The organism is Niveispirillum fermenti (genome assembly GCF_048066175.1).
Taxonomy (GTDB): domain Bacteria; phylum Pseudomonadota; class Alphaproteobacteria; order Azospirillales; family Azospirillaceae; genus Niveispirillum; species Niveispirillum fermenti.
Window position 1 is genome coordinate 1 of sequence record NZ_JBLTXA010000022.1, and the last position, 55,651, is coordinate 55,651.

Genomic DNA, 55,651 nt, shown 5'->3' on the forward strand with positions numbered 1-55,651 from the left:
AAAGCGGCCGGGTGCCCGGAAGACGGGAACCGGCCGCGCCCCCCCTGTCGATAATCATTATGTGACAAATGTCTTGCGGGACGGTCGGGTCCGGCCCGTGCGACATTGGACTATCCCCCCGCGCATGGGGGGTTCTTCTGGCTTCCAACCCTTCATGGGGACTTGCGATGATCGAGAAAGTGGGCGTGATCGGGGCCGGTCAGATGGGCAGCGGCATCGTGCAGGTATGCGCCGTGGCCGGCCTGTCGGTCGTCCTGTCGGACATCAATGCCGAACAGCTCACCAAATCGGTGGCCGGCATCGCCCGGAACCTCGACCGGCAGGTCGCCAAGGGCAAGCTGTCCGAAGCGGACAAGGATGCCGCACTCGCCCGCATCGTCACGGGCACGGACCTGTCCGTCTTCCATGACAGCGATCTGGTGATCGAGGCGGCGACGGAGGCCGAAGAGGTCAAGCGCATGATCCTGAAGGCGCTGGTGCCGAACCTGTCGCCCACGGCCATCATCGCCACCAACACCAGTTCCATTTCCATCACCCGTCTGGCCGCCGCCACCGACCGGCCGGCCAGGTTCATCGGCATGCATTTCATGAACCCGGTGCCGGTGATGCAGCTGGTGGAGATCATCCGCGGCATCGCCACCGATGACGAGACCTTCCAGTCCATCAAGGCGCTGACGGTCAAGCTGGGCAAGACGGCCGCCATCGCGGAGGATTTTCCGGCCTTCATCGTCAACCGCATCCTGCTGCCGATGATCAACGAAGCCGTCTATACCCTTTACGAGGGCGTGGGCGGGGTGGAGGCCATCGACACGGCCATGAAGCTGGGCGCCAATCATCCCATGGGCCCGCTGGAACTGGCCGACTTCATCGGCCTGGACACCTGCCTGTCCATCATGCAGGTCCTTTATGAAGGGCTGGCCGACAGCAAGTACCGCCCCTGCCCGCTGATGGTGAAATATGTCGAGGCGGGCTGGCTGGGCCGCAAGGTCGGCCGTGGCTTCTACGATTATTCCGGCCCGACCCCGCGCCCGACACGGTGATCAACCGCTGCCCCCGATGGCCGCCCCCGATGATCACCCGCCGACGGGTTGATCATCGGGGGCGGCCATCGGGCGTAGTACCGGCTTGGCCGGACGGTCACCTGTACCAACCAGCCCCACCGATGCTAGGCTGTTGCGATTGCGGAACAGCCGGCGGAGATGAGGGTGCGTTCTGTTGCATGGCGTTGTGTCGGGGCCGGGCTGCTGGCCGTCCTGCTGTCCTTTTCCAGCCCGGCCCCCGTTGGCGCCAGGGATTTCACCCAGGCCCTGCAGCAAAGGCTGACCGGCGGTATCGGCACGCCGGAAACCGACCGCGACAGCCAGGACCTGCTGACGCTGGACCGCTTCTATGAACAGCGCCAGTACAGGCCCGCCTGGATCGAGGAGGGCCGGCCCACGGCCCGTGCCGGCCTGCTGCTGGTCGCGCTGCAGAAGGCGCCCTCGGAAGGGTTGAACCCCGCCGATTACGGTGTGGCCCGTATCCGCAACCTGATGGAGCGCGGCGACAGCCCCGATGCGCTGGCCGAACTGGAAGTGCTCCTGTCGCACGGCGCGCTGGATTACGGCCGCGACCTGGCCACGGGCCGGCTGGCGCCCATGTCGATTGACAGCGAGCTTTACGTCGAAAAGCGCGAGATCGACCCGCTGGCCCTGCTGAACCGGCTGACCGGGGTGGAGGACCCCGCTGCGGAACTGGCGGGCCTGCCCCCGCGCCGGGCCGAGTATCAGCGGCTGAAAACCGCCCTGCAGCATTATCGCGAACTGGCCGCCGCGGGCGGCTGGAAGCCCGTGCCCCCGGCCGATGCCTCGCTGAAGCCCGGCAACAGCGATCCGCGCCTGCCGGCCCTCAGGGCCCGGCTGCGCGTCACGGGCGAGTTGCCGGCCGGCGCCCCGGTTCCGGCCGATGCCGATTTCTTCGATGATGCCACGGTGGCGGCCCTGAAGCGCTTTCAGCAGCGTCACGGGCTCGAGCCCGACGGGGTGCTGGGCCGGCAGACCCTGCTGGCGCTGAACATCACGGCCGACCAGCGGGTGGCCCAGATCGCGCTGAACATGGAACGCTGGCGCTGGATGCCCGTGGATATGGGCCGGGCCTATATCCTGGTCAATCTGGCCGCCTTCCACCTGTCCATCTTCGACCAGGGCAATGTGGTCCACGAGGCCAGGGTCGTGGTGGGGGCCAGTTCGACCCGCACGCCGGTCTTTTCCCGCAACATGAGCTATCTGGAGGTCAATCCCTACTGGCACGTGCCGAGCAGCATCGTGCGCAAGGAGATATTCCCCAAGGCCAGGCGCGACCCCTCCTATCTTGCCGCGCACGGGTACGAGCTGCTGTCCGACTGGTCGGAAACGGCCGTACCCATCAATCCCGCCTCGCTGGACTGGGCCCATATGACCAGCCTGCCTTACCGCGTGCGACAGAAACCCGGCGACCATAACAGCCTGGGGCGCATCAAGATGATGTTCCCCAACCAGTTCGACGTCTATCTGCACGACACGCCGGCCAAGAGCCTGTTCAACCGCGCCAGCCGCAGTTTCAGCCATGGCTGCATCCGGGTGGAGCATCCGTTCGACGTGGCGGAAACCATACTGCGGCTGACCGGCACGGTCGACTGGCCCCGCGCCCGGCTGGATACCGCCCTGGCCAGCGGCCAGCGCACGGTGGTGCGCCTGAAGCAGCCGATCCCCATCCATATCTCATATGTCACAGCCTTCGTTGCCGACGATGGAAGCACCCATTTCCGCTCCGACATCTATGGCCGCGATCGCAAGCTGGCCACCGCGATGCGCGCTTCCCAGGTGAAATGGGACGCTGTGGAGGCCGAGGCCCGCATGGCGCCCGGCGGATCGGCACCGGGCCAGACCCCGGCCGATCCCCTTTGAACCACCGGCCGGACCGGGCATTTCCCCCTTGCACCGGTCCGGCTGTTCTGCCATGAGTGCAATTGTGTCCTGCTTGTGGCGCGGGAACATTCGATGACATTGCGAAAGAGAGTGTCCCCGGCGCAACGGACGCAGGGGGTGCCGTCCAGCGTTTGAGGAGATTGGGGGCATGGTGGCACGGCCGCTGAAGACCGACCGACCCATTGGCGACCGACCCACTGGCGACCTGACCATCGAAAGCGGTGCGGACCTTTCATCCGCCGCCGGAACAGCTCCCTCTCACAGTGACCCCCTCGCCCTGAACGAGATGTCCGGCCGGCGCGGTTTCCTGCGCGGCCTGGGGGGTCTTTTCCTGGGCGCCGGAGCGGCCATCGCGGCCCCCACCATCCTGACCAGCCCCGCCGACGCCGCGTCGGTCAATGCCGCGCGCCGGTCCCTGTCCTTCATGTCGCTGCACACGAAGGAGAAGCTGCGGGTCACCTATTACGCCAACGGCACCTATGACAAGGGCGCCCTGTCCGACATCAACCAGATGCTGCGGGACTGGCGCACGGGCGAGGTTGGGACGATGGACCCCAAGCTGATGGACCTGCTGTTCCAGTTGCGCCAGCGGCTGCGCAGCGACGACCCGTTCCATGTCATTTCCGGCTATCGCTGCCCCAAGACCAACGCCATGCTGGCGTCGAAGTCCGACGGGGTGGCGACCAAGAGCCTGCACATGGTCGGCAAGGCCATCGACATCACCATGCCGGGCCGGCAGCTGGCCCGCATCCGGCAGGAAGCCGCGGGCCTGCGCCTGGGTGGCGTCGGCATCTATTCGAAATCCGGCTTCGTGCATGTCGATACGGGCAAGGTGCGCTATTGGGGGGCATGAGCCCCCGCCCTTCCCTGAAACCGCCATTGTGAAACCATCACTGTGAAACCTTCACTGTGAAACCATCACTGTGAAACCGCTGCTGAAACCGGTCTGCTGAGACAGGCGGCCGGTGACAGGGCGCCGCCCGTCAGGGTGCCAGCCCTTCCGGATCATCGGCGTCGATGACACGCCGCGCCGTTTCCAGATCGAATCCCGCCCGGGCCATGGCCGCGACATCCTTGTTGCGGCGGTCTTCCCGTGCGGTGCCCGTGCCGTCGCGGTCGGGCCGGAAGGCGCCCAGCCGGCGACGGCGGGCATAGGCGATGGCGGCCATCAGATCGGCCTGCCCGTCCTGCGATCCTTCCAGGCCGGACAGGGCGGCAGTGACCTGTTCCTCCGCCAGCCCCCGGGCCAGCAGCTTCTGCCGGATCGTGCGGGTGGACCCGCCGCGGCGCTGCAGACCGGATGCCTTCATCTCCGCATAGAGCGTATCGTTGAGCAGGCCGCTGGACTGGTAACGGGTGATCAGCGCCTCCACCCATTCCCGGCCCTCTGCCGGGTCGGTGCCATGCGCACGGGCCGACGCATCGACCCGGCGCAACAGCACACGGCGCAGATTGGCGGCGGAACTGGCGAACCGTTCCAGGTAATGCAGGGCAGCCCGGTCCAGATAGGCCGGGGTCACCCGTTTCACCTTCTGACCGCCGGCCGTCTTGCGCGTGTCGTCCGTCACTGCCATGCCCCTGCTGAACGGGGTAGCGTTGCCGACGGCGTGCTGCCCGTATACTGTCCCCCGAAACGCTGCCGGTTCCCGGCCCGCGATCCGACACGAAAGTTCCGACCGTCCCATGTCGCAACCGACAATCCCCATGCCCCGCCATGTCGGCGCCGTCAACTGGATCGGCCTAGCCACGCTGATCCGCAAGGAAATCCACCGGTTCCTGAAGGTCTGGGTCCAGACCGTGGCGGCACCGGTGGTCACCACGCTGCTGTTCTATGCCGTGTTCGCACTGGCCCTGGGGGGCGTGGTGCGGACGGTGGGGGATGTGCCCTTCCTGCTGTTCCTGGCGCCGGGCCTGATCATGATGGCCATTGCGCAGAACGCCTTCGCCAATTCCTCCTCCTCCGTCCTGGTGTCGAAGGTGCAGGGCAACATCGTCGATGTGCTGATGCCGCCCATTTCGGCCCTGGAACTGACGGCGGCCTATGTCATCGGCGGGGTGGTGCGCGGGGCCATGGTGGGGCTGGTGACGGCGCTGGCCATCACGCTGTTCGTGCCGCTGACGGTGCATTCGATCGGGTTCATCCTGTTCCATGGCGTGGCCGCCGCCTCGTTGCTGGCGCTGCTGGGCCTGATCGGCGGCATCTGGGCCGACAAGTTCGACCATATGGCCGTGGTGACGAATTTCATCGTCACGCCCCTGTCGTTTCTGTCGGGCACCTTCTATTCCATCGAAAGCGTGCCACCGACCTTCCGTTTCATCGCCCATCTGAACCCGTTCTTCTATTTCATCGACGGGTTCCGCTATGGCTTCATCGGCCAGACGGACGGCACGCTGGGCACGGGCATCCTGGTGATGCTGGGCATCAACCTGCTGCTGGGCCTTGTCGCCTGGCGCATGATCGCCCGCGGATACAAGCTGAAGGCCTGACGGCCGCAACCGGACCAGGAGCGCGCCTTTCATGTCGATGGATCAGGGCCACCGCCCGGCCGGGGCCTTCAATGCCGGCATCGACCGGCGGGTGCCGCCATTCCACTGGGTCGCCTTCGCCACATTATGCCAGCGGGAACTGCGGCGCATGGTCAAGATGGCCGCCGCCTTCCTGATCGCGCCGGCGTTGATGGCCATGATCTATTTCGTCTGCTTCCTGTTCGGGCTGGGACCGCAGCGGGGCACGCCGCATGGCGATGCCGTGCTGACCTATCTGGTGCCGGGCCTGATCATGCTGTCCATCCTGCTGCGCGCGGCGGAAAATGGCGGCTTCATGCTGCTATACAGCAAGATCGAAGGCCATATCATCGACGAGCTGATGGCCCCCATCGGCGCGCGGGAAACGGTGCCGGCCTATCTGCTGGCCGGTGTGGTGGCGGGCATGGGCAGCGGGCTGGTGGTCTGGCTCGCTTCCCTGCTGTTCTGGCCGCTGCCGGTGGAGCATCCGCTGATGGCCCTGGGTTTCGCCCTGGCGGGGGCGCTGTTCATGGCGCTGTGCGGTCTTCTGTGCGGGCTGGCCAGCACGAAATGGGACCATATCTCGGCCTATTTCACCTTCCTGTTCACGCCGCTCTCCTTCCTGTCGGGCCTGTTCGCGCCGGTGGACGCCATGCCGCCCCTGCTGGCCACGATCGTGAAGCTGAACCCCATCTATCACGCCATGGAGGGGTTCCGGCACGGCATGCTGGGGGCCGCGTCACAATCCCCCGCCCTGTCGGCCCTGTTCCTTCTGGCCAGCATCGTGCTGCTCTATGCGCTGGCGACACGGCTTTATGCATCGGGCTGGCGTATGAAGAGTTAAGCGACGGTAACAGGCGCGCTATCATCGGTTACAGCGCGCGGAAATTTGTAACCCCCCTGCAAATGCGGCGGACAGGGGGCACCGGGCAGCCGCATAGTCCCAAGGCGAGATACCGGAAGCGATGAGACACAGGAAGCGACCCATGGATGGCACCCTGTCCAGCAACCCGCCGCCCAGCCCTTCAGGCCGGCCGCGCCTTACCCCGGGCATACCGGCGGGCGGCATCGCCGCCATCCTGGTCGCCTTGGGCGTCATGGGGTGGAGCGTGCTGGCCGGCGACGCGGGTGACAAGGGCAACTCGCCTTTCCGGATCGTCGCCCCGATACCGCCCGCTCCGCCGATGCCCCCTTTGCCCCCGATGCCGGCCGCCCCGCGCAGCCCCGATGTGCGGGCGAATGTGGATCCGGCGGAGATCGAGCGGGCCGTGCAGGAGGCCATGCGCGGCGTCGATATGGATGCCACGCGCATGGAGGCGCTGCGCGCCGCACAGCAAGGGCTGGCGGAAGCCCAGCGCGGCCTGGCCGAGGCGCGCGAGCGCCTTCAGGCCGAGGGGCGGGAGATGCCGGCCATCGCCCAGGGCGCCCTGCGCATCGCTGAAATGGGGGTCGCCGCCGCGTCCGGCGCCGCATCCGGTGCGGGTGGCGGCACCGGCGTGAACATCAACAGCGACCCGGAAGGCGGCAGCTTCCTGCAAAGCTTCGACGCGCCAAAGGGCGTGCAGTTCGCCAACATCACCGGCAACATCACCGTCGAACGGTCCAGCCGTGCCAGCAAGGTCAGGCTGGAGGTGGAAGGCGGCGGCATGAATGCCGAGGTCCGCGACGGGGTGCTGACGGTACGGGCGATCGAGGGTGGCCGGCCGGCGGAAATCAACCTGACCATGCCGGACAAGGGGGACCTGACCGTGGTCGGCCTGACCGGTGACTTGAATGTCGGCGGCCGGTCGGGCGGCAAGCTGACCGTGCAGTTGAAGCGCGGCGACATTTCGGCCGAGCGGGTCGATGCCCTGTCGGTCGATATCCAGGAACGGGGATCGGTTTCCGTGCAGCGCGTTGACGGGCCGTTGCGGTTCGGCGTTTCCGGCATGGGCGAATTGTCGGTGGAACGGGTGGAAACCGCACAGATCGAGGTGCGGGGCCGTGGCACCGTGTCGCTGGGCCGGGTCAATGACGGGCTGACCCTGTCGCTGCCGGGCCAGGCAGAAATCGATATCGGCCGCGTCAACGGGGCCGTGAAGGCGGATTTCCCCGGCGCCGGCCGCGTCAGCATCGGGGAGGGTGATGCCGAACCCCTGCAGCTTACCCTGACCGGGTCCGGCAAGTTCGAGTTCAACGGCACGGCGCACGATCCCCGCATTTCGGCCAGCGGATCCGGCAATGTCTATATCGCCCGACATCAGGGCCAGGCCAATGTGCGCAATACCGGTTCCGGCACGACCTATGTCGGGGAATGAGGGTGGATAGGGGGACACCCGCATGGCCGTCCGCCGCCCCCCTTCACGACAGCCGCCGGCAGCATCGCCCGTACCGCCGGCCGCCGGTGAACTGGACGGGCGCATCCGGCAGGCGGAAGTGGAGCGGATGCGGCGCCAGGCGGCCGACCGCGGCTTTCAGGACCAGGTGAAGCGCGCGGCCCGTGACCGGGGCGAAGACCCGTATGAGATGCTGGCCCGGGCCATCCGGCGCCTGTTGCGCGGGGAATGATACCAGATTGCGGTAAGTGGAACGCATCGCAAATTGGTCCGGCGGCGACCGCCACAGCACCGCTCGTGCGGCGTGCCCAAGCCAACGGATGTTGGCGCCGGCATTTGAGGGCGGTGATCAGAGCCAACAGGTTCTGGTCACCGCAACGCAGTATGACGCCCCGTTTGGCCGGGCGCCCCCCGTCCACAGCCGGCGGAAATATGGCGGCGATACGGCGCGGGGCCGCCATATTGTCTTCGTTTGTCCCCGCACGGGTCCAATCGCGAACATTTTTGAGGGGTTTCATGGAGATGTCGGGAACGGCACGGCACGTCAGCCGTTACCGGTATACGAGCTCCCTGCTTCTCCTCCCTGACCTTCGTGGCCCCGGCTTTCGCCGGGGCTTTTTTTATGTGCGGACCGGCGGTCGCCCACCTATCAGGCGCCACCCTGCCCGACCGGACCGCGATGAACGGGACGGATCGCAGGGCGGTATCAGGCCTTGGGCGCGTGCTTGTTCAAGATGCGCTGCAGGGTGCGGCGATGCATCTTCAGACGGCGGGCCGTTTCGGACACGTTGCGGTCGCATTGTTCGAAAACGCGCTGGATATGCTCCCAGCGGACGCGGTCGGCCGACATCGGGCTTTCCGGCGGCGGGGGCAGGGGACCATCGGTCAGCAGGGCCGCTTCCACGGCATCGGCATCGGCGGGCTTGGGCAGGTAATCCACGGCGCCGAACTTCACGGCGGCCACGGCCGTGGCGATATTGCCATAGCCGGTCAGCATGACGACGCGGGCATCGGGCCGGGCATCGCGCAGGGCCTTGACCACGTCCAGGCCCGAGCCGTCGCCCAGGCGCAGATCCACGACGGCGAAGCGCGGTGCGCTTTCATGCGCCACCTCGATCCCCAGATGCACGCCATCCACGGCCACCACATCGAAGCCACGCCGTTCCATGGCCCGGGCCAGGCGGGTGCGGAAGGGCGCGTCGTCATCGACGATCAGCAGGCTGCGCGAGGCATCGCCGGTGAAGGTCAGCTTCGGCTGCTCCGCCGTTTCCAGCGATTGGTCCGTCATCACGGGGTCCCCCCTTTTTCGGTTGGGCTCTTCTAGATCAGCAAAGGTTTCTACACGGTGAATGTAGGATGTTTCCAGCGGATGGCTACCACGGCGCCGCCCGACTTGCCATTGGCGTATCGGACCGTGGCCCCGGAACGTTCAAGCAGGGTCTGCGCGATGAACAGGCCCAGCCCCATGTTCCCGGCCGCTTCGCGCGCCTGGGGATTGCGCCCGCTGACATAGGGTTCGCCCAGCCGGCCGACCAGCGTGGGCGGATATCCCGGCCCATCGTCGCGCACCGTGAGCGTCAGGCCCGGCGGCGCCCAATCGGCCGTGACCGTCACGCGGGACGCGGCGAACTGCATGGCGTTCTGAAGGATATTGGCCAGCCCATGCACCATTTCCGGCACCGACTGCACCTGGGGGGCCCCGTCTTCCGGTTCCCCCACTGTATCGATGACCAGATCGATGCCGTGGCGGGCATAGGGGCTGGCCGTCGTTTCGATCAGCGCGGCCAGCGGCACGATGGGTTCCGCCCCGCCCCGATCGCCCGGCCGCCGCGACAATTCGGCCAGGATGTCGCGGCAACGGGCGACCTGGCTTTGCAGCAGGGCCACATCCTCCGCGATGGGGCTGTCGGACGGAATGTCGCGGGCCAGTTCCTTGGCCACCACGGCGATGGTGCCCAGCGGGCTGCCCAGTTCGTGCGCGGCGGCGGCGGCCAGCGCGCCCACCGCCGAAACACGCTGCGCCCGGGCCAGCGCATCCTGGCTGGCGTTGAGTGCGGCCGACAGGCGGCGGGCACCGTCGGCCACCTGATAGAGATAGGCGGCGATGAAGCCCGCCGACAGGGTCAGCGCCGCCCATACCCCGAACCGGTAGAGCGCCGGCAGCCCCGCCGGCTCCGCCCCCGGCCAGGGCAGCGGCAAGGCGGCCAGCGCCAGCCCCGTGAAGCAGGCCACGGCCAGCGCCGTCAGCAGGATGACGGCATTGCGGCCCAGCGTGCTGGCCGCCACGGTCAGCGGTGCCAGCATCAGCACCGCGAACGGATTGTCCAGCCCGCCCGTCAGATAGAGCAGGACGGCCAGTTGCACCATGTCATAGGCAAGGTAGAGCACCGCCTCGCGGTCGCCCAGGAAGGGATGGGCCGCCAGCCGCCGGGCAGCATGCAGATTGATCAGGACCGACACCGCGACCCCCGCCAGGGCATGCACCAGCCGCAGGTCGAACTCGAACAGGGTCATGACCGTGGTCAGGGTCGCGAACTGGCCCGCCACCGCGATCCAGCGGATGGTGATCAGGGTCCGGGCGCTGACGCGGCCTTCCGACGCGGCCAGATGCGGGGCCGGCCGGGGCGTTGTGCTGTTGGTGATTGCCTCGCTCATCCCTATATCCCATGCTCAACCGGTAACCACCAAGACGGGGCCCCGCACTCTACGTTCCCGCCCGCCAGAAGGCCATACGACGTTCCATGCCGCCCGATGACCGTTCCGCCGTTCCCGCCATCCATGTCGAAGGCCTGACCAAAAGGTTCGACGCCCATAAAGCCCTGGACGCCATCAGTTTCGATGTGCCGGCAGGCAGCACGGTCGCGCTGCTGGGCGGCAACGGCGCCGGCAAGACGACCACCATCTCCATCCTGCTGGGCCTGCTGCTGCCGTCGGACGGGATCGTCCGGGTGCTGGGCCATGACATGCTGACGGAACGGTATCGCGTGCTGCCGCGGATGAACTTTTCCAGCCCCTATGTCGATCTGCCCCACCGGCTGACCGTGCGGGAGAACCTGACCGTCTATGGTCATCTGTACGGGCTGACGGGCCTGAAGCAGCGGATCGGCCGCATGGCGGAGGAACTGGACCTGGTGTCCATCCTGTCGCGCCCGTCCGGCAACCTGTCGGCGGGGCAGAAGACGCGCGTGGCCCTGGCCAAGGCGCTGCTGAACGATCCGGAATTGCTGCTGCTGGACGAGCCGACGGCCAGCCTGGACCCGGACACGGCCGACTGGGTGCGCGGCTTCCTGGAACGCTACCGGGCGCGCACGGGCGCCACCATCCTGCTGGCCAGCCACAACATGGCGGAGGTGGAGCGGCTGTGCGACCGGGTGCTGATGATGAAGGGCGGGCGCATCGTGGACCGCGGCACGCCGGCCGACCTGCTGGCCCGCTACGGGCGCGGCAATCTGGAGGATGTGTTCCTGGACATCGCGCGCGACCGGCGCCGTGCCGCCGCGGTGCCGTGAACGGCACTATCATCGGCGATGACGGCGGTGCCGGGCCGGCCAGCCGCCACGGCGTTCAGCCATCCCGACCGGTCAGCCATTGTGCAAGCCGTCCGCGTTCGGCCGCGGACAGGCCGTAGAAGGCGATGCCCATGCCGCCATCGCGGCGCCCATCCCGGCGCCAGGCAACGACCGCATCACCGGCAATATCCAGCCCGTCCAGGGTCAGCGTGAAGCTGAACCGGTCCTGCGGGTTCAGCAGGCCGCGATAGCCCAGCACGCTGAAACCGGCCCCGTTCACGGATGTGACGGCCAAAACCTGTTCATTGATGCGGGCCGCGACACCGGCCAGCGGCGGGCAGGCCCGCACCCGGCGGCGGAACAGCCGGGCCAGCCAATGGCGCAGCGGCGGGAGCGCGACGGGCCGGGCCGGGCCGATCGCGGCATTGCTGCTGGTACTGGCGGCGGAAATGACCATGGGGCGATCCGTCGGCACGGTTTGCGACTTGCCCAGCAGAACACAGGTGCTGTGCCGGGAAAACCCACACAGACGGCCATGTACAAAGGTGGATGCATGTTCCGCATCCCCCATGCGATTTGACTAGGCCGATGCGGCGCGCCACATTACGCGCCCCGCCCGCCGCCGCATGGCGCCCGTCCGATGACAGGAGGCCCCCGATGCCCGATGCCCTGCCCGTTGCCGATCTGGCCGACCGCGTCCTGGCCGGCGACCGCCGCGCCCTGGCACAGGCCATCACGCTGGTGGAAAGCACGCGGCCCGATCACCGCGCCCAGGCGGAATCCTTGCTGGCCACCGTGCTGCCCCATACCGGCAAGGGGGTGCGGGTGGGCATTTCCGGCGTGCCCGGTGTCGGCAAATCGACCTTCATCGAGGCGTTCGGCCTGCATGTCATCGGCCAGGGGCACAAGGTTGCCGTGCTGGCCATCGACCCGACCAGCCAGCGCACGGGCGGATCGATCCTGGGCGACAAGACCCGGATGGAGATGCTGTCGCGCGACACCCGCGCCTTCATCCGTCCGTCACCCGCCGGGGCCACGCTGGGCGGCGTGGCCCGGCGCACGCGCGAGGCGATGCTGCTGGTGGAGGCGGCCGGCTTCGGCGTCGTGATCATCGAAACCGTCGGCGTGGGGCAGTCGGAAACAGCGGTGGCCGACATGGTCGACCTGTTCCTGCTGCTGCTGCCGCCGGCGGGCGGGGACGAGCTTCAGGGCATCAAGAAGGGCATTGTCGAGTTGGCCGACATGATCGTCGTCAACAAGGCCGATGGCGATCTGGCCAATGCCGCACGCCACGCCGTGGCTGAGTATCGTCATGCGCTGGCCCTGCTGCGCCCGGCCAATGCCAGTTGGCGGGTGCCCGTTCTGTCCTGTTCGGCGTTGAACAATGCCGGTATCGACGGGGTCTGGGACAGCATCGGCGATTATCGCCGCATCCTGGATGACAGCGGCGATATCGACCGCCGCCGCGCCGATCAGGCCCGGGCCTGGATGTGGAACGAGATCCGCGAGAACCTGCTGTCCGCGTTCCAGGCGGACGGGGCGGTCCGCGCCGAATTGCCGGGGCTGGAAGCCGCAACGGCCGCCGGTGCGATCACGCCGGGCGCCGCCGCCCGACGGTTGCTGGACCTGTTCCGCCGGGTATGATGCCGGGCGACGGCCAGGACGTCGGGGGGCATATCATACCGTTTTGCGGTGAATTCCACTCATCGCAAGCTGGTATCACAAGCTGGTATCAGACGATCTGAAGCCTTTTCAGGACCGGCCAGGTCTCATTCGTGAACGTGGCGTCGCGACGGCGGAGTTCGGCGATATTGGCCTCCTCCTCCACGATCATCTGGCCGTCCTGGGAGAAGCGCTGGTTGCTTGCGCGCATATGGCTCCAGACCGATGCCACGGCGTCAACGCCCGCCAGATGGGCCGAGAACAGCATCTGGGTCATCTGATCCATCAGGAAGCCGCCCCCGGTCAGGGGAGAGGCCAGCACACCGATATCGGCGGAGAACCGGGCCCGCGCCAGCACGGCCCGGTTGAAACGATCGGTGTGCGGCTTGGCCGCAGCAGCCTTTTCCGGCGCGACGCAGGGATGCGCATTATCCTGAGAGGCGAGAATGGTCAGGGTCTGGCAGATCTGTCCGAAGGAGAGTTGGGGGAGCGCAGCCGCCAGTTCCCCCGCCGTGACGGGACCGGTGGCCAGATGCCGGATGATGGGCGGGAAGATCGAAGAACTGGCGCTCAACTCACCCATCGGGGTCGCGATCTTCAGATCCCGCAGGCTGGCTTCGCCAACCGTCAGGACGAAGGGTGTTTCCCGCCATATCGTCTCGCTGCGGAGACCATGAAGGGGTATGGGCCCCTTCACGAACAGGTCGCGTCTGAATTGCTGGTTCAGGATGTAATCCTTCAGCCCCTCGCGCCGCGTCCTGTTCTCCACATTGTTCAGCAGAGCCAATTGCTCCGTAGTGAATTGCAGATTATCGATCCCGTCGAGGGGACGCGCCGTCGCGATCCAGGTCAGCTTGATCGCCGCCAAATCCTCCACGACGTCCGCATGGTACATCGGGGTCCAGTGCCGATTGAAATATTCATGGGCGACATAGGCGCGCGGCTGGGTCCTGATCTGCTTCATCCGGGCGGCGACACCGGGATTGGCCTGGAAATATCGGGCATTGCCATCGGCCAGCGTTTCCGCGGCCTTCAACGCCTGTTCGATCCGGGCCAGGACCGGTATATCGCCACCCAGGGGCTGATCCATCAGCAGCCGCTGCAGGGGCAGCATCACCGCCCAGCCCGGCAGGGTGTTGTAGGAAATATAGACCAGCCCGCCGACCTTCAGCCGCCGGGCGATGAATGCCACGATGTGGCGCCGGTTCTCGGCACTGATCCAGCTATAGATGCCGTGCAGGACAATGATGTCGAAATCCGGCAGGTCCGTGCGCGCCGCCATCTCGGCAAAGCTGTCATTCAGGAAATGAATATTGGCCGTACCGGCCTCCGCCGCCAGCGCCTGGGCATCGGCGATCTGCGACGGATTGAAATCATTGGCATAAAACTGGATATCAGGGTTGGCGGCGGCCAGCAGGTTCACCGTGACCCCCTGTCCGCAGCCCAGCTCGCAATAGGTCAGCGGCTTGGCCGGATCGGGGGCCGTCTGGTTGGCAGCAAGGGCCGCGACGGCCAGCAGGCTCGGGCTCAGCTCCCGGTAAAAGCCATGGGTATAGTTGGTTTCCGCCATATACCCTTCGGACCAGCCGTTCGCCATCTGCCATCATCCTTGCCACAGCCGTCCCGGTCGCGGGACACCTGTTCTGTCATCCGAATTTGCGCCTGTGCGGGCAATCAGCCCGGGCCGCCTGCGGCCCATTCCCGCCCGCCGCTGGTCAGACGTCCAGGTTCGCCACCTTCAGCGCGTTTTCCTGGATGAAGGCACGGCGGGGTTCCACCACGTCGCCCATCAGGGTGCTGAACACATCCTCCGCATCATCGGCATGGTTGACCTTGACCTGCAGAAGCGAGCGGACGGCCGGGTCCAGCGTGGTTTCCCACAGCTGGTCGGGGTTCATCTCGCCCAGGCCCTTATAGCGCTGGATGGTCATGCCATGGCGCCCCTGGTCGATCACCCCCTCGAACAGAGAGGATGGCCCGGTGACAAGCCGCAGGTCCTTCACCCGGTGGCGCAGCGTTCCGGCGATGCCATAGGTGGTCGACAGATAATCCTGCATGGCGTCCAGCCGCCTTGCCTCCACGCTTTTCAGCAGGTCGGCATCCAGCACATGGCGATGGGTCACGCCGCGGCGCGTGCGCAGCAGCACGATGCCGTCGGCGTCCGCCGTGCCCTGCCAGCCGCCGATGGCGGCCGGCGTGGCATCGCTGGCCACACTGTCGCCCATGGCCAGGGCGCGGTCGCGGGCCAGGATGTTCAGCCGCTCGGCCACCCGGTCGGCCAGCAGCGCGGTACGCGCCGGGTCGTCCAGCAGGCGGAGCGACAGGGCGCCGACAATGGCCGCCTGTTCCACCACGTCACGGTTCCCGGCCTTGCGCGACAGGGCCTGGATCGCGGACCGGGCGGCGCGGGCCTGTTCGACCAGACCGCGCAGTTCGTCGCCGCCCCTGGCATTGCCGTCGGGGGCGACCAGGAAGACATCGTCCGTGCCCTGGTTGATCAGGTAATCCTCCAGCGCGCGGTCATCCTTCAGGTAACGTTCCTTGGCCGTGCCGCGCTTCACGCGGTAAAGCGGCGGCTGCGCGATGTACAGGTAACCCTTTTCGATGATGTCCGGCATCTGCCGGTAGAAGAAGGTCAGCAGCAGGGTGCGGATATGGGCGCCGTCCACGTCGGCGTCCGTCATGATGATGATCTTGTGGTAGCGCGCCTTTTCGATATTGAACTCGTCACGCCCGATGCCGGTGCCCAGTGCGGCAATCAGCGTGCCGATTTCGGCCGAGGACAGCATCTTGTCGAAGCGCGCCCGCTCCACGTTCAGGATCTTGCCACGCAGCGGCAGGATGGCCTGGTTCTGACGCGACCGGCCCTGCTTGGCCGACCCGCCGGCCGAATCCCCCTCCACGATGAACAGTTCGGACAGGGCCGGATCACGTTCCTGGCAATCGGCCAGCTTGCCGGGCAGGCTGGCCATGTCCAGGGCCCCCTTGCGGCGGGTCAGTTCGCGCGCCTTGCGGGCCGCCTCGCGCGCGGCGGCGGCTTCCACCACCTTGCCCACGATCTTGCGGGCATCGCCGGGATGCTCCTCGAACCAGGTGGACAGCGCATCGGCGCAGATCGCCTCCACCACCGGACGCACTTCGGACGAGACCAGCTTGTCCTTGGTCTGGCTGGAGAATTTGGGGTCCGGCACCTTGACGGAGATGATGCAGGTCAGGCCTTCGCGCATGTCGTCGCCCGACAGCGCCACCTTCTCCTTCTTCAGGATGCCGCTTTCTTCCGCATATTTGTTGACCGTGCGGGTCAATGCGGCGCGGAAGCCGGCCAGATGGGTGCCGCCGTCGCGCTGCGGGATGTTGTTGGTGAAACACAGCGTCGTCTCGTGATAGCTGTCGTTCCACTGAAGCGACACTTCCACACCGATGGGCACGCCCGCCTCCGACGCGCGTTCCCCCTTGGTATAGATGCCGGGCTTGTGCAGGGCCGTCTTGGACCGGTCCAGATAGGCGACGAACGCCTCCAGCCCGCCCTCGTAGAACAGTTCGACCGTCTTCGGCTCCACCCCGCGCGCGTCGGTGAAGACGATCAGCACGCCGGAATTGAGGAAGGCCAGCTCCCGCAGCCGGTGTTCCAGCGTCTGGAAATCAAACTCGGTCCTGGTGAAGGTGGCCTTGGACGGCAGGAAGGTAACCTCCGTCCCCGTCAGGACCTGACCGGCGCGCTTGCCGTCGGCAATCAGGGGTGCGGGGCCGACATCGGCCAGCGGGGCCGTGGCGTCGCCATGGGCGAAACGCATTTCCCAGACCCGGCCCTGGCGCCAGATGCGCAGGTCGAGGATTTCCGACAGCGCGTTCACCACCGACACGCCCACCCCATGCAGGCCGCCGGATACCTTGTAGCTGTTCTGGTCGAATTTCCCGCCGGCATGCAGCTGGGTCATGATGACCTCTGCCGCCGACACGCCCTCCCCCTCGTGGATACCCACGGGGATGCCGCGCCCATTGTCCCGCACGGTGACCGATCCGTCGGCGTTCAGGCAGACCTCAACCTTGTCCGCGTGGCCGGCCAGCGCCTCGTCGATGGCATTGTCCACGACCTCATACACCATGTGGTGCAGGCCCGACCCGTCATCGGTGTCGCCGATATACATGCCGGGGCGCTTGCGGACGGCGTCCAGCCCCTTCAGCACCTTGATGGAACTGGCCCCGTATTCCTCGGCAGCGGCGGAAACGGAGGGGGTGGCGGAGGGGGTGTGTTCGGTATTCGTCATGGTGCCGGAGTGTAGCAGAAAGTACCGTTGAACAGGGGTAAAAGCGTATTATCGCTGTCAGAATTCCGCATGGCACAGCCGCGATTGCGCGACCGTGACATGGGTGGCGGACGCCCCCAGCGGGCGGAAGATGGCGGCATCGGTGCCCGTCATCCAGGCCTGGCTGCCGGTGGCCAGAATCTCGTCGAACAGGGCCAGGCGGCGGCCTTCATCCAGATGGGCGGCCACCTCGTCCAGCAGCAGCAGCGGGGCCTTGCCCGTTTCCGCCCGCATCAGCCGGGCGTTGGCCAGCACGATGGCGATCAGCAGCGCCTTCTGCTCGCCCGTGCTGCCCAGCTCGGCGGGCATGTCCTTGGCGCGATGGGTGACGGAGAGGTCGGAACGGTGCGGGCCGATGGTGGCACCGCCGGCCACGGCATCCACCCGCCTTCCCTCGGCCAGGGCCCTGCGGAAAGCCTCTTCGGCTTCCAGCGCCGGCCGGCCGGCCAGCAGGGCGTCGATGGCCCCCGTCATGGCGATGCCGGGGGCCGGAAAGGGCCCCACCCCCTGCGCCGCCGCCACTTCCAGACGCCTTGCCATATCGGCACGCGCGGCGGCGACCGCGACGCCCATTTCCGCCATCTGGCCTTCCAGCGTGCCGAGCCAGGCGGGATCGACGGGCCCGTCGCGCAGGATGCGGGAGCGTTCCCGCATCGCATTCTCGTACTTGGTCAGCCGTCCGGCATGACCGGGATCGAAACCGAAGACCAGCCGGTCCAGGAAGCGCCGGCGCCCCGCCGAGCCTTCCAGGAACAGGCGGTCCATCTGCGGGGTCAGCCAGACGACGCAGATATGGTCGGCAAGCGCGATCTGGCCCCTGGCGGGCCGGCCATCGATCTGGACCAGCCGCCGCTCGCTCTCCCCCGCGCCGGGGTCGCGGCCCGTGCCGATCTCCACCGGGCCGGCGGCCGTCGCCACACTGGCCGCGATGGCCCAGCCGGGACCGCCGGTCCAGTCGGCGGCCGCGCTGTCGCCCACACGCTCGACCTCCGACAGTTTGGCCCGGCGCATGCCGCGGCCGGGCGCCAGGAAACTGACGGCTTCCAGGATATTGGTCTTGCCGGCGCCATTCTCCCCCGTCAGCACGACAGGCCGCGCATCGCATTCCAGACGCGCGCTGGCATAGGACCGGAAACGGGTCACCGTCAGGCGGGTGACGGCCAGGCTGGGAAGGCTCATGACCTTGTCATTCGGGAGGCCGCCGGAAGGGGGTGGGGTTCAGCCGGCAGAACATGCATCCGCCGGCCGCCAGCGGGCCACCCCGGCTCCGGCTGCAAAGCCCCCGCAAAGCCCCTTGTCACACGCGCATCGGCATCAGCACGTAGAGCGCGGAGGCGTCATCGGCATCGCTGACGATGGTGGGCGAGGCGCCGTCGGCCATCTGGAACCGGGCCTTGTCGCTTTCGATCTGGCCCGTGATGTCCAGCAGGTAACGGCTGTTGAACCCGATCTCCATCGGGGCCGCGTCATAGGCGACCTCCAGTTCCTCCGTGGCGGAACCGGCATCGGCGGAACTGGCCGACAGGGTCAGCGTCTGGGCGCCCAGCGCCAGCTTCACGGCCCGCGACTTCTCCGTGGAGATGGTGGCGACGCGGTCGACGGCGGCGGCAAATTCCTTGGCCTTGACCTCCAGCACCTTGTCGTTGCCGGCCGGGATGACCCGCTCATAATCGGGGAAAGTGCCGTCGATGAGCTTGCTGGTCAGCACGATGCTGTCGAAGGCGAAGCGCACCTTGGTTTCGGAAAGCTGCACCAGGATATTGCCCGCCACCTCGTCCAGAAGCTTGCGCACTTCCAGCACGGTCTTGCGCGGCACGATCACGCCGGGGATGGCGGCCGCCCCCTCCGGCAGGGGAACCTCCACCCGGGCCAGGCGGTGACCATCGGTGGCCACGGCGCGCAGGGCGGTACCTTCCCCGCCCTTGGGCTTGGGCGCATGCACATAGATGCCGTTCAGGTAATACCGGGTCTCCTCGGTGCTGATGGCGAACTTCGTCCGGTCGATCAGCGCCTTCAGGGCCGATACCGGCAGTTCGAATCGGTGCGCCAGATCACCCTGCGTCATCTGCGGGAAATCATCCACGGGCAGCGTGCCAAGCTGGAACTTCGACCGGCCGGACCGCAGCGTCAGCACGTCCCCCGTGGCATCCAGCTCCACCTGGCTGCCGTCCGGCAGCTTGCGGGCGATGTCATAGAGCGTGTGGGCGGGGGCCGTGGCCGATCCGGGCCGGGCAATCTCCGCCGGCACGCTCTCCACGATCTCCAGATCCATGTCGGTGGCGATCAGCGACAATTCGCTGTTTTCCGCCCGCAACAGCACGTTGGACAGGACCGGGATGGTGTTACGCCGTTCGACAACGCTCTGCACATGCCCGAGGGAGCGAAGCAGGGCGGCACGTTCGATGGTGATCTTCATCCTGGGTCCGGTTGGTTGTCGTCCCCGGAAATATCCCACGCAAGGGCGATGTCCGGAAACGTTGCTGTTGGCGACAATCTCCCCCGCCGGCTGGCCGGAGGGGGCGCCACCATAGCAGCAAGGCCCCGCCCGGAACAGGGGTTTACTGCGGGGTGGACACCATGTCTGACGGACAGGTTCCGGCCTTCCATCCTGGTTCCCCGGACGGCATTGTTGTCCGACACCCGTTGTATAACGAATGTCTGATATAACCAGCGTTACAGGAACTGCGATGCCGGCTGTGGTGGATCACGAAGCCTGCCGACGCGCCGTGGCAGAAGCGACGGCCGAGCTAATCACGTGCCGGGGGATCGACGCGGTGACGGTGCGCGACGTGGCACGGGCCGCCGGCTACAGCACGGCCATCATCAGCCATTTATTCACATCCAGGGCCGACCTGCTGTCCCACACCTACCGGTCCACGCTGATGCGGGCACGACAGCGGATGGAAGCGGCCCTGACGGCGCCGGAAGGGGGCGGGCTGCGCGGTTATCTCGCGGCCCTGCTGCCATTGACGGCAGACCAGCGGGGCAACTGGCGGGTCTGGGTCACCTTCTGGTCCATGGCCATCGCCAACCCGGCCTTTGCCGCCGAACAGAAGCGGGTCACCCGTCAGATCACCGACCGGCTCGCCGCGCTGCTGGCCGATCACGGGCTGGACGAGGCGCAGGCGCGGGCCGGGGCGCGCCGCCTGCTGATCCTGGTCCATGGGGTGGCCACCCAGGCATTCTTCGACCGCGACCATTGGCCGGCGGAAGAACAATGGCGGCTTCTGGACCGGGAACTGACCGCCATCGGCCTGCCGCCCGTGACGGGCGGACAGGGCGCTCCCTGACATCCGGCAGACGTCCGGGGGCACCCGGCCGAAGCCCTAACCCGGCCGAAGCGTTATACCAACTTGCGATGAGTAGAACTCATCGCAAGTTGGTCCGGCGGCGACTGCCGCCGCGCCGCTCGTGCGGCGCAGCCAAGCCAACGAATGTTGGCGCCGGCAATTGAGGGCGGTGACCAGAACCAATAGGTTCTGGTCACCGCAAAATAGTATTACTTGCGGCGGTTGAGCTGGCTGACATCGCGCACCGCGCCGCGGGCCGCCGAGGTGGTCAGGGCGGCATAGGCCTTCAGCGCCTGACTGACATGGCGTTCCCGGGGGGCCGCCGGCTGCCAGGCGTCCAGGCCCCTGGCCTCCATCGCGTCGCGGCGGCGGGCCAGTTCGGTATCCGGCACGGCCAGATGGATGCGGCGGTTGGGGATGTCGATCTCGATCCGGTCGCCTTCCTCCACCAGGCCGATGGTGCCGCCCTCCGCGGCTTCGGGGCTGGCATGCCCGATGGACAGGCCCGACGTGCCGCCGGAGAAGCGGCCATCGGTGATCAGCGCGCAGACCTTGCCCAGCCCCTTGGACTTCAGATAGCTGGTCGGATACAGCATCTCCTGCATGCCGGGCCCGCCCTTGGGCCCTTCATAGCGGATCAGCACGACATCGCCCGCATTGATGCGGTTGCCCAGGATGGCGCTGACGGCCGCATCCTGGCTTTCGAACACGCGGGCGGGGCCGGCGAAGACCAGGGCGGAGGCGTCGACGCCCGCCGTCTTCACGATGCAGCCATCCACCGCCAGATTACCGAACAGCACGGCCAGGCCGCCATCCTTGCTGAAGGCGTTGCCGACCGACCGGATCACGCCCCCGGCCCGGTCCAGGTCCAGGTCGTGATAGCGGCTGGACTGGCTGAAGGCGATGGTGGTGCGCACGCCGCCGGGTGCCGCCTTGAAGAATTGATGCACCTCGGGATTGTCGGTGACGGCCACGTCCCAGCGGGCCAGTGCGTCGGCCAGGCTGTCGGCATCGACGCGGCGCACATCGGTGTGCAGCAGGCCGCCGCGGGCCAGCTCGCCCAGGATGGACATGATGCCGCCGGCCCGATGCACATCCTCGATATGCACATCGGCCACGGCGGGAGCCACCTTGCAGATGTTGGGCACGCGGCGCGACAGGCGGTCGATGTCGGCCATGGTGAAATCCACCTCGCCCTCGTTCGCGGCGGCCAGCAGATGCAGCACCGTGTTGGTCGACCCGCCCATGGCGATGTCCAGCGCGATGGCGTTCTCAAATGCCTTGAAGCTGGCGATGGACCGGGGCAGCACGCCCTCGTCGTCCCCCTCATAATAACGCTTGGCCAGGCCGACGATGCGGCGGCCCGCTTCCTCGAACAGGGCGCGGCGGGCCGAATGGGTGGCCACCACGGTGCCGTTGCCCGGCAGCGCCAGGCCCAGAGCCTCCGTCAGGCAGTTCATGGAATTGGCCGTGAACATGCCCGAGCAGGAACCGCAGGTGGGGCAGGCCGACCGCTCGATGACCTGCACCTCCTCATCGGTATATTTGTCATCGGCTGCGGCGACCATGGCGTCGATCAGGTCGATGGCGATGTCCTTGCCCTTGACATTGGCCTTCCCGGCCTCCATCGGGCCGCCCGACACGAAGATGGTGGGGATGTTCAGGCGCAGCGCGGCCATCAGCATGCCGGGCGTGATCTTGTCGCAGTTGGAGATGCAGACCAGCGCATCGGCGCAATGGGCGTTGACCATGTATTCCACGGCATCCGCAATCACCTCGCGCGAGGGCAGGGAATAGAGCATGCCGTCATGGCCCATGGCGATGCCGTCATCCACCGCGATGGTGTTGAATTCCTTGGCCACGCCGCCGGCCGCCTCCACCTGGCCGGCCACAAGCTGTCCCAGATCCTTCAGATGCACATGGCCGGGTACGAACTGGGTGAAGGAATTGGCAATGGCCACGATGGGCTTGCCGAAATCCTCGTCCTTCATGCCGGTAGCGCGCCAAAGGCCACGGGCGCCGGCCATGTTGCGGCCATGAGTGCTCTTGCGGGAACGAAGCTGCGGCACGGGGGTCTTCCTTCAACCGGTTCACGATAAAAGACGGTGCGCGATAAAAGATTACAAAAACGGGCACCAACGGGACAGAATGATAAAGGTGCGGCCGCCCCGGCGCATCCACCATTCCTGCAACCCGTATATGCCGCCATCCGGTGGCGGCTCAGGCCGAAGCCGCCGCGCGCGACGCGGCCAGGGCCCGCCGGCGCACGACCCGTTCGGTGAATTCCTGCAGGGCGATCAGGATCACCATGCCGGCCACCAGCCACAGGGGCAGGACGATCAGGCCCAGATGCTGGGCCAGCCAGCCCAGCAGGCCCGGCAGCACGGTCGCACCCGTGCCGGCCGCCGTCATCTGGAACCCCACGGCATGCGGGGCGATGGCATCGCCCACGCGGATAGGCGTCAGCGACACCAGCATGGGAAAGGTGGGGGCCAGTCCGAAGCCAAGGCCCAGCGCCGCCGCCATGCCCACAGCCGGCGTGGGGAACCAGGCGAACAGCAGCGCGCAGAAAAGGGCAATGCCCAGCCCGATGCGCAGCGCCGTCAGGGGCCGCACACGAGCCGTCACCTGGCCGAACACCAGCCGTCCGAAGGTCAGCGATCCCCAGTAAAGGCCGGCGATGGTGCCGGCCATCCCCACCTCGATCCCGTGCTGGCGGGTGAGCAGCGTGAACAGCCACTGGCCGGCCGCCATCTCCACCCCGCAATAGACCATGAACAGGGCGGCGTTCAGCCAGATCACCGGATGGCGCAGGGCCGCCGTGAAGGGCGCCACGGGCGTGGTGCCGTCACCGCCGCCGGCCCCCCCGCGTCCTTCCCCCCAACGCCGCATGGTCGCCAGGAACATCACCGACATGGCAGCCATGATCAGCGCGATCACGCCATAACCCCAGCGCCAGCCGGCCCCCGTGGTGATGGCCGCCGTCACCAGCAGCGGCCCCGCCGTGGCCCCCAGCCCCCAGGACCCGTGCAACCAGTTCATGACGCGGGGGGAAAAGCGCCGCGCCCCGTACAGGTTGATGCCCGTATCGATGGCCCCGCTGGCCAGCCCGCCCAGCACGGCCGCCGGTATCAGCACATGGAAGGAGGGCGACAGGGCATAGGTGAGAAGGGAAAGCGTCATGGCCAGGCTGGACAGAACCAGCACCAGCCCCAGGCCGGTACGCCGCACGATGCTGCCCCCGGCCAGCCCGCTGAACAGATAGCCGCCCGTGGCGCAGACCAGCAGGATGCCGAGATTGCCCAGCGGCCGGTCGAAGCTTTCCCGGATGAAGGGCCAGGTGACGCCCGGCAGCCCGTCGGGCAGGCCCAGGCTGACAAAGGCCAGGAACGCCATCCCGATCAGGGTGGCGGATATGGCGGGGCGGGGGCGGGCAGGGGTCATGATCCGGGGTGCTGGACGATGGCGGGCATGACATCACGGCCCGGCGCGGCCGTGGCCGCGTGCGCCAAGCGATATCACGCCTGCGACAGGGGCGGCAATCCCGTCCGGTTCCGGCCAATCGCCGGTCTGGACAGGGGCGGCCCGCCCGCCTAAAGCTCTTTGCGGATAAGATCACCGCCCTGGACAAAGGTTGCCGCCCGTGCGTATCGCCACCTGGAACATCAATTCCGTCCGTCTTCGCATCGATCTGGTGATGAAGCTGCTGGACGAATATGCCCCCGACATCCTGTGCCTGCAGGAAACCAAGGTGGTGGACGATGCCTTTCCACGCGGCGCCTTTGCCGACCGCGGCTATATCCACCAGCATATCAACGGCATGAAAAGCTATAACGGCGTCGCGATCCTGTCGCGCCTGCCCTTCCGGGGGCAGGAGATCCGGCATAGCTGCGGCAAAGAGGATTGCCGCCACGTCATGGCCACGCTGGAAAGCGGGCTGGAGGTGCATAATTTCTATGTGCCGGCCGGTGGCGACATTCCCGATCCGGCGCTGAACGACAAGTTCGCGCACAAGCTCCAGTACCTGGACGAGATGCGCGATTGGTTCGCCGCCACGCGCAGCAGGGACCGCCCCATGGTGCTGGTGGGCGATCTGAACATCGCCCCGCTGGAACATGATGTCTGGTCGCACAAGCAGCTTCTGGACGTGGTGTCCCACACGCCGATCGAGGTGGAGAAGCTGGGCAGCGTCCAGGCCGGCCTGGACTGGGTCGATGCCGTGCGCCATTTCGTGCCGGCCGACCAGAAGCTTTATAGCTGGTGGTCCTACCGCGCCGCGGACTGGAACGCTTCCAACAAGGGGCGGCGGCTGGATCATATCTGGGTCACCCCGCCGCTGGCCGGCAAGCTGAAGGGCCAGATGGCCCTGCGTGAGGCGCGCGGCTGGGAACCCAAGCCCAGCGACCATGTTCCCGTCATGGTCGATCTGGATCTTTGACGGGGGCAGGCGGCATGCGCGCCGGCGGTCAGATCCCGCAAGGATCGGCCGCCACGTCGCGGACCAGCCCTTCCACCAGGCGCAGCATCAGGGCGATGTCGCCGTCGCGCGACAGGCGGTGATCGCCATCCTTGACCAGCGTCACCTGCACATCGGGGCTCTCCAGCACCGCGGCCAGGTCCAGGCTGGTCTGCCAGGGGACATCCGGGTCGCGCTGCCCGTGCAGCAGGCGCACAGGGCAGCCCACGCCGACGGGCCCCGGCAGCAGCAGATGGGCCCGCGCCTCCTCCAGCAGGTGGCGGGTGATGGGATATCCCGCCGGATCGTAGGCCGACGGGGCGATGAACCTGCCGTCGCGCTCCAGGGCCGTCCGCTCGCCATCGCCCAGGCGCGGGCGGATCATCCGTTCGGTGAAATCCGGGGCCGGGGCGATGCCCATCAGGCCGGCCACCCTATCCGGCCGCGCCAGCGCCAGCAGCAGGGCGATCCAGCCCCCCATGGAGGAGCCGACCAGTATCTGCGGCCCGTCCGTCAGCCGGTCCAGCACGGCCAGCGCATCGTCGCGCCAGCGGCCGATGCTGCCGTCGGCCCAGTCGCCGCCGCTGGCGCCATGGGCGTGATAATCGAAGCGCACGAAGGCCCGGCCCTGGTCGCGCGCCCAGCGTTCCAGGGCCACCGCCTTGATGCCGCCCATGTCGGACCGGAAACCCGTCAGGAAGACCAGCCCCGGCCCGCACCCAGGGCTGCGGCGATAGGCTATGGTGGTATCGGCCCGATCCAGGCTATGTATCGGCGGTTCCAGGCCCATGGCCCCTTTCCCTTTTTATTTTCCCCTGTTGCGACTGTACCCATGCCACCCCATGAAGACGCCGGCACCCTACACGGCGAACAGCATCCGGTAAATCCCGGCCACGATGTCGCCACCCTGTTCGGCGGCGGGAAGCCCGTGATCCTGCAGGTGATCCCGACCCTGGTGACCGGCGGGGCGGAACGCGGCTGCATCGACATGGCGGCGGCCATCCAGCGCGCCGGGGGAACGGCCATCGTCGTGTCGGCCGGCGGCCCCATGGCGCGCGAGCTGGACCGTCACGGCGCCCGCCACATCCAGATGCCGGTGCAGTCGAAGAACCCCTTCACCATGTGGCGCAATGCCGGGCGGCTGCGCGCACTGATCGCCGAACATGGCGTGGATCTGATCCATGCGCGCTCCCGCGCCCCGGCCTGGAGCGCCTGGTGGGCGGCCCGCGGGGCCCGCATCCCCTTCGTCACCACCTTCCACGCCCCCTACAATTACAAGGGCCGGCTGAAGAAATGGTATAACAGCGTCATGGCCAAGGGGGACCGGATCATCGCCGTGTCCGGCTTTGTCCAGCAACACGTGACCGAAAGCTATGGCGTGGAGGCCGACCGGCTGCGCCTGATCCATCGCGGCGTCGATGTGGACATCATGTCGCCCGACAAGGTGACGCAGGCCCGCATGGCGCAACTGATACAGCAATGGCGCCTGCCGGAACATCAGCGGATCGTGCTGCTGCCGGGCCGGCTGACGCGCTGGAAGGGCCAGGGGGTGCTGATCGACGCCATCGCCCGGCTGGGCCGCCCCGATGTGCGCGCCGTGCTGGTCGGCGACGACCAGGGCCGCAACAATTACCGCCAGGAACTGGAAGACCATATCCGCATGCTGAACCTGGGCGGGCAGGTCACCATCGCCGGCCACTGCAATGACATGGCGGCGGCCTATATGCTGTCCGACATCGTGGTCAACGCCTCCATCGAGCCGGAAGCCTTCGGCCGCGTCATCGCCGAGGCGCAGGCCATGGGCCGGCCCGTCATCGTGTCCGACCTGGGTGCGGTGAAGGAGACGGTGATCAACGGGGAGACGGGGCTGGTCGTGCCCCCCAATGATCCCGAGGCCCTGGCCGGTGCCATCCGTGCCGCCCTGGACCTGGACCCTTTGCAGCGCCAGGCGGTGGGAATGGATGGCATGCGCCATGTGCGCGCCAATTTCACCAAGGCCGGCATGTGCGCCGCCACGCTGGCGGTCTATGCCGAACTGCTGTAGGCCGGCGGCCCATGGTGGCGCGAAGCGGCCCGTCTGCCGGGCTTTTACGGTTTCCGGCGCCAGAATCCCGCCTTGATTGCCGTGTAAGCAGCGTCAACCTTCCTGGATGCGACCGCCCGGCCTTGCCTAGTGCCGGCTTTTTTGCTCTAAGGATGGCTCGATTCCTCCGCTGGCGTTATCCAGGTGGTCATCCCATGTCCTTGCGTGCCCTGTCCGTGATTGGTCGTTCCGCCCTGTTGGGCAGCCTGGTGCTGGGGCTTGCCGGCTGTTCCTGGCTGGGCCTGGGGTCCGGGGAGCCCGAGGCGCCCGACACCCAGATCCTGCGCCAGAACAGCGAGGGCCAGGCCGGCATGAATGCCGCGGCACGGCCCGCCGGCACCGTGACCGTGAACGCCTTCCTGTGGCGCGCGGCACTGGACACGCTGACCTTCATGCCCATCGTGCAGGCCGACCCCTATGGCGGTGTGATCCTGACCGACTGGTACAGCCCGCCGGCCACCCCCAGCGAGCGGTTCAAGGTCAATCTCTATATCCTGGACGCAGCCCTTCGCGCCGATGGCGTGCGCGCCACCGTGTTCCGCCAGGAACTGCGCAACGGCCTGTGGACGGATGTGGCCGTCGCGGCCGAAACCGGCACGCAACTGGAAGACAGCATCCTGACCCGCGCCCGTCAGCTACGCCAGCAGTCGGCCGCGCCGACGAATTAAGGTTTACCCTCAGGCGCCGGGCGGGCGCATCCCCGTGCCCCCGGCCCATGGCACCGCAACGGTATGGCACCGGGACGGTGCCGGGCCCGCGGTCACCGGCCCTGAGGCTTTTGCATCAGCGCCGGGCATCGGCCCCTGTCACGGGTGACGCCCGGCGAAGCGACACCCGTTCGACAGGCCTATCCCCATGTCCCGCTACAATGTCCGCGAAACCGAAGCCAAGTGGCAATCCGTCTGGGACGAGCGCCGCAGCTTCGCCGTCACCGCCGATCCGTCCAAGCCCAAGACCTACGTGCTGGAGATGTTCCCCTATCCGTCGGGGCGCATCCATATGGGCCATGTGCGCAATTACACGATCGGCGATGTGATCGCCCGCTACAAGCGGGCCAAGGGCTTCAACGTCCTGCACCCGATGGGCTGGGATGCGTTCGGCCTGCCGGCGGAAAACGCCGCACTGGAGCGCAATACCCACCCCGGCACCTGGACCTATGAGAACATCAAGGCCATGCGCGCCCAGTTGAAGACGATGGGCCTGGCCATCGACTGGGAACGCGAGATCGCCACCTGCCGGCCGGAATATTACCGGTTCGAACAGAAGATGTTCCTGGATTTCCTGAAGGCAGGTCTGGCCTATCGCAAGGAAAGCTGGGTCAACTGGGACCCCGTGGACAATACCGTCCTGGCCAATGAACAGGTGATCGACGGGCGCGGCTGGCGCACGGGCGCGCTGGTGGAAAAGCGCAAGCTTTCCCAGTGGTTCCTGAAGATCACCCATTTCGCCGACGAGCTGCTGTCGGCCATCACGACCCTGGATCGCTGGCCCGAAAAAGTCCGCATCATGCAGGAGAACTGGATCGGCAAGTCCACGGGCTGCCGCTTCTTCTTCCAGATGTCGGACGGGCATGAGGATCTTGAGGTCTTCACCACCCGGCCCGACACGCTGTTCGGGGCCAGCTTTGTCGCCATCAGCCCCAACCATCCGCTGGCCGCCAGGCTGGCGGAAAGCGATGCCGGCCTGGCCGCGTTCATCGCCGAATGCAACCGCATGGGCACCAGCGAAGCCACGCTGGAACAGGCGGAAAAGAAGGGCTGGCGCACGCCGGTGACGGCGGAGCATCCCTTCGTGAAGGGCTGGAACCTGCCCGTCTATGTCGCCAATTTCGTGCTGATGGAATATGGCACGGGCGCCATCTTCGGCTGCCCCGCCCATGACCAGCGCGACCTGGATTTCGCCCGCAAGTATGACCTGCCCGTGAAGCCCGTCGTCGTGCCCGAGGGGGAGGACGCGGCCAGTTTCGCGGTAGGGACCGAGGCCTATACCGGCCCGGGCAGCCTCCGCAATTCCGATTTCCTGGACGGCCTGTCCGTGGAAGAGGGCAAGAAGGCGGCCGTCGCGAAGATCGAAACGCTGGGCAGGGGGCAGGGGACGACCATGTTCCGCCTGCGCGACTGGGGCGTGTCGCGCCAGCGCTATTGGGGCTGCCCCATTCCCATCATCCATTGCCCGGATTGCGGCGTGGTGCCGGTGCCGGAAGATCAGCTTCCCGTCACGCTGCCGGCCGATGTCACCTTTGATGCCGCCGGCAACCCGCTGGCCCGCCATGCCACCTGGAAGCATGTGAAATGCCCCTGCTGCGGCAAGGATGCGGAGCGGGAGACGGACACGTTCGACACGTTCATCGAGTCGAGCTGGTATTTCCTGCGCTTCGCCGATCCGCGCAACGAGGAGGTCGCCTTCGACAAGGAACTGGTGAAATACTGGCTGCCCGTCGATAATTATATCGGTGGCATCGAGCATGCCGTGCTTCACCTGCTCTATTCCCGCTTCTGGACGCGCGCCCTGTCGCATTGCGGCTATCTCGACCTGCCGGAGCCGTTCGGCGGCCTGTTCACCCAGGGCATGGTCACCCACGCCACCTTCCAGGACACCGACGGCAAGTGGGTGTTCCCGGTCGATGTCGACATCCAGGGGGGCAAGGCCACCCGGATCGCCGACGGATCGCCCATCACGGTCGGCCCCGTGATCAAGATGTCCAAGTCGAAGAAGAATGTCGTGGACCCGGAAGGCATCATCGGCAGCTATGGCGCCGATGCCGCCCGCCTGTTCATGATGTCCGACAGCCCCCCCGACCGCGATCTGGAATGGACGGAGGCCGGCATCGACGGCGCCTGGCGCTATATCAACCGCCTGTGGCGCCTTGTGACGGAGCCGGGCTTCACCCTGCCGGCCGCCGGAACCGCCGCGCCGGAGAGCTTCGGCGCCGACGCCACGGCCATCCGCCGCGCCGCGCACAAGGCCGCGGCCGCCGTGGGCGAGGATGTGGAGGCCTATCGCTTCAACAGTGCGGTGGCCAAGCTGCGCACCTTCACCAACGCCCTGGGGGATGCCTTCTCCAAGCTGACGGTGAAGGCGGCCAAGGACGGGGTTCCCGCCGACGAGGCCTGGGCCGGTCGCGAGGCGCTGGAATACATGGCCCAGATCGTCCAGCCCATCATGCCGCATCTGGCACAGGAAATGTGGGCGGCGTTGGGCCATGCCGACCTGCTGGTCGAAAGGGCCTGGCCGGCCGCCGACCCTTCGCTGGTCATCGATGACAGCGTGACCGTGGCCGTTCAGGTCAATGGCAAGCTGCGCGCCACCCTGACACTGGCCCGCGACATCGCACAGGAGGAGGCGAAGGCCGCCGCTCTGGCCGACGCCAATGTGCAGCGCGCCATGGATGGCAAGGAGCCGCGCAAGGTCATCGTGGTGCCCAACCGTATCGTCAATATCGTCGTGTAGGGAAGCGAGGACCCGGAAGCTTGAGTCTTGCCTCAATCTTCCGGGTCCGTTTTCACCGCACTATGGCGGTTCCGGGGCTAAAGACCCGGAAAATAATTGGACCAAGACTCAAACCTACCGGGCCTATCGTCTGGATTTCCGTTTCGGCGGAAAGGCGATAGAACAGGATGCACCCACTCGAACGCCAGGCGCGCCCATGTCCCACCGTCTCTCCTCCATCGCTGCCGCCCTGCTGCTCGCCCTGTCGCCGGTGGTGCTGGGGGCTTGCGGGTTCAAGCCGGTCTATGGGACAGCCGGCCAGCAGGGCCCCGTCGGCGCCGCGCTGGCCAATGTGCAGATCGACCCCATCGTCGATCGCAATGGCCAGATCCTGCGCAACAACCTGATCGACCGGTTCTATACCGATGGCCGGCCTTCCGATCCGCGCTACCGGCTGGCCGTCTCCCTGTCGGCCATGGAAGAGGAACTGGGCATCCAGAAGGATGCCACGGCCACCCGCGCCCGCCTGCGCCTGCAGGCCAGCTACGAACTGATCGACACCCATAACGGCCAGGTGGTCTACCGCACCTTCTCCCGGTCGGTGATCAGCTTCAACCTGCTGGACAGTCAGTTCGCGGTGCTGGCCTCGCGCCAGGATGCCTATGATCGCGGCCTGACGGAACTGGCCGACGATATCCGCACGCGCCTGTCGCTGTATTTCGCGCGCGAACAGCAGCAACCGTAAGGGGAGGGCACCCGGGCGATGAAGGTCCAGCCGCGCAACGCCGAAGCCTTTGCCAAGCGCCCGCCGCCCGCCACCCGGCTGGTTCTGCTTTATGGCCCCGACCTGGGCCTGGTACGGGAACGGGGAAAGGCGGCGGCGCAGTCGGCCTGCGAGGATTTGTCCGACCCGTTCCGCGTGACGGAGATGAAGGCCGATCAGGTCACGGGCGACCCGGCCCGGTTGGGGGACGAGGTATCGGCCATCGCCCTGACGGGCGGGCGGCGTGTGGTGCGCATCCGGGACGCCGACGACAAGCTGGCCCCCACCATCACCGCCTTGCTGAAGAATTTTCCCGCCGGCGACACGTTGCTGGTGGTGGAGGCGGGGGAACTGGACGCCCGGTCGAAGCTGCGCAAGGCCGTGGAAGATGCCGGCGATCATGCCGCCGCCATCGCCTGCTATGTTGAAGGGGAACAGGAACTGGCTGGCACCATCGGACGCATGCTGTCTGATCATGGCCTGCAGATCGACCCCGATGCCCGCGACTGGCTGGCCGGCAACCTTGTGGGCGACCGGGCCATGGCGCGTGGGGAAATCGACAAGCTGGCGCTGTACATGCTGGGTCAGCGACAGGTGACCATGGCCGATGTCCGCGCCATCATCGGTGACAGCGCCGCGCTGGACCTGGACGAACCGGCCCAGGCCGCCGCCGGCGGTGACATGGCGGAGGTCGACCGCGCCCTGCAGCGGCTTTTTGCCGATGGCACGGCCACCGTGGCTCTGCTCCGCGCCGGCCAGCGCTATTTCCAGCGCCTGCACATGGCCGTGGCCCATGTGGCCAAGGGCCAGACCCCGCAGGCCGCCGTGAAGGCGCTGCGCCCACCCGTCTTCTTCAAGCTGGAACCCGTCCTGACGGCGCAGATACGCCTCTGGACCCTGCCCAAGCTGCATCAGGCCCTGGATCGGCTGGTGGAGGCGGAGGCGGAGTGCAAACGCACCCATATGCCCGACGAAACCATCTGCGCCCGCGCCTTCTTCCAACTGGCGCAACTGGCACGGCGCTGAAAGCCGGCCATTCCAGCCGGGCCAAAACCTGCCTTTGCCTCATGCCACCATATGGTGACCGGCCGCCGTCAGCGCGGTGATGGCCCTGTCCAGGGCATCCTGCTGCACCAGGATATAATCGGTGTCATAGGTCGCGATGGCGAACAGGCTGATCCCGGCATCGGCCAGGGGCACCGCCAGGGCGGCCAGAATACCCGTCAGGCCGAAATCAAGCGGGCCCCGGACCTTCAGCGCCCGCCAGCCACCCACCATCGCCACGTCGGCCGGTACGCGGCCCTGGTCCACAACGATGGACACTTCATCGGCCGTGCGCGTGATGCTGGCAAAGCCGGGCCCTGCGACCCAGGCGGGCAGGGGCGCCTCAGCAGCCAGCCTGCAGACGCCCAGCCTGTCCGGCAGCAGCACCAGGGGCAGGGATGGCATCAATCCGCACCATTGCCACCGGCCGGCAGCTTCACCGGCTCCTCATATGAAATCACGACGGCAACGCGCCAGCCCTCCGCACCCGCGCGGCGCAGGACATAGGAGGTGGAAAAGCGCATGATCTCTTCACGATCCTTGGAGCGAAGCAGCCACAGGACCTCGGCCCGCGCCAGATTTTCGCCACAGGGCCAGGCCCAGACGGCGGCCGGAACAGGCCAGGCGAGGCCGATGCCATGATAGGTGTCGAACATGCCGTCGACATAGGCGCGCACCGCCGCATCATCGGCATGGATGGCGGAGCCGGCAGCGGCCAGAACGGTCAGCGGCCGATCGAACAGGGTGACAAGGCGGTCCGCATCATAGGCCGCGAAGGCCGTGCTGTAGCCATTGAAAAAGGAAGCGGCCTCTGCCCCGATCTGGCTGCTTTCGGTCATCTCGTCCCCGGATTGCTTGTGGTTTCCACCGGGCGCAGGCCTGCCCCGGTAATGCCTGCTGTGACGGGGACAGCGCCTGTCCCTCTCATCCCCGCCGCAGGATACGATTCAGCACGCCGTCCAACTGGTCCAGCGTGCGATAATGGATCTGCAGCGTGCCCTTCTTGCCGTCGCCCTTCAGCGACACTTTCAGCCCCAGGGCCAGCGATACCTCACGCTCCAGCGCCACCGTATCCGGCGCCTTCTCCTTGACGGGCTGGGTCAGCTCCAGCGGCTCCGCCGCCATCTGCTTCACCAGCGCCTCGGTCTGGCGCACGTTCAGTTCCCGCTTGACCACCTCATGCGCGGCGGCCACGGGATCGGGCGCGGTCAGCAGGGCGCGGGCATGGCCCATGGACAGGATGCCGTCCTGCACCATTTGCTTCACCTCATCCGGCAGGGCCAGCAGGCGCAGCATGTTGGCCACATGGCTGCGGCTCTTGCCGACGGAACGGGCAAGGTCCTCCTGCGTGTGGCTGAACTCGTCCATCAGGCGCTTGTACCCCTCCGCCTCTTCCAGGGGCGTCAGGTCGGAACGCTGGATGTTCTCGATCAGCGCGATTTCCAGCGCCTCCCGATCCGTCAGGGTGCGGACCAGGACCGGTACCTCGTGCAGGCCGGCAAGCTGCGCTGCGCGCCAGCGACGCTCGCCGGCGATGATCTCATAGCTGGTCTGGCCGGGGCCGGCACCGGGGTCCTTGCGCACCAGCAGCGGCTGCAGGATGCCGCGCTCCCGCACGCTGTCGACCAGCGCCGTCAGCGCTTCCTCATCGAAGCGGCGGCGTGGCTGGAACTTGCCGGGATGAACCTGATCAATGGGCAACAGGCGGGTCAGACGCACCCGGTCGACCTGCTGCTCCTCCTCCGCTCCCACCGCCTCCCCGAACAGGGCCGACAGGCCGCGGCCAAGACCGGTTCGCGCATTCTTCTTCGGTTCATCCATAAGCCAACTGCCGCTTCCGCTCGCGCTTCAACATCTCGCCCGCCAGATGGATATAGGCCTGCGCCCCGGCCGACTTGTGGTCGTACAGAAGCACAGGCTTGCCATGGCTTGGCGCCTCGGACACCCGCACATTGCGGGGGATCACCGTCTCATAAACCTTTTCACCGAAGAAGCCACGCACATCGGCGGCCACCATGTCGGACAGGTTGTTGCGACGGTCGAACATCGTCAGGACCACGCCGTTGATATCCAGCGAGGGGTTGAAGGCGCGTTTCACGCGCTCGATGGTGCGGATCAGGTGCGACAGCCCTTCCAGGGCATAGAATTCGCACTGCAAAGGGACAAGCACGGCATCGGCCGCGGCCAGCGCATTCAGGGTCAGCAGGCCCAGGGCCGGCGGGCAATCGATGAGGATATAGTCGAACCCGCCCGATGAGCGTTCCAGGCTGTCCTTCAGCCGGAATTCCCGCCGGTCGACATTGACCAGTTCCACCTCCGCCCCCGACAGGTCGACATTGGCCGTAACCACCCACAGGCCGGGGACCGACGTGGCCACCGCCACCTCTTCCACCGTCAGGTCGGCGAACAGCAGGTCATAGATGCCGAACTCGCGGTTGCTCTGCGGGATACCCAGGCCGGTGGAGGCATTGCCCTGCGGATCATTGTCGATGATCAGCACGCGCTTGCCCACGGCGGCCAGGGCCGTGGCCAGATTGATGGTGGTCGTTGTCTTGCCCACGCCGCCCTTCTGGTTGGCAAGGGCGATGACACGGGCACGATGGGCGGGGAGGGGCATGGCGGCGCTCGGCACTGTCGTTCAACCTCTGTCGTTCGGCTGGTGGCGAGGCCGGTTCATTTCCGGGAGAGACCAGTGATCCGCAGGATGGTTCCCGCCGGGTCGGTCTGGCTTGGGAACCGCTCGACCTGCATATTCCAGGAATTGGCGACCGCGGTCAATTCATCCTCCGCTGTCCTGCCCTTCGGGAATAGGCAGGCACCCCCCGGCTTCAGCAAGCCATGCGCCCAGGGCAGCAGAAGATCGAGTTCGGCCAGCGCACGGGCAGAGACGACATCGGCCGGCGGCGTGTCCGCAACCTCGATCCGCACGGGGTGGACCGTCGCGGGGGCAGCGGTAACCCTTGCCACCTCCCGCAGAAAGGCCGCCTTGCGAACATCCGATTCGACCAGATGCACCGCCGGAACACCCATGATCGCCAGAACCAGACCGGGAAAGCCGGCACCAGACCCCAGATCCACCAGCACCTGTGTGCCGGCCGGCAGCAGGGCGAAAACCTGCGCGCTGTCGGCTAGGTGGCGTGTCCAGAGATCGTCCAGCGTCGTCTTGGAAACCAGATTGATGGCGGGGTTCCATTTGCGCAGATGCGCCGCATAGACCTCCAGCCTCTCCAGTGTTTCACGTGAAACATCGAAGCGGGTCTGGAACTGGGCTTGTGTCATCGGTGCGGGTCTGGACAAGGAACGGGCCCGTGCTGGGATGAGGAACAGGGGACCTGTATAACAGCACCCGGCCCCGGACAGAAGAACGTCCGGGGCACGACAGCCTTTCGCGGCAATAGTATCAGGCTGCCTGCTAACAGGCCGCATGGTATCAGGCCGCACCGACCCGCTTGCGCACATGGCGCAACAAAGCGGTGAGAGCAGCCGGCGTCATGCCCGGAATACGTGCAGCTGCCCCCAGCGTGGCCGGCCGGTTCGTTTTCAGCTTCTGCCGGATTTCGGCCGACAGGGACGCGATGGTGTCCGGGTCCAGGTCCGGCGGCAGGTCCAAAGCCTCATCCTTGCGGAAGGCACGGATATCCGCTTCCTGCCGGTCCAGATAGCCGGCATATTTGCCATCGATCTCCACCTGCTCGGCAATGTCGGCCGACAGGCTCGAAAGCTGCGGCCAGATGGTGCAAAGGCGGGGAAAGTCGATCTCCGGATAGCGCAGAAGGTCCAATGCCGTGCGGCGCACCCCGTCCTTGTTGATATGAAGCCCGTGCCGGGCCAGTTCGTTCGGGGTGGCCGACAGGCCGGTAACCATCTCCCGCGCCGTCAGAAGGGCGGCTTTCTTCTCCGTCCAATGCGTCCGGCGTGCGGCACCGACGATGCCCAGGGCCACCCCCCGGTCCGTCAGGCGCTGGTCGGCATTGTCGGCCCGCAACAACAGGCGATATTCCGCCCGGCTGGTGAACATGCGATAGGGTTCCGACGTGCCGCGGGTGATCAGGTCGTCGATCAGCACACCGATATAGGCCTCGGCACGGTCCAGCACGAAGGGCGGGGAACCGGCCACGGCCAGCGCAGCATTCACCCCGGCCACCAGCCCCTGGGCCGCGGCCTCCTCATAGCCGGTGGTGCCGTTGATCTGGCCAGCCAGGAACAGGCGGGGCAGGCGGCGGGTCTCCAGCGTGCGGGTCAGTTCCCGCGGGTCGACATAATCATACTCAATGGCATAGCCGGGCCGGATCATGCGCACATGCTCCAGACCGGGAATGTTCTTCAGGATGGCCAGTTGCACGTCGCGCGGCAGCGAGGTGGAGATACCGTTGGGATAGACCGTGTCGTCATCCAGCCCCTCCGGCTCCAGAAAAATCTGGTGGCGCTCCTTGTCGGCGAACCGGACGACCTTGTCCTCCACACTGGGACAATAGCGCGGTCCCACCCCCTCGATCTGGCCGGAATACATCGGCGCGCGGTGGATATTCTCCCGGATGACCCGGTGAACCGCCTCATTGGTATAGGTGATCGCGCAGTCGATCTGCGGCGTCGTGATCCGGTCCGTCAGGGTGGAGAAGGGGGGCGGCGGATCGTCGCCCGGCTGCATCTCCAGCCCGGACCAATCAATGGTCCTGCCATCCAGACGCGGCGGGGTCCCCGTCTTCAGCCGGCCGAGATTGAACCCCAGACGCTCCAGCGTCAGCGACAGGCCCACCGCCGGCGCCTCGCCGACACGGCCCGCGGGGATCTTCTCCTCCCCGATATGGATCAGACCGCGCAGGAAGGTGCCCGTGGTCAGCACGACGGCACCGGCCTTGATCTGCCGGCCATCCCCCGTGACGATGCCGGCGCACGCGCCTGATGCATCGATGATCAGGTCTTCCGCAGCGGCGGCGATGATGTCCAGGCCCGGCTGTTCGGCCAGGGCCTTCTGCATTGCCTGGCGATAGAGCTTGCGATCGGCCTGGGCGCGCGGGCCGCGCACGGCCGGACCCTTCGACCGGTTCAGCACACGGAACTGAATGCCGCCCTGGTCCGTCACCCGGCCCATGACACCGTCCAGCGCATCGATCTCCCGCACGAGATGGCCCTTGCCCAACCCGCCGATGGCCGGGTTGCACGACATCTCGCCAATGGTTTCCGTCTTGTGGGTCACCAGCGCCGTGCGGGCCCCCGCACGCGCCGCCGCGGCAGCCGCCTCGCATCCCGCATGGCCGCCGCCCACCACGATCACATCATAGTGCTGCATGGGCCCGGAAGATAAGGCCGCGCCGGATTTTATGCCAGGGACAAAAGACCGACCCTGCCATCACTTCCCGATGCAGAAATCACGGAAGATCACGTCCAGCAGATCCTCAACATCGACCCGGCCGGTGATCCGGCCCAGTGCCCGGACGGCCAGGCGCACATCCTCCGCCGCCAGTTCGGGCAGCGGGGCCTGCAGCGCCCGGCATAAATCCTCCCGGCATTCCTCCAGCGCCGAGCGATGCCGGGCACGGGTCAGGGCAGGGGCGCTGGATGGTGCGTACCGGGCGGCGACCGCCGCCTCCAGTGCGGAAAGAAGGGCCGGCAAACCATCACCCGTGCGCGCCGAAACCCGCAGGGCCGCGCGGCCCGGCAGGGCGGGCAGGTCATCCGTCATATCCAGCTTGTTCATCACCAGCAGCGCGTCGTCATCGATCAGGGCCAGCGTCGCGGCATCCGGCGCCCGGCTGCCATCGAAGACCAGCAGCTTCAGGTCCGCACGTGCCGCCCTGTCCAGGGCCCGGCGAATGCCTTCGCTCTCAATCTGGTCGGCGGCGTCGCGCAGGCCAGCCGTGTCGGCCAGCACCACGGGATAGCCGCCCAGGTCCAACTGCACCTCGATCACATCGCGGGTGGTGCCGGCCTGGTTGGAGACGATGGCCACGTCCCGTCGGGCAATGGCGTTCAGCAGGCTGGATTTGCCGGCATTCGGCGCCCCCAGGATGGCGATGGAGATGCCGTCGCGCAGCCGCTCGCCCCGCCCCTGATCGGCCAGATGCACCGTCAGTTCCGCCGCCAGCCCTTCCACCAGCGGGCGCACGGTATCGGAAAGGCCACCGGGCAAATCCTCCTCTGGAAAGTCGATATCGGCTTCCAGATGCGCCAGGGCGCGGGTCAGACGATGCCGCCAGCCATCATAAAGCTGGCCCAGCACCCCTTCCATCTGCCGCAGGGCCTGACGCCGCTGCGCCGCCGTTTCGGCGTCCACCAGATCGGCGATGGCTTCCGCTTCGGTCAGATCCAGCTTGCCATGTTCAAAGGCCCTGCGGCTGAACTCCCCCGGTTCAGCCACGCGCAGGCCCAGCCCGGACAAGGCCTGGGTGGCAGCGGACAGCACGGCGCGGCCGCCATGCAGATGCAGTTCCACCACATCCTCACCGGTGAAACTGGCAGGGGCAGCGAAGAACAGCACCAGCGCCTTGTCGAACAATTCACCTGTGGCCGGGTCGCGCAGCCCCGCCAATTGCGCCAGCCGGGGAGGTGGCAACGACCGCCCGGTCAGGCCCGACAGGGCCGGCCCGGAACCGGGGCCGGAGATGCGGATCACCTGCACCCCGGCGCGGCCGGGGGCAGATGCCAGGGCAAAGATGGTGTCGTCGCGCATCAGGCGTGTTTCACGTGAAACATCATTCCGCCGCTGCCCCCCGGCGCGCCGCGACATCCGCCGGCAGTTTGTCACCGGGCAGCAGCATCAACCGCTCAACACGCTTTCCTTCCACCAGATGGGTCTGCAACACCTCATCGATATCGGCCTTGCTGGTCACGCCATACCAGACGCCCTCGGGATAGATGACCAGCACCGGTCCCAGTTCGCAACGGTCCAGGCAGCCGGCATTGTTGATGCGCACGGCCTTGCCCAGGCCCAGGCCCGTGGCCTTCTTCTTCATATAGTCGCGCAGTGCATCGCCGCCTTTTTCCCGACAGCAGCCACGGGGATGCCCCGGCTCCCGCTCGTTCGTGCAAACGAAGACGTGCGCCCGGTAATAGGGGGCCGGGTCATCCTTCACGGCGTCACTGATTTCCACAGTATCACTCACTTCTTGCCATCCTTCGTGGTCGCCCCGCCCATGGCATTGGACATCTGCGACCACATGAGTTTCTGGAACTGCTCGAACCCCTGCAGCCCCATGGGCAGCCAGGTGTTTAGCATGGTTTCCGGGTCCATGGCCCGCAGGTTGGCCGACATCTGCTCCTGCATCTGCCGCATCAATGCTTCCTGCATGGGCTGGACGTCGGGCAGGCCCAGAAAGGTCCGGGCCTCCTGCGGCGTGCAGTCGATATCGATGGTGACCTTCATGCCGGCATTCTCCCGATCAGACCCCTGTCGCGTCGGGATTTTTCCCCCACCCTGGGTTCGACACAAGGATAAACTATCTGTTCTTCATCAGCCCGTCACGGATCGACACCATGATGGCCCGGTCCAGCCAGAGGATGACCCATGGCAACGCCCCATTCCGATACCCAACGCGGTGCCGGCAACCGACTGCATCTTGAAACCAGCCCCTATCTGCGCCAGCACATGGACAATCCCGTAGACTGGATGGGCTGGGGATCGGAGGCATTGGAGAAGGCCCGGCGGGAGGGCAAGCCCATCCTGCTGTCCGTCGGCTATGCCGCATGCCACTGGTGCCATGTCATGGCACATGAAAGTTTCGAGAATCCAGCCATTGCACGGCTGATGAACGGGCTGTTTGTGAATATCAAGGTCGATCGGGAGGAACGCCCCGACCTGGATCATATCTATCAGCAGGCACTGGCCCTGCTGGGTCAGCAGGGGGGCTGGCCGCTGACCATGTTCCTGACACCCGACGGTCACCCCTTCTGGGGCGGCACCTATTTCCCCCCCGAACGGCGGTGGGGCCGGCCGGGCTTTCCGGAGGTGCTGCGCACCGTCGCCCAGACTTATGCCGACGAGCCCGAAAAGGTCGGGCGCAACGTCCAGGCCCTGGCTCGGGCCATGGACAATCTGGCGGCGGGGCAGCCAGGTGATGCGATCCGTGCCGATACGCTGGACCAGGTGGCGGATCGGCTCGTACAGGAGATCGATCCGGTATGGGGCGGCATCGGCGGGGCGCCGAAATTTCCACAGCCCGGCATTCTTGAACTGCTATGGCGCGCCCACCGGCGCACAGGGCGGGCCGATCATGCCGAAGCGGTTCGGAAAAGCCTGATCCGCATGGCCAATGGCGGCATCTACGATCATCTCGGCGGCGGCTTTGCCCGGTATTCCGTTGATGCGGAATGGCTGGTCCCGCATTTCGAGAAGATGCTCTACGACAATGCCCAGTTGGTCGATCTGATGCTGAGCGTCTGGCAGGACGGGCGCGATCCGCTGCTTGCGGCGCGCATCCACGAAACGGTGGAATGGGTGCGCCGGGAAATGGTGGCCGAGGGCGGCGGTTTCGCCGCATCGCTGGACGCCGACAGCGAAGGAGAGGAAGGCCGCTTCTATGTCTGGAACGAAAGTGAAATCCGTCGCCTGCTGCCGGCCGATGACGCCGACCTGTTCTGCCATATCTATGGCGTGACGGCGGACGGGAACTGGGAAGGGCATACGATCCTCAACCGGATGCGGGAGGACGGGCTGGCCGATCCTGAAACGGAAGGAAGACTGGCCCGGTGCCGGCATATCCTGCTGGCAGCCCGGGCCGGACGGGTGCGCCCCGGCTGGGATGACAAGGTGCTGGCCGATTGGAACGGCTTGATGATCCACGCCATGGCCCGCGCCGCGACCCTGTTCGACAGGCCGGAATGGCTGCAATCGGCAGCACAGGCCTTTGACTTCGTGGTGGACGCGATGACCACCACCGACGGGCGCCTGTGGCATGGATGGCGCGACGGGCAAGCCCGGCACCGCGGCACATTGGAGGATCATGCCAACATGGCCCGCGCCGCCCTTACCCTGCATGAAGTGACGGGCCGGCCGGAATATCTGACCCGGGTCATCACCTGGCTGGAGAAGGTGGAGGAGTATTTCAGGGATGAGACCGATGGTGGCTATTTCACCACGGCCGCAGATGCCGATGATCTGATCCGCCGGCCACGCCATACACATGACAATGCCGTGCCTGCCGGCAATGGCACACTGGTCGGGCTGTTCGGCCGGCTATGGCTGATCACGGGCGATGATCTCTGGCGCCAGCGCGCCGATGCCCTGATCACGGCCTTTGCCGGAGAGGTCGGCCGCAACTTCTTCCCCCTGGCCGGTTTTCTGAACGGCATCGACCAGATCCTGCATGGGCAGACTGTTATTATTATTGGTCACATGAACCATTCCGACACGGAAGCGTTGAAGCAGGAAGTGCAGAAACGGTCCCGTCCCAACCTGATCCTCATCCACCATACAGATGGTAGGGTTTTTTCTTCCCCGCAGCATCCTGCCGCAGGTAAAACAATGGTTGAAAACCGTCCCACCGCTTATCTTTGTCAGGAACAGCATTGTTCGGCCCCCGTGACGCGGGCCACAGACCTTGCCGCCCTGTTGGACGGATAAAGTGCCTTTCATTTCATGCAGGTCTTTTGCAGAAGGATATGTCCATGACCGACCTTTCGATCCAAAGCGATGACGGCTCCTTCAGCGCCTATCTGGCGACCCCGGCCAGCGGCAGTGGCCCCGGCGTGGTGGTCATCCAGGAAATCTTCGGTGTGAATGCCAATGTCCGCGCCATCTGCGACAAGCTGGCGGCGGACGGCTATTTCGCCATCGCACCCGACCTGTTCTGGCGGCAGGAACCGGGTATCCAGATTACCGACCAGACCGAAGCCGAATGGAAGAAGGCGTTCGAGCTCTATCAGGGCTTCAACGAGGTGAAAGGGGTGGAAGATCTGGCCACCACGCTCGCCCACCTGCGCAAATATCCGGGTGTGACGGGCAAGGTCGGCTGTGTCGGTTTCTGCCTGGGTGGCAAGCTGGCCTATCTGATGGCCACCCGCACCGATGTCGATGCCTCCGTCTCCTATTACGGGGTGGGTATCGACAAGGATATTGCGGAGGTGCCCGCCATCACCAAGCCGCTGCTGATGCATATCGCCGGCAAGGACGGGTTCGTCCCGCAGGAGGCGCAGACAGTGATCAAGGAAGCCGTCGCCGGCAACTTCCTGGTGGAAGTGCATGTCTATCCTGAACGGGATCATGCCTTCACCCGCATCGGCGGCCAGCATTATCATGAAGAGGATGCCAGCCTGGCCCACACGCGCACGGCAGAGTTCTTCAAGAAGCATCTGGCCTGATCCGGCTGCTGATCGCTGGGGCGGACCGATGGTCCGCCCTTTTTTTCAGGATATGCCATGACCAATGCCATTGTGATCCGGCAGCACGGCGGCCCGGACGTTCTGGGCTGGGAGCCCGTCATTGTCGGCCCACCGGGCCCCGGGGAGGCCCTGATCCGTCATACGGCCATCGGGCTCAATTTCATCGATGTCTATTACCGCACCGGTCTTTATCCGGCTCCGCTGCCGCTTGTGCCCGGCATGGAAGGCGCCGGGATCGTGGAGGCGGTGGGCGAGGATGTCACGGATATCGCCCCCGGGGACCGCGTCGGCTATGGACAGTCACCCCTTGGTGCCTATGCCGAGCGGCGCCTGATTCCCGCCGACAAGCTGATCCGGTTGCCCGACTGGATCGAGGATGAACTGGCGGCCGCCATGCTGCTGCAGGGGCTGACCGCGCAATATCTGCTGCGACAGACCCACCGCGTCCAGCCCGGTGACAGAATCCTGATCCACGCCGCAGCCGGCGGTGTCGGTCTGCTGGCCAGCCAATGGGCCAATGTCCTTGGCGCCACGGTGATCGGCACGGTCGGCACCGCAGAGAAGGCGGAACTGGCCCGCGCCCATGGCTGCCACCACGTGATCATCTACCGGGGTGAAGATGTCGTGGACCGGGTCAGGGAAATCACGGACGGGCAGGGGGTGGATGTCGTCTATGACGGGGTGGGAAAGGACACGTTTGACCTGTCCCTGGACTGCCTGCGCCGGCGCGGATTGATGGTCAGCTTCGGCAATGCCAGCGGGGCGGTTCCGCCCTTCGATATCGGTCTGCTGAACCGGAAGGGCGGCCTGTACCTGACCCGCCCTTCCGTGCAGCATTATGCCGGCACACGGGAAGAGTTGCTGGCCATGGCCGAGGAACTTTTCGTCATGGTGCGCGACGGCAAGGTGAAGGTGAATATCAACCAGCGCTTCGCCCTGCGGGATGCCGCAGCCGCCCACCGCGCGTTGGAATCCCGTGGCACGACGGGGGCCACCATCCTTCTGCCCTGAGCGGTCGAGCGATGTTTCACGTGAAACATCGCTCGACCGCATTCCTCAACCGGCATTCCAGAGTGCGTTCTTGATACCTTTCACGAAGGCCTCGTGCGCCGCCACCTCCTCGGCCGAGGGGGCGTGCGGCCGGGCCGGACGAACCGGGCGGGCCGCAGTCACGGCAGGCGTATCCAGCATGGGCTGGGTCAGGGCCGGATTATTGGCCAGCACCAGATCAGGCTGCCGGCCCCCCATAAGCTCCAGATAAACCTCTGCCAGCAACTGGCTGTCCAGCAGGGCGCCATGCAGGGTGCGGTTGGAATTGTCTATGTTGAAGCGCCGGCACAGTGCGTCAAGGCTGGCCGGCGCGCCCGGAAAGCGCTTGCGGGCGATCTTCACCGTATCGACCACCGGGTTGCCCAGCTTGCGCATGCCCAGGCGCGCCAGCTCGGCGTTCAGGAAGCCGATATCAAAGGAAGCATTGTGGATGACAAGCTGGCTGTCCTGGATGAATTCCAGGAAATCACCCGCGACGGCGGCGAAGAGCGGCTTGTCGGCCAGAAATGTCGCCGACAAGCCATGCACGGCTTCAGCCTCCGCCGGCATGTCGCGTTCCGGGTTCAGATAGGTGTGATAGTGGTTGCCCGTGGCCACATGGTTGAACAGTTCCACACAGCCGATTTCAACAACCCGATCCCCGTTCAGGGCATCGATGCCGGTTGTTTCCGTATCCAGCACGATCTCGCGCATAGGGTCAGGCCTTCCGTTGGGGGGCATGCCCGCGACTGCCGGGCCAGGGACGGTGCGGGGACCAGACACGGCCCCGACGCCGCTTCAACGCCGCCACGATGCGGGCCAGGCGCAGCAAGGTCAAGCGCCGGCCCAGGCCGGTGGGAACCACGAAATCGGCCCGCCGGCGCTTGATGCGGTCTGGCACCTGACGTGACAGGATATTGGCCAGCTTGACCGGATCCATGCCGGGCCGGGCCAGGACACGGGCACGTTGGACAAAGCCGGGCGCACTGACCACAGCCACCGCGTCGACCCGCCGTTCCCCCCCCGTTTCGTACAGAAGCGGGATATCCATGACCACCAGCGGCACGCGCCGGCGGGCACAGCGTTTAAGGAAGGCATCGGCATCGGCCCGTGTCAGCGGATGGACCGCGGCTTCCAGCCGTCGCAATGCGGCCGGTTGCCCCAGCACGGCGGCCGACAGGGCCACACGGTCCACCGCGCCATCCTTGATCGCCTGGGGAAACAGGGCGGCAATGCGCGGCACGGCCGCCCCGCCACGCGCATAAAGGCGGTGAACGGCGGCATCGGCATCATGCACGGGACAGCCCAGCCGGCGCAGCATGGCTGCCGCCGTGGACTTTCCCATGCCGATCGACCCGGTCAGACCCAGAATGATCATCGGGGATCCAGCACGAAACGGCGCAGATCGTCCGTCACCTGCGGATCCGTGCCGAACCAGGCGTGAAAGCCGGGCCGGGCCTGATGCAGCAACATGCCCAACCCGTCCACCACCGGGTTGCCCCGCGCCTGTGCGGCCAGCAGCAGGGGGGTGACCAGGGGCACATAGACGATATCCGTCACAATGGCATCGGGGGGCAGGGCGGCCAGATCAATCTCCAGCGGCGGATAGCCGGTCATGCCCTGGCTGGTGCTGTTCACCAGCAGGACGGCACCGTCCAACGCGCGCGACCGGTCATTCCAGTCACCCACCCGGATACGCGGGTCGCCCAGATCGGCCGCGATTTCCGCGGCACGGGCCTGTGTGCGGTTCAACAACCGTATTTCCGGCGCCCCGGCATCCAGCAGGGCGACAACCACACCACGGGCCGCACCACCGGCCCCCAGCACGACGGAAGGCCCCCGGGTGACGGACCAGGCAGGGGGACTACTGGCCGCCAGATTCTCCCAGAAGCCGAAACCGTCCGTATTGCGGCCTTCCAGCGTTCCATCCGGGGCCACGATCACCGTGTTGACGGCACCGATGCGCCGGGCGCACGGATCCAGCCGGTCGACGATGCGGAAGGCCAGTTCCTTATAAGGGATCGTGACATTGCATCCGCGCAGGCCCAGGGCGGGCAGGGCGCGCAAGGCCTGTTCCGCCCGCTCCGGCGGCGTGGCCAGCGGGATATAAGCGCCATCGATCCCGTAATGGCGCAGCCAGTATCCATGCAGAAGGGGGCTGCGCGAATGGCCGACAGGCCATCCCATGACGCCTGCGATCAGACCCTTGCCGGTCAGCATATGGTAATCCCCTGATCAGGCCGGCAACACATGCCGCACGCGCAGGAAATCCAGCAACGGCAGCAGGGGCAGGCCCTGGATGGTGAAATGGTCGCCCCGGACGCGATTGAAAAGCTGTGCGCCCAGCCCTTCCACCTGATAGGCGCCGGCGCAGGACAGCACGGCATCCCCGGCCGCATCCAGGTATCGTTCGATGAAGGCATCCGTAAGGGTGCGCATGGTCAGCGTGGCGTGATCGATATGGTGCCAGACGCGGGCACCATTGTGGAAAACCACCACCGCCGAATAAAGCGTATGGGTCCGGCCGGACAGCAGCCGCAGATGGCTGGCGGCATCGGCGCGGTCGGCCGGCTTGTCGAACCAGCGGCCGTCGCATTCCAGCATCTGGTCGCCTCCGACCACATAGCCGGCAACGTATTTGCGGGCCAGCTTCGATGCCTTCAGATCGGCCAGCGCTTCCGCCACCTCCGGCGGGGTCATGCCGGCGGCCTTGCCGGACAGCTTCATTTCCTCCTCATCCACACGGGCGGCCTCGGCATGCACCTCCACGCCTGCGGCTTCCAGCATGCGGCGGCGGGACGCGCTGGCCGATGCCAGGATGACGGGTTCCGTCGTCAGGAACGAAGGCATCAGCCGCCCCCCTGCACCGGGGGCAGGCCGACGGGCACGACATGCGGGCGGCGGCGGGCCAGCAGCATCAGCACCTCTGCCGCCGTTTCCTCGATCGACCGGCGCGACACGTCGATGACGGCCCAGCCCTTGCGGGTGAACAGGCGGCGTGCCTCCAGCAATTCCTCCCGCACCTTTTCAGGGTCGGTATAGGATGTGTTGTCGCCCTGGTTCAGCAGTTTCAGCCGGTTGCGGCGGATCTGCACCAGCCGCTCCGGGTCCTTGGACAGGCCCACGATCAGGGGCCGGGTCAACTGGTCCAGTTCGGGGGGCAGGGGGCATCCCGGTACATAAGGGATGTTCGCCGCCTTGATGCCGCGATTGGCCAGATAGATGCAGGTCGGCGTCTTGGACGTGCGGCTGACCCCGACCAGGATCACATCGGCATCATGCAATCCCCAGGCGCTCTGCCCGTCATCATGGTTGAGCGCGAAATCCATGGCATCGATGCGGCCGAAATATTCCGCGGTCAGGGCATGTTGCCGGCCCGGCTTGCTCTGGCTCTGCAGGCCGAGATAGGTGCCCAGCGCGTTGATCAGCGGGTCCAGCACCGAAATGCTGGGCACCGCCAGTTCGCGGCAGGTCTCCTGCAATTTGCGGCGCAGCTTCTCGTTCACCAGCGTGTACATGACGAGCCCGGGATTTTCCCGGATGCCCTCCAGCACCATATCCAACTGCCGTTCGGTGCGGACAAGGTTCCAGAAATGCTCGATCGGGTCGACCTGATCGAACTGGCTGACGCAGGCGCGCGCGACAGAGTTGATCGTCTCGCCCGTGGCATCGGACACGAGATGCAGGTGAAAGCTCTTCGGCGTCGGCGGACGGGAAGGCGGGGGATCGAAGGAACTGCCTGGATACATCCTGGGGACCGCTCCTGGGGATATCTGGGGGAGGAATGTGCGCAAACGACCCGATGATGGGTAACCGGCCCATTCCATCCCTGGCAAGCGCGCAGTTTGTCAGGCCGGTTTGCAGTCAGGGGATTAGTTGCGGGGGTCCATCTGGGAATCAAGGACGAATCGGAAGTGGGACGAATTTTTTCCCCATCTCGCAACCATCGCCAGAACCCGCGGAAATCCAGGCCTTTCAGCCTGTTGCCCGGACATTTGTCCACATGTTTTTTCCACATGCCGCCGAAAATCCGGAAGATGTGGAAAAACATGCGGACAAAACTGAATTCCCGTTATCCACAGGCTCTACTACACCACCAATCCTTTATTCAAAAAAAGTAAGAGTTAAGGAAGGGCATGGGATAAAGTCCGGACCCGTCCGGTTCCCTTGATATCCAGGTTCTCGCCATGACGCTTACCACTTCCCCCTCGCCGAAGAAGATGCTGGCAGCCCTTGCCGGTCACGCTCAGGAGACCCCGCCCTTCTGGCTGATGCGGCAGGCAGGCCGCTATCTTCCCGAATACAGGGAAGTGCGGGCCAGGGCCGGAGGCTTCCTGGACCTGTGCATGAACCCGGAACTGGCCTGCGAGGTGACGCTGCAGCCATTGCGTCGCTATGGCATGGACGCAGCCATCCTGTTTTCCGACATCCTGATCGTGCCCTGGGCCCTGGGCCAGGGGCTGCGGTTCGCGGAAGGGGAAGGGCCCCAGCTTGATGCCATCCGCGATCAGCAGGGCCTGACGAAGCTTGATCTGGACAGCCTGCACGGCCGGGCGGCACCTGTTTATGAAACCGTGTCACGCATCCGGGCCGCCCTGGACGACCGGACGGCCCTGATCGGGTTCGCCGGATCGCCATGGACCGTGGCCTGCTACATGGTGGAAGGTGCAGGGTCCAAGGAATATGCGCATGTGAAGCGCTTCGCCTATACCGACCCGGCTGGCTTCGACCGTCTGATCGACATCCTGGTCACGGCGACCATCGAATACCTGTCCATGCAGATCAAGGCCGGCGCCGAACTGGTCCAGCTTTTCGACAGTTGGGCCGGGGTACTGTCCGCCGATGATTTCCAGCGCTTCGTGGTCGCCCCCACGCGGCGCATCACAGCGGCACTGAAGGAACGGCATCCGGGCATACCCGTCATCGGCTTCCCGCGTCTGGCCGGCCTGAACCTCCAATCCTACGTCGATCAGGCCGGCATCGACGGCGTGTCCCTGGACCCGGGCGTGCCTGCGGCCTGGGCCGCGACCAACCTGCAGGGCAGGGTGGCCGTGCAGGGCAACCTGGATCCCGTCCTGCTGATCGCCGGCGGCGAGGCCATGGACAGGGCGGTTCTCTCCCTGCTGGAGACACTGGGCAAGGGTCCGTTCATCTTCAATCTGGGTCATGGCATCATCAAGGAAACGCCACCGGAAAACGTATCCCGTTTGGCCGGGTTGATCCGGGATTGGCGGGCTGCGACAAGGGGCTGATCTGCAACAACCCTTTGTCCTGTTCTGCCGATGGCCCTTTCTGTCAGGCGTGATCGCATTGCCATCGTGCTGGTGCAGCCAGGCCAGCCTGCCGGGCAGGATCAGGTTCAGGCCTATTTCATGGCCCTGATGGCGGCGCGGCGTGTGCGGCCGCCATCACCCCTTGCATCACCCCCGGTCCGCGCCCTTCAGGCCATCCGGGCCCGCCACCTGGCCCGGCATTATCCGGTCGGTGATGCACAGGATGCTGACGATCCGATGGCCACGGCCCTGGAAGGCGCCTTGTGGGAGGAGGGGGCGCTGCGCATCTTCGCAGCCAGCCTGTTCGCACCGCCTTCAGCGGTGGCCATCGCCCATGATGTCGCCCTTTTTCAGCCCGACCGCATCATCGTGGTACCGCCATCATCCCTGTTCAGCGGGGGCTTGAACGGTCTCGCCATCGATGCTTGGCAACAGGCGGCCCGCCAGGCCGGGCTGATGGCCCCGGCCAGCATCCTGTGTTGTCATCCGACCGATCCGGCCCTTCTGCGGCGCCTGGCGGACCGGGCAGCACGAGCCCTGGCCACGGCCGATCCGGCGGGCCGGGCCATGCTGATGCTGGTGGCACCGGGCATGGGGCGGGCAAAGGATGATCCGCTGGGCTGGCAGATGCGGCGCCTGGCCGATGAACTGGCCCGCCTGCTGAACCTGCCGGCGGCGCAGGTCCTGGCCACCCACCTGCCGGTGCCGGGCTTCACCGGCGGCGGGTTGCCCGCCATTGACCATGTGCTGCGGGGTGTGCGTGCGGCCGGCCTGGCCATCCTGCCCGTCACGCCCCGCCCCCTGCTGCGTCCCGCCTGGGCCGATTTCCTGCCCGGCTGGCAGGAGCGGGCCGGTCGTGCGGGGGTCATATCGCTGTCGCTGGAGACGGAGACGGACCTGGACGGGGCTGATCTGGCCCCGCTGATCCGTCAGGCGCTGGCTGGCAGACCGGGCATCTGCGCGGGTTTCGGCCAGCGGTTCTGTCCGGCCGGCCAGGACCATTGTCCCCACCGACGCATGGCGGTGGCTGCCATGCAGCACGCTGTCGGCGCTTGATTATGCCGGTGAACGGTCCCACCTTCGGGGTCGCCGATGCTGACGACGGCATGATCAGGATAATCGACCATGTTCATCCAGACCGAAGAGACCCCGAACCCGGCCACGCTGAAGTTCCTGCCGGGCCGTGACGTGCTGGGAACCGGGACGGCCGACTTCACCGATGCTGCCGATGCGGCGGCCCGTTCCCCCCTTGCCGACCGGCTGTTTGCGGTGGAAGGGGTACGGCGCGTTTTCCTGGCCGGTGATTTCATCACCGTGACCAAGGACGAAAGCCGCGATTGGTATGTGATGAAGCCCGGCATCCTGGGCGCCATCATGGAGCATTTCGCGACGGGCAAGCCCGTATTGCTGTCCGAACAGGCCGACGACAACGCCATCAACGAGGATGACGACGAGATCGTCGCCCAGATCAAGGAACTGCTGGACGCCAAGGTGCGGCCGGCCGTTGCCCAGGATGGCGGCGACATCACGTTCCATGGTTTTGACAAGGGCGTGGTCTATCTGGCCATGAAGGGGGCATGTGCCGGTTGCCCCAGCAGCACGGCCACTTTGAAGGCCGGCATAGAAAACATGCTCCGCTATTACATTCCGGAGGTTGTCGAGGTACAGCAAATCCGGTAATGTCCGCCTCCGGTCCGTTGACGGTGCCAAAATTTGGACGCAATGGACCGGCAGATGCAGTGCCGGGGGGCGTACCCCCAGGGGTGAATGGACCCCGCCGGCATGAAGCCCGGACAAAGGATACCCCAGGAAGGGGCGGTTCCGGGCTTGTTGCCTCTGACGCTTTAGGGCCGGCCCCATTACGGGCCATAGGGCCAAAGTGCGGAGTTTGCTCCGGCAAAATGGACTGGACGCGCGCCCAACGGATGGCAGCGCGGGAGGTCCTTTCGGCTTGGACTGTAAGGGGTTGAAACTTAAATGCTGACAGACGCGAGCGAGGGCTTTGACAGCCCCCGGGGTACGGCTGCCCGCATATGGGGCGTTTCGGCCCTGTTCCTGCTTCTGGTTGCCATTCTGCCTTCCACCATCTTCCTGTCGGCGTCGAGCTGGTCGGTTGGTGGAGCGGTACGGGAATTCATGTTGCCGGTTCTGCGGCCTGATCCGGGCTTCAAGGTCCAGATCGCCACCAGCGTTCGCCATGATCCGGATTTCAAGCTGGATGCGCGTTCCACGCTGGACCTTTTCCATGCCCGGGAATACCGGATCGATGCCGTGCGCAGCGGGGAGATGACCGTGCCGCGCCTGGTCCTGACCGACCTGCCCACCGGCATCACGACCCTGGAAAGCACACAGGATCGCAAGGCACTGTTCGTGAAGACGCTGCTGCCGCTGATCTTGATGGCGAACGAGCGGATCGAGCAGGATCGCCACCGTCTGGAACGGTTGCTTGCCGTGCGGCAGTCGGGGGAGGCGCTGGCCCCCCATGACCGGCTCTGGCTGGCCGATCTGGCGGAACACTATGGCATGAAGCCCAGTGCGGAAATCAACATCAAGGGCCTTCTTCAGCGGGTGGATGTCATTCCGGCGTCCCTGGCCCTGGCCCAGGCGGCAGAGGAAAGCGGCTGGGGCACCTCCCGCTTCGCGCAGCGGGGCAATGCCCTGTTCGGTCAGCTTACCTGGAACACCGAACATGCCGGCATCGTTCCCCGCAATCGCCAGCCCGGCGAGACCCACCGGTTCCGGGCGTTCGATGCCCCGAAGGGGAGCGTCGACAGCTATGTCCATAATCTCAACACCCACCGCGCCTATGCCCAGTTCCGGCAGATGCGCGCCAGCCTGCGGGCCCAGGAAAAGCCGATCAGCGGCCTGATGCTGGCCACGGCGCTGACCGCCTATTCGGAACGGGGGGAGGATTATGTCCGCACCATCCGGTCCCTGATCCGTGTCAACAGCCTGTCGGATTTCGATGCGGCCATGTTGAGCGCCGATCTGATGGAAGAGGTGCTGGGGCCCTTGCCCGCCGGCGACGGGCCGCAGCCTGCCCTCGCCACGGTTTCCGCTCCGCGCAATGAAGGGGTGGTGCCGGCATCCATGCGCCGGTGAAGGTCTTGCCACTTGTTCCCGGTTGCAGGGCCCGATATCACGGGCATGTTCCGGGATCATGAAAGGACCTGTCATGACGCATATGCTGGAAGACGCGGCGCTGGATCAGCTATTCCGCGCCGCCCGCACCCATAATGGTTTCACCGACCGGCCGGTCGATCCGGATCTGCTGCGGCAGATCCACGATCTGGTCAGGTGGGGGCCAACCAGTGCCAATTGCAGTCCGCTGCGCACTGTGTTCCTGACCACGCCCGCGGCGAAGGAAAGGCTGCGTCCGGCCCTGTCCGCAGGCAACCTGGACAAGACCATGGCGGCCCCCGTCACCGCGCTGCTGGCCTATGACAGCCGGTTTGCCGACCATCTGCCGCGGCTGTTTCCGCATACCGATGCGCGCCCCTGGTTCGCGGCCCCGGCCGTCGCCCAGGAAACCGCCTTCCGCAATGCCACCCTGCAGGCCGGCTATTTCATTCTGGCGGCGCGTGCCGTGGGCCTGGATTGTGGCCCCATGTCGGGCTTCAATCCCGAACTGGTGAATGCGGAATTCTTCCCCGATGGCCGGTACAAGATCAATTTCCTGTGCAATCTGGGCTATGGCGACCCGGCCGCCCTGTTTGCGCGCAGCCCCCGGTTCGATTTCGAGGATGTGTGCGAGATCATCTGATACTGTCGGCATGAATGAGTGATCGTCGGCCACGCATACCGTTTTGCGGCGGTCAGCGCTTGTTGGCTTTGATCGCCATCCTCGATCGCCGGCGCCGCCATACCATCGGTCAGATATTCTGGCCGATGGTATGATCCGCTGCCTACCCGAGCATGGAGGACCCGAACAGGGTGACAGGTCCCTGACCCGGTGATCGTCGGAGATCGCCGGGGGGCGGCATCATGGCAGGGATGGCAGAGGGAAACCCCATGCCGCCGACCCCGTGCCGCCGGTGTCATTCGTCGGTATTCAGCCGTTCGCGGAGCTGCTTGCCGGTCTTGAAGAAGGGGATGACCTTCTCATCCACTTCCACGCTTTCGCCGGTGCGGGGGTTGCGGCCGGTGCGGGCATCACGCTGCTTGACGGAAAAAGCCCCGAAGCCGCGCAATTCGACCCGGTCGCCCCGGGCCAGCGCCTCGGTTATCTCATCGAAGATCGTGGTGACGATCTTTTCGACATCGCGCTGGTAAAGATGCGGATTGCGTTCGGCCAGCCGCTGGATCAGTTCCGACTTGGTCATGCCTGTCTGTCCCCCCTTGGGTCCCCCTTGGGATGGCGGCGCCTGTTGGCGGTTACCGGCCGTCCCCAACGTTTCGCCATAACGTTTTGCGATGGGGTGAAAGCCTGGTCCCATGGCCGCCTTCATTCAACGCTTCCAGATTGCCCAACACGAGGAAAGTGCGCAAGTAAGTCTTTCTGTCAAAACAGTTTTTATCACGTGGCCCGCTGGTCTGGCGGGGTGGCATGGATGCCATGCCGTCCGGGGTGGTTGAACGGCCTGCCTGCCGGTGCCATTTCCCTGTGCGTCGGCACGCCTGCCGGCGCCCGTCGGGGACGACCCCGGACGGTTTACCACCCGGAAACGGGTGAACAGGCGGGGACGGCCCTGCGCGTGATGGGGGTTCCCATGGCCTGGGTCTATCTTTTCACCGCCGGCCTGTTCGAGGTCGCGTTTGCCATCTCCCTGAAGGGCACACAGGGTTTCACCCGCCCGCTTCCCATCTTGCTGACGATCGGCTTCATGCTGGTCAGCCTGTGGCTGCTGTCGCTGTCCATGCGCAGCCTGCCGCTGGGCACCGCCTATGCCATCTGGACCGGGATCGGCACGGTGGGCAGCGTCATTGCCGGCATCCGCCTGTACGGGGAGGGGACGGACCCCGCACGGCTGGCATGCGTCGGGTTGATCCTGGCCGGTGTCGGCGGGCTGAAGTTCCTTTCCCTGCGATGACCGCACGGACCCGCCGCAGCCATCGGCCAGGATCAGCCGGCAATGCCCCAGTAATGGCGGATCAGGCGCTTGAATTCCGGCAGGATGCGTGCCTTCAGCGCCTCGTCCTCCTCCCCGAACCGGTTACCGGCCATGGCCTGCAGGAACTGCCAGGTCAGGTGACGCCCCATCTCGAACTTGACGGGGTCGGCGGCCAGGAAGCTGCCGTAATGATCCTTGGCCATCTCTTCCCACTGGTCGGCGAACCGGGCCTTGACAGGCGTCATGATGGCCGAAAGCTCGGCATCGGTGCGGGCCGCAGCCTCCAGTTCCTTCCACACGGTCCATAGCGGGCTGTGCGCCGCGTTCCACAGCGCGTCGATCCCCTGGTCCAGGCCCTCCCCCCCCTCATGGATGGAAGAGGCCGTGTGGGACAGGAAATCATCCAGAAAATGCTGGACGATATGGTCCACCGTGGCGCGCAGCACCTCTGGCGTGGTGGGGAAGTAATATTGCACCGCCCCGCGCGTCACCCGCGCCTGCTTGGCAATCTCCGACGTGGTGGTGCGGTGATAGCCGATTTCCAGGAAGCAACGGATTGCCGCCTCGATGATACGCTGGTGTGTGGCGATGCTTTTCGGCGTCTGGCGGATACGGGAATTGCCGGTATCGATGACGGCTTTGCTGACCATGGGACGTTCCGCTGCCTGATTGTGCCGTGATTGCCGGGCCGATCGTATCCGGTCACAGGGGCAATGTTAAGAAGGGGTATTAATGTTTTGGTAACCATATATCGGCCCGACGCAGTTTTTACGGGCAATTTCCCACCGCCGCAACAGATGGCGACGCCGGGTCTGATCCGCCTTTACCGAAATACGGAACCGGCCGGTTGATGCTTCTGCTCGACACTGCCGGCCCGGCTGCGCTATGGGAGACGCGGTTACTCCATCGGATGAGCATGTTCCGCCAGTGACGTCACGCCAACAGGCCCTGGAGATCCTGCGCCATGCGGGCCGGATCGCGGATGAGCAGATCGACCTGGGTGAAGTCGCCCTGGCGCTGGCCCTGTTGGATCACCCCGTCGCCGACCTTTCCGCCTATCGCCGCCATCTGCTGGCCCTGGGCGAGGAATTGGGCCGTGCCGTCGCATCGGGCCCCGATCTGCCGTCCCTGGCGGGCAAGGTGGCGGCGCTTGAACAGGTGCTGGCCGGAACCCATGGCTATGCCGGCGACAGCGAGACCTATACCGACCTGCAGAACGCCAACCTGATCCGGGTGATCGACCGCCGCCGCGGCCTGCCCGTGGCACTGGGCATCCTGGCCATGGTGGCGGCCCGGGCCAATGGCTGGACTGTGATGGGGCTGAACTTTCCCGGTCATTTTCTGATCCGGCTGGACCATGGCGGCGGGCGGCAGATACTGGACCCGTTCCATGGCATGCTGCCTCGTGAACCGCACGAACTGCGCGACCTGCTGAAACAGTCCCAGGGGCTGGAAGCCGAACTGTCGCCCGACCATTATGCACCCGTATCGAACCGGGAAGTGCTTTTGCGCCTGCAGAACAACCTGAAGCTCCGCCACCTGTCGTCGGACCAGCCCGGCAAGGCGCTGGTTGTGGTGGAGGATATGTTGCTGTTCGCGCCGGACCATATCGGGCTGTGGCGGGAATCCGGCCTGCTGAACGCGCATCTGGGCAATCTGTCGGCCGGCATCGC

General features: G+C 66.2%; 53 protein-coding genes (1 of these 53 cut by a window edge). 26 read left to right on the forward strand and 27 right to left on the reverse strand.

The genetic code is table 11. From position 1 onward, the window contains the following. Window positions 1-167: 167 nt before the first annotated feature. The 3 genes from ACM9LZ_RS18175 (at window position 168) to ACM9LZ_RS18185 (ending at window position 3,798) form a co-directional block, all read left to right on the forward strand. A complete protein-coding gene (locus tag ACM9LZ_RS18175; protein ID WP_416620927.1) occupies window positions 168-1,040 on the forward strand; it encodes a 3-hydroxybutyryl-CoA dehydrogenase in 873 nt (290 codons plus the stop codon). 165 nt (window positions 1,041-1,205) lie between these two features. Beyond that, window positions 1,206-2,924, forward strand: coding sequence for a L,D-transpeptidase family protein (locus ACM9LZ_RS18180; protein WP_416620928.1), 1,719 nt, complete (start codon window positions 1,206-1,208; stop codon window positions 2,922-2,924). A 169-nt stretch (window positions 2,925-3,093) separates the two neighbouring features. Further along, window positions 3,094-3,798: a peptidoglycan L,D-endopeptidase MepK gene (locus ACM9LZ_RS18185; protein WP_416620929.1), complete on the forward strand. Its 705-nt coding sequence runs from the start codon at window positions 3,094-3,096 to the stop codon at window positions 3,796-3,798. Between the two features lie 130 nt (window positions 3,799-3,928). Here the strand turns inward: ACM9LZ_RS18185 and ACM9LZ_RS18190 are convergent, their stop codons facing one another. Then, on the reverse strand, window positions 3,929-4,513 hold the full coding sequence (locus ACM9LZ_RS18190; protein ID WP_416620930.1) for a regulatory protein RecX: 585 nt from the start codon (window positions 4,511-4,513) through the stop codon (window positions 3,929-3,931). Window positions 4,514-4,628: 115 nt separating this feature from the next. Here ACM9LZ_RS18190 and ACM9LZ_RS18195 point away from each other — a divergent pair, with 115 nt between their 5' ends. The 4 genes from ACM9LZ_RS18195 to ACM9LZ_RS18210 all read left to right on the forward strand — a co-directional run bounded on the left by ACM9LZ_RS18195 (window position 4,629) and on the right by ACM9LZ_RS18210 (window position 7,997). Then, a complete protein-coding gene (locus ACM9LZ_RS18195; RefSeq protein ID WP_416620931.1) occupies window positions 4,629-5,432 on the forward strand; it encodes an ABC transporter permease in 804 nt (267 codons plus the stop codon). Window positions 5,433-5,463: 31 nt separating this feature from the next. Then, window positions 5,464-6,294 carry an ABC transporter permease gene (locus ACM9LZ_RS18200; RefSeq protein ID WP_416620932.1) on the forward strand — a complete coding sequence of 277 codons (831 nt, stop codon included), beginning with the start codon at window positions 5,464-5,466 and terminating at the stop codon, window positions 6,292-6,294. A 142-nt stretch (window positions 6,295-6,436) separates the two neighbouring features. Next, window positions 6,437-7,747, forward strand: coding sequence for a GIN domain-containing protein (locus ACM9LZ_RS18205; RefSeq protein WP_416620933.1), 1,311 nt, complete (start codon window positions 6,437-6,439; stop codon window positions 7,745-7,747). 22 nt (window positions 7,748-7,769) lie between these two features. Continuing rightward, complete coding sequence (locus ACM9LZ_RS18210; protein WP_416620934.1) at window positions 7,770-7,997, forward strand: hypothetical protein; 228 nt, start codon at window positions 7,770-7,772, stop codon at window positions 7,995-7,997. A gap of 474 nt (window positions 7,998-8,471) precedes the next feature. Here ACM9LZ_RS18210 and ACM9LZ_RS18215 read toward each other — a convergent pair whose 3' ends face one another. Both ACM9LZ_RS18215 and ACM9LZ_RS18220 read right to left on the reverse strand, forming a co-directional pair. Next, a complete protein-coding gene (locus ACM9LZ_RS18215) occupies window positions 8,472-9,053 on the reverse strand; it encodes an ActR/PrrA/RegA family redox response regulator transcription factor (protein ID WP_416620935.1) in 582 nt (193 codons plus the stop codon). Window positions 9,054-9,103: 50 nt separating this feature from the next. Then, a complete protein-coding gene (locus ACM9LZ_RS18220) occupies window positions 9,104-10,420 on the reverse strand; it encodes an ActS/PrrB/RegB family redox-sensitive histidine kinase (protein WP_416620936.1) in 1,317 nt (438 codons plus the stop codon). Between the two features lie 86 nt (window positions 10,421-10,506). Between ACM9LZ_RS18220 and ACM9LZ_RS18225 the strand changes: the two genes are divergently transcribed. Further along, complete coding sequence (locus tag ACM9LZ_RS18225; RefSeq protein ID WP_416620937.1) at window positions 10,507-11,274, forward strand: ABC transporter ATP-binding protein; 768 nt, start codon at window positions 10,507-10,509, stop codon at window positions 11,272-11,274. Window positions 11,275-11,329: 55 nt separating this feature from the next. Here ACM9LZ_RS18225 and ACM9LZ_RS18230 read toward each other — a convergent pair whose 3' ends face one another. Next, entirely contained in the window at window positions 11,330-11,731 is a 402-nt protein-coding gene (locus tag ACM9LZ_RS18230) for a PilZ domain-containing protein (RefSeq protein ID WP_416620938.1), read from the reverse strand. 200 nt (window positions 11,732-11,931) lie between these two features. On the opposite strand from ACM9LZ_RS18230, the gene meaB reads away from it, so the two are divergent. Beyond that, window positions 11,932-12,918 (forward strand): methylmalonyl Co-A mutase-associated GTPase MeaB, encoded by a 987-nt coding sequence (gene meaB / locus ACM9LZ_RS18235; protein WP_416620939.1) that lies wholly within the window; start codon window positions 11,932-11,934, stop codon window positions 12,916-12,918. Between the two features lie 88 nt (window positions 12,919-13,006). On the opposite strand, the gene ACM9LZ_RS18240 is transcribed toward meaB, so the two are convergent. The 4 genes from ACM9LZ_RS18240 to dnaN form a co-directional block, all read right to left on the reverse strand. Further along, window positions 13,007-14,533, reverse strand: a complete 1,527-nt coding sequence (locus tag ACM9LZ_RS18240; RefSeq protein ID WP_416620940.1) for a class I SAM-dependent methyltransferase — start codon at window positions 14,531-14,533, stop codon at window positions 13,007-13,009. 118 nt (window positions 14,534-14,651) lie between these two features. Further along, window positions 14,652-17,204: a DNA topoisomerase (ATP-hydrolyzing) subunit B gene (gene gyrB / locus ACM9LZ_RS18245; RefSeq protein WP_416620941.1), complete on the reverse strand. Its 2,553-nt coding sequence runs from the start codon at window positions 17,202-17,204 to the stop codon at window positions 14,652-14,654. 57 nt (window positions 17,205-17,261) lie between these two features. Then, window positions 17,262-18,422 carry a DNA replication/repair protein RecF gene (recF, locus tag ACM9LZ_RS18250; RefSeq protein ID WP_416620942.1) on the reverse strand — a complete coding sequence of 387 codons (1,161 nt, stop codon included), beginning with the start codon at window positions 18,420-18,422 and terminating at the stop codon, window positions 17,262-17,264. 118 nt (window positions 18,423-18,540) lie between these two features. Beyond that, window positions 18,541-19,659 (reverse strand): DNA polymerase III subunit beta, encoded by a 1,119-nt coding sequence (dnaN, locus tag ACM9LZ_RS18255; protein WP_416620943.1) that lies wholly within the window; start codon window positions 19,657-19,659, stop codon window positions 18,541-18,543. 271 nt (window positions 19,660-19,930) lie between these two features. On the opposite strand from dnaN, the gene ACM9LZ_RS18260 reads away from it, so the two are divergent. After that, the gene (locus ACM9LZ_RS18260) at window positions 19,931-20,533 is read left to right on the forward strand and encodes a TetR/AcrR family transcriptional regulator (RefSeq protein WP_416620944.1); all 603 of its coding nucleotides are present in this window, start codon (window positions 19,931-19,933) and stop codon (window positions 20,531-20,533) included. A gap of 209 nt (window positions 20,534-20,742) precedes the next feature. On the opposite strand, the gene ilvD is transcribed toward ACM9LZ_RS18260, so the two are convergent. Both ilvD and ACM9LZ_RS18270 read right to left on the reverse strand, forming a co-directional pair. Further along, on the reverse strand, window positions 20,743-22,602 hold the full coding sequence (ilvD, locus tag ACM9LZ_RS18265; protein WP_416620945.1) for a dihydroxy-acid dehydratase: 1,860 nt from the start codon (window positions 22,600-22,602) through the stop codon (window positions 20,743-20,745). Window positions 22,603-22,753: 151 nt separating this feature from the next. Continuing rightward, on the reverse strand, window positions 22,754-23,977 hold the full coding sequence (locus tag ACM9LZ_RS18270; protein ID WP_416620946.1) for an MFS transporter: 1,224 nt from the start codon (window positions 23,975-23,977) through the stop codon (window positions 22,754-22,756). Between the two features lie 199 nt (window positions 23,978-24,176). On the opposite strand from ACM9LZ_RS18270, the gene xth reads away from it, so the two are divergent. Continuing rightward, a complete protein-coding gene (gene xth, locus ACM9LZ_RS18275) occupies window positions 24,177-24,971 on the forward strand; it encodes an exodeoxyribonuclease III (protein ID WP_416620947.1) in 795 nt (264 codons plus the stop codon). Window positions 24,972-24,999: 28 nt separating this feature from the next. Here xth and ACM9LZ_RS18280 read toward each other — a convergent pair whose 3' ends face one another. Further along, a complete protein-coding gene (locus ACM9LZ_RS18280) occupies window positions 25,000-25,779 on the reverse strand; it encodes an alpha/beta fold hydrolase (RefSeq protein ID WP_416620948.1) in 780 nt (259 codons plus the stop codon). Window positions 25,780-25,821: 42 nt separating this feature from the next. Between ACM9LZ_RS18280 and ACM9LZ_RS18285 the strand changes: the two genes are divergently transcribed. The 5 genes from ACM9LZ_RS18285 to holA all read left to right on the forward strand — a co-directional run bounded on the left by ACM9LZ_RS18285 (window position 25,822) and on the right by holA (window position 32,290). Beyond that, entirely contained in the window at window positions 25,822-27,033 is a 1,212-nt protein-coding gene (locus ACM9LZ_RS18285) for a glycosyltransferase family 4 protein (protein ID WP_416620949.1), read from the forward strand. A 194-nt stretch (window positions 27,034-27,227) separates the two neighbouring features. Continuing rightward, the gene (locus ACM9LZ_RS18290) at window positions 27,228-27,740 is read left to right on the forward strand and encodes a DUF3576 domain-containing protein (protein WP_416620950.1); all 513 of its coding nucleotides are present in this window, start codon (window positions 27,228-27,230) and stop codon (window positions 27,738-27,740) included. Window positions 27,741-27,927: 187 nt separating this feature from the next. After that, window positions 27,928-30,522, forward strand: coding sequence for a leucine--tRNA ligase (gene leuS, locus ACM9LZ_RS18295; protein ID WP_416620951.1), 2,595 nt, complete (start codon window positions 27,928-27,930; stop codon window positions 30,520-30,522). A 196-nt stretch (window positions 30,523-30,718) separates the two neighbouring features. Then, window positions 30,719-31,246, forward strand: coding sequence for an LPS assembly lipoprotein LptE (gene lptE / locus ACM9LZ_RS18300; RefSeq protein ID WP_416620952.1), 528 nt, complete (start codon window positions 30,719-30,721; stop codon window positions 31,244-31,246). Between the two features lie 18 nt (window positions 31,247-31,264). Further along, window positions 31,265-32,290, forward strand: coding sequence for a DNA polymerase III subunit delta (holA, locus tag ACM9LZ_RS18305; protein ID WP_416620953.1), 1,026 nt, complete (start codon window positions 31,265-31,267; stop codon window positions 32,288-32,290). 39 nt (window positions 32,291-32,329) lie between these two features. On the opposite strand, the gene ACM9LZ_RS18310 is transcribed toward holA, so the two are convergent. The 9 genes from ACM9LZ_RS18310 to ACM9LZ_RS18350 form a co-directional block, all read right to left on the reverse strand. Continuing rightward, window positions 32,330-32,713, reverse strand: a complete 384-nt coding sequence (locus ACM9LZ_RS18310) for an ACT domain-containing protein (RefSeq protein WP_416620954.1) — start codon at window positions 32,711-32,713, stop codon at window positions 32,330-32,332. Next, window positions 32,713-33,147, reverse strand: coding sequence for a DUF6841 family protein (locus ACM9LZ_RS18315; RefSeq protein WP_416620955.1), 435 nt, complete (start codon window positions 33,145-33,147; stop codon window positions 32,713-32,715). The genes ACM9LZ_RS18310 and ACM9LZ_RS18315 overlap by 1 nt, the downstream gene beginning before the upstream one ends. Before the next feature lie 85 nt (window positions 33,148-33,232). Further along, a complete protein-coding gene (locus tag ACM9LZ_RS18320) occupies window positions 33,233-34,129 on the reverse strand; it encodes a ParB/RepB/Spo0J family partition protein (RefSeq protein WP_416620956.1) in 897 nt (298 codons plus the stop codon). After that, window positions 34,122-34,925, reverse strand: coding sequence for a ParA family protein (locus ACM9LZ_RS18325; protein WP_416620957.1), 804 nt, complete (start codon window positions 34,923-34,925; stop codon window positions 34,122-34,124). Before ACM9LZ_RS18325 ends, ACM9LZ_RS18320 begins: the two co-directional genes overlap by 8 nt. A 56-nt stretch (window positions 34,926-34,981) precedes the next feature. After that, window positions 34,982-35,587, reverse strand: a complete 606-nt coding sequence (rsmG, locus tag ACM9LZ_RS18330) for a 16S rRNA (guanine(527)-N(7))-methyltransferase RsmG (protein ID WP_416620958.1) — start codon at window positions 35,585-35,587, stop codon at window positions 34,982-34,984. A 151-nt stretch (window positions 35,588-35,738) separates the two neighbouring features. Beyond that, complete coding sequence (gene mnmG, locus ACM9LZ_RS18335; protein ID WP_416620959.1) at window positions 35,739-37,598, reverse strand: tRNA uridine-5-carboxymethylaminomethyl(34) synthesis enzyme MnmG; 1,860 nt, start codon at window positions 37,596-37,598, stop codon at window positions 35,739-35,741. Between the two features lie 60 nt (window positions 37,599-37,658). Beyond that, window positions 37,659-38,978 carry a tRNA uridine-5-carboxymethylaminomethyl(34) synthesis GTPase MnmE gene (gene mnmE / locus ACM9LZ_RS18340; RefSeq protein ID WP_416620960.1) on the reverse strand — a complete coding sequence of 440 codons (1,320 nt, stop codon included), beginning with the start codon at window positions 38,976-38,978 and terminating at the stop codon, window positions 37,659-37,661. 22 nt (window positions 38,979-39,000) lie between these two features. Next, window positions 39,001-39,411 carry a (2Fe-2S) ferredoxin domain-containing protein gene (locus tag ACM9LZ_RS18345; RefSeq protein WP_416620961.1) on the reverse strand — a complete coding sequence of 137 codons (411 nt, stop codon included), beginning with the start codon at window positions 39,409-39,411 and terminating at the stop codon, window positions 39,001-39,003. Continuing rightward, window positions 39,408-39,671 carry a DUF6489 family protein gene (locus ACM9LZ_RS18350; protein ID WP_416620962.1) on the reverse strand — a complete coding sequence of 88 codons (264 nt, stop codon included), beginning with the start codon at window positions 39,669-39,671 and terminating at the stop codon, window positions 39,408-39,410. The genes ACM9LZ_RS18345 and ACM9LZ_RS18350 overlap by 4 nt, the downstream gene beginning before the upstream one ends. 141 nt (window positions 39,672-39,812) lie before the next feature. Here ACM9LZ_RS18350 and ACM9LZ_RS18355 point away from each other — a divergent pair, with 141 nt between their 5' ends. Genes ACM9LZ_RS18355 through ACM9LZ_RS18365 form a run of 3 tightly spaced genes read left to right on the forward strand, consistent with a single transcriptional unit; the run spans window position 39,813 to window position 43,636 of the window. After that, window positions 39,813-41,867 carry a thioredoxin domain-containing protein gene (locus tag ACM9LZ_RS18355; protein ID WP_416620963.1) on the forward strand — a complete coding sequence of 685 codons (2,055 nt, stop codon included), beginning with the start codon at window positions 39,813-39,815 and terminating at the stop codon, window positions 41,865-41,867. 44 nt (window positions 41,868-41,911) lie between these two features. Next, entirely contained in the window at window positions 41,912-42,604 is a 693-nt protein-coding gene (locus ACM9LZ_RS18360) for a dienelactone hydrolase family protein (protein ID WP_416620964.1), read from the forward strand. A 57-nt stretch (window positions 42,605-42,661) separates the two neighbouring features. Further along, window positions 42,662-43,636, forward strand: coding sequence for a quinone oxidoreductase family protein (locus tag ACM9LZ_RS18365; RefSeq protein ID WP_416620965.1), 975 nt, complete (start codon window positions 42,662-42,664; stop codon window positions 43,634-43,636). A 45-nt stretch (window positions 43,637-43,681) separates the two neighbouring features. Here ACM9LZ_RS18365 and dnaQ read toward each other — a convergent pair whose 3' ends face one another. The 5 genes from dnaQ to ACM9LZ_RS18390 are packed head-to-tail and all read right to left on the reverse strand — an operon-like array spanning window position 43,682 to window position 47,403. Then, a complete protein-coding gene (gene dnaQ, locus ACM9LZ_RS18370) occupies window positions 43,682-44,368 on the reverse strand; it encodes a DNA polymerase III subunit epsilon (RefSeq protein ID WP_416620966.1) in 687 nt (228 codons plus the stop codon). A 4-nt stretch (window positions 44,369-44,372) separates the two neighbouring features. Then, window positions 44,373-45,032, reverse strand: coding sequence for a dephospho-CoA kinase (gene coaE, locus ACM9LZ_RS18375; RefSeq protein WP_416620967.1), 660 nt, complete (start codon window positions 45,030-45,032; stop codon window positions 44,373-44,375). After that, window positions 45,029-45,874, reverse strand: a complete 846-nt coding sequence (locus ACM9LZ_RS18380; protein ID WP_416620968.1) for a shikimate dehydrogenase — start codon at window positions 45,872-45,874, stop codon at window positions 45,029-45,031. The genes coaE and ACM9LZ_RS18380 overlap by 4 nt, the downstream gene beginning before the upstream one ends. 15 nt (window positions 45,875-45,889) lie before the next feature. Further along, window positions 45,890-46,504, reverse strand: coding sequence for a Maf family protein (locus tag ACM9LZ_RS18385; protein WP_416620969.1), 615 nt, complete (start codon window positions 46,502-46,504; stop codon window positions 45,890-45,892). Then, window positions 46,504-47,403 carry a pyruvate, water dikinase regulatory protein gene (locus ACM9LZ_RS18390; protein WP_416620970.1) on the reverse strand — a complete coding sequence of 300 codons (900 nt, stop codon included), beginning with the start codon at window positions 47,401-47,403 and terminating at the stop codon, window positions 46,504-46,506. The genes ACM9LZ_RS18385 and ACM9LZ_RS18390 overlap by 1 nt, the downstream gene beginning before the upstream one ends. 438 nt (window positions 47,404-47,841) lie before the next feature. Between ACM9LZ_RS18390 and hemE the strand changes: the two genes are divergently transcribed. The 5 genes from hemE (at window position 47,842) to ACM9LZ_RS18415 (ending at window position 52,690) form a co-directional block, all read left to right on the forward strand. Beyond that, window positions 47,842-48,906, forward strand: coding sequence for a uroporphyrinogen decarboxylase (gene hemE / locus ACM9LZ_RS18395; RefSeq protein WP_416620971.1), 1,065 nt, complete (start codon window positions 47,842-47,844; stop codon window positions 48,904-48,906). 30 nt (window positions 48,907-48,936) lie between these two features. Continuing rightward, complete coding sequence (locus ACM9LZ_RS18400) at window positions 48,937-49,983, forward strand: ferrochelatase (RefSeq protein WP_416620972.1); 1,047 nt, start codon at window positions 48,937-48,939, stop codon at window positions 49,981-49,983. 69 nt (window positions 49,984-50,052) lie between these two features. Next, window positions 50,053-50,607, forward strand: a complete 555-nt coding sequence (locus ACM9LZ_RS18405; protein WP_416620973.1) for a NifU family protein — start codon at window positions 50,053-50,055, stop codon at window positions 50,605-50,607. A gap of 297 nt (window positions 50,608-50,904) precedes the next feature. Next, window positions 50,905-52,029: a glucosaminidase domain-containing protein gene (locus ACM9LZ_RS18410; protein ID WP_416620974.1), complete on the forward strand. Its 1,125-nt coding sequence runs from the start codon at window positions 50,905-50,907 to the stop codon at window positions 52,027-52,029. Window positions 52,030-52,102: 73 nt separating this feature from the next. After that, window positions 52,103-52,690, forward strand: a complete 588-nt coding sequence (locus tag ACM9LZ_RS18415; RefSeq protein ID WP_416620975.1) for a malonic semialdehyde reductase — start codon at window positions 52,103-52,105, stop codon at window positions 52,688-52,690. 274 nt (window positions 52,691-52,964) lie between these two features. On the opposite strand, the gene ihfB is transcribed toward ACM9LZ_RS18415, so the two are convergent. Next, entirely contained in the window at window positions 52,965-53,249 is a 285-nt protein-coding gene (gene ihfB, locus ACM9LZ_RS18420) for an integration host factor subunit beta (protein ID WP_416620976.1), read from the reverse strand. A 228-nt stretch (window positions 53,250-53,477) separates the two neighbouring features. Between ihfB and ACM9LZ_RS18425 the strand changes: the two genes are divergently transcribed. Next, the gene (locus ACM9LZ_RS18425; RefSeq protein WP_445376598.1) at window positions 53,478-53,957 is read left to right on the forward strand and encodes a DMT family transporter; all 480 of its coding nucleotides are present in this window, start codon (window positions 53,478-53,480) and stop codon (window positions 53,955-53,957) included. 32 nt (window positions 53,958-53,989) lie between these two features. Here ACM9LZ_RS18425 and ACM9LZ_RS18430 read toward each other — a convergent pair whose 3' ends face one another. After that, window positions 53,990-54,628 (reverse strand): TetR/AcrR family transcriptional regulator, encoded by a 639-nt coding sequence (locus ACM9LZ_RS18430; RefSeq protein WP_416620977.1) that lies wholly within the window; start codon window positions 54,626-54,628, stop codon window positions 53,990-53,992. A 277-nt stretch (window positions 54,629-54,905) separates the two neighbouring features. Here ACM9LZ_RS18430 and ACM9LZ_RS18435 point away from each other — a divergent pair, with 277 nt between their 5' ends. Continuing rightward, window positions 54,906-55,651, forward strand: the 5' portion of a protein-coding gene (locus ACM9LZ_RS18435; RefSeq protein ID WP_416620978.1) for a SirB1 family protein. 106 nt of this gene lie beyond the right edge of the window; only the first 746 of its 852 coding nucleotides appear in the window; it begins with the start codon at window positions 54,906-54,908; its stop codon lies off the right edge, out of view.

Bases quoted from the DNA above. Each gene is read 5' to 3' on its own strand.
- gyrB (WP_416620941.1), bottom strand. From the start codon at position 17,204: ATGACGAATACCGAACACACCCCCTCCGCCACCCCCTCCGTTTCCGCC.
- ACM9LZ_RS18240 (WP_416620940.1), bottom strand. From the start codon at position 14,533: ATGGCGAACGGCTGGTCCGAAGGGTATATGGCGGAAACCAACTATACC.
- ACM9LZ_RS18390 (WP_416620970.1), bottom strand. From the start codon at position 47,403: ATGTATCCAGGCAGTTCCTTCGATCCCCCGCCTTCCCGTCCGCCGACG.
- ACM9LZ_RS18355 (WP_416620963.1), top strand. From the start codon at position 39,813: ATGGCAACGCCCCATTCCGATACCCAACGCGGTGCCGGCAACCGACTG.
- ihfB (WP_416620976.1), bottom strand. From the start codon at position 53,249: ATGACCAAGTCGGAACTGATCCAGCGGCTGGCCGAACGCAATCCGCAT.
- ACM9LZ_RS18200 (WP_416620932.1), top strand. From the start codon at position 5,464: ATGTCGATGGATCAGGGCCACCGCCCGGCCGGGGCCTTCAATGCCGGC.
- ACM9LZ_RS18360 (WP_416620964.1), top strand. From the start codon at position 41,912: ATGACCGACCTTTCGATCCAAAGCGATGACGGCTCCTTCAGCGCCTAT.
- rsmG (WP_416620958.1), bottom strand. From the start codon at position 35,587: ATGACACAAGCCCAGTTCCAGACCCGCTTCGATGTTTCACGTGAAACA.
- ACM9LZ_RS18310 (WP_416620954.1), bottom strand. From the start codon at position 32,713: ATGCCATCCCTGCCCCTGGTGCTGCTGCCGGACAGGCTGGGCGTCTGC.
- ACM9LZ_RS18430 (WP_416620977.1), bottom strand. From the start codon at position 54,628: ATGGTCAGCAAAGCCGTCATCGATACCGGCAATTCCCGTATCCGCCAG.
- coaE (WP_416620967.1), bottom strand. From the start codon at position 45,032: ATGATCATTCTGGGTCTGACCGGGTCGATCGGCATGGGAAAGTCCACG.
- ACM9LZ_RS18405 (WP_416620973.1), top strand. From the start codon at position 50,053: ATGTTCATCCAGACCGAAGAGACCCCGAACCCGGCCACGCTGAAGTTC.
- ACM9LZ_RS18225 (WP_416620937.1), top strand. From the start codon at position 10,507: ATGCCGCCCGATGACCGTTCCGCCGTTCCCGCCATCCATGTCGAAGGC.
- ACM9LZ_RS18215 (WP_416620935.1), bottom strand. From the start codon at position 9,053: ATGACGGACCAATCGCTGGAAACGGCGGAGCAGCCGAAGCTGACCTTC.
- mnmG (WP_416620959.1), bottom strand. From the start codon at position 37,598: ATGCAGCACTATGATGTGATCGTGGTGGGCGGCGGCCATGCGGGATGC.
- ACM9LZ_RS18365 (WP_416620965.1), top strand. From the start codon at position 42,662: ATGACCAATGCCATTGTGATCCGGCAGCACGGCGGCCCGGACGTTCTG.
- ACM9LZ_RS18195 (WP_416620931.1), top strand. From the start codon at position 4,629: ATGTCGCAACCGACAATCCCCATGCCCCGCCATGTCGGCGCCGTCAAC.
- ACM9LZ_RS18285 (WP_416620949.1), top strand. From the start codon at position 25,822: ATGCCACCCCATGAAGACGCCGGCACCCTACACGGCGAACAGCATCCG.
- ACM9LZ_RS18325 (WP_416620957.1), bottom strand. From the start codon at position 34,925: ATGCCCCTCCCCGCCCATCGTGCCCGTGTCATCGCCCTTGCCAACCAG.
- ACM9LZ_RS18315 (WP_416620955.1), bottom strand. From the start codon at position 33,147: ATGACCGAAAGCAGCCAGATCGGGGCAGAGGCCGCTTCCTTTTTCAAT.
- ACM9LZ_RS18260 (WP_416620944.1), top strand. From the start codon at position 19,931: ATGCCGGCTGTGGTGGATCACGAAGCCTGCCGACGCGCCGTGGCAGAA.
- ACM9LZ_RS18220 (WP_416620936.1), bottom strand. From the start codon at position 10,420: ATGAGCGAGGCAATCACCAACAGCACAACGCCCCGGCCGGCCCCGCAT.
- ACM9LZ_RS18425 (WP_445376598.1), top strand. From the start codon at position 53,478: ATGCCATGCCGTCCGGGGTGGTTGAACGGCCTGCCTGCCGGTGCCATT.
- holA (WP_416620953.1), top strand. From the start codon at position 31,265: ATGAAGGTCCAGCCGCGCAACGCCGAAGCCTTTGCCAAGCGCCCGCCG.
- ACM9LZ_RS18210 (WP_416620934.1), top strand. From the start codon at position 7,770: ATGGCCGTCCGCCGCCCCCCTTCACGACAGCCGCCGGCAGCATCGCCC.
- ACM9LZ_RS18175 (WP_416620927.1), top strand. From the start codon at position 168: ATGATCGAGAAAGTGGGCGTGATCGGGGCCGGTCAGATGGGCAGCGGC.
- ACM9LZ_RS18280 (WP_416620948.1), bottom strand. From the start codon at position 25,779: ATGGGCCTGGAACCGCCGATACATAGCCTGGATCGGGCCGATACCACC.
- ACM9LZ_RS18400 (WP_416620972.1), top strand. From the start codon at position 48,937: ATGGCCCTTTCTGTCAGGCGTGATCGCATTGCCATCGTGCTGGTGCAG.
- ACM9LZ_RS18230 (WP_416620938.1), bottom strand. From the start codon at position 11,731: ATGGTCATTTCCGCCGCCAGTACCAGCAGCAATGCCGCGATCGGCCCG.
- recF (WP_416620942.1), bottom strand. From the start codon at position 18,422: ATGAGCCTTCCCAGCCTGGCCGTCACCCGCCTGACGGTGACCCGTTTC.
- mnmE (WP_416620960.1), bottom strand. From the start codon at position 38,978: ATGCGCGACGACACCATCTTTGCCCTGGCATCTGCCCCCGGCCGCGCC.
- lptE (WP_416620952.1), top strand. From the start codon at position 30,719: ATGTCCCACCGTCTCTCCTCCATCGCTGCCGCCCTGCTGCTCGCCCTG.
- hemE (WP_416620971.1), top strand. From the start codon at position 47,842: ATGACGCTTACCACTTCCCCCTCGCCGAAGAAGATGCTGGCAGCCCTT.
- ACM9LZ_RS18185 (WP_416620929.1), top strand. From the start codon at position 3,094: ATGGTGGCACGGCCGCTGAAGACCGACCGACCCATTGGCGACCGACCC.
- ACM9LZ_RS18410 (WP_416620974.1), top strand. From the start codon at position 50,905: ATGCTGACAGACGCGAGCGAGGGCTTTGACAGCCCCCGGGGTACGGCT.
- dnaN (WP_416620943.1), bottom strand. From the start codon at position 19,659: ATGAAGATCACCATCGAACGTGCCGCCCTGCTTCGCTCCCTCGGGCAT.
- meaB (WP_416620939.1), top strand. From the start codon at position 11,932: ATGCCCGATGCCCTGCCCGTTGCCGATCTGGCCGACCGCGTCCTGGCC.
- dnaQ (WP_416620966.1), bottom strand. From the start codon at position 44,368: ATGCGCGAGATCGTGCTGGATACGGAAACAACCGGCATCGATGCCCTG.
- ACM9LZ_RS18385 (WP_416620969.1), bottom strand. From the start codon at position 46,504: ATGCCTTCGTTCCTGACGACGGAACCCGTCATCCTGGCATCGGCCAGC.
- ACM9LZ_RS18380 (WP_416620968.1), bottom strand. From the start codon at position 45,874: ATGCTGACCGGCAAGGGTCTGATCGCAGGCGTCATGGGATGGCCTGTC.
- ACM9LZ_RS18290 (WP_416620950.1), top strand. From the start codon at position 27,228: ATGTCCTTGCGTGCCCTGTCCGTGATTGGTCGTTCCGCCCTGTTGGGC.
- ACM9LZ_RS18205 (WP_416620933.1), top strand. From the start codon at position 6,437: ATGGATGGCACCCTGTCCAGCAACCCGCCGCCCAGCCCTTCAGGCCGG.
- ACM9LZ_RS18270 (WP_416620946.1), bottom strand. From the start codon at position 23,977: ATGACCCCTGCCCGCCCCCGCCCCGCCATATCCGCCACCCTGATCGGG.
- ACM9LZ_RS18415 (WP_416620975.1), top strand. From the start codon at position 52,103: ATGACGCATATGCTGGAAGACGCGGCGCTGGATCAGCTATTCCGCGCC.
- ACM9LZ_RS18350 (WP_416620962.1), bottom strand. From the start codon at position 39,671: ATGAAGGTCACCATCGATATCGACTGCACGCCGCAGGAGGCCCGGACC.
- ACM9LZ_RS18320 (WP_416620956.1), bottom strand. From the start codon at position 34,129: ATGGATGAACCGAAGAAGAATGCGCGAACCGGTCTTGGCCGCGGCCTG.
- leuS (WP_416620951.1), top strand. From the start codon at position 27,928: ATGTCCCGCTACAATGTCCGCGAAACCGAAGCCAAGTGGCAATCCGTC.